This is a genomic window from Veillonella parvula, from assembly GCF_042850485.1.
Lineage (GTDB): Bacteria > Bacillota > Negativicutes > Veillonellales > Veillonellaceae > Veillonella > Veillonella parvula_Q.
This window is the reverse complement of record NZ_AP031417.1, coordinates 1118084-1175754: the sequence shown is the minus strand read 5'-3', so window position 1 is coordinate 1175754 and position 57671 is coordinate 1118084. Positions and strand designations below refer to the sequence as shown.

At 37.3% G+C, this 57671-nt stretch carries 59 protein-coding genes, 1 tRNA gene, 1 other RNA gene and 1 other annotated feature (2 of these 62 running past the window's edge); of the genes, 59 read left to right on the top strand and 2 right to left on the bottom strand.

The window, feature by feature from the left end; genetic code table 11:
- The 3 genes in view from ACGHIY_RS05260 to ACGHIY_RS05250 are tightly spaced (at most 10 nt apart) and all read left to right on the top strand, a layout consistent with a single transcriptional unit that may run on beyond the window.
- Positions 1-12 carry the 3' portion of a helix-turn-helix transcriptional regulator gene (locus ACGHIY_RS05260; protein ID WP_257846458.1) on the top strand. 618 nt of this gene lie to the left of the window's left edge, so 12 of the gene's 630 nt are visible here — the last part of the coding sequence; its start codon lies beyond the left edge, outside the window; it ends in the stop codon at positions 10-12.
- Positions 13-22: 10 nt separating this feature from the next.
- Positions 23-844 carry a pyruvate, water dikinase regulatory protein gene (locus tag ACGHIY_RS05255; RefSeq protein ID WP_005386331.1) on the top strand — a complete coding sequence of 274 codons (822 nt, stop codon included), beginning with the start codon at positions 23-25 and terminating at the stop codon, positions 842-844.
- Positions 841-1830, top strand: coding sequence for a deoxyguanosinetriphosphate triphosphohydrolase (locus tag ACGHIY_RS05250; RefSeq protein WP_390525334.1), 990 nt, complete (start codon positions 841-843; stop codon positions 1828-1830). Before ACGHIY_RS05255 ends, ACGHIY_RS05250 begins: the two co-directional genes overlap by 4 nt.
- Before the next feature lie 105 nt (positions 1831-1935).
- On the opposite strand, the gene rpmB is transcribed toward ACGHIY_RS05250, so the two are convergent.
- A complete protein-coding gene (gene rpmB / locus ACGHIY_RS05245) occupies positions 1936-2124 on the bottom strand; it encodes a 50S ribosomal protein L28 (RefSeq protein ID WP_390525333.1) in 189 nt (62 codons plus the stop codon).
- A gap of 223 nt (positions 2125-2347) precedes the next feature.
- Between rpmB and recG the strand changes: the two genes are divergently transcribed.
- From recG to ACGHIY_RS05085, 32 genes are all read left to right on the top strand, one after another.
- A complete protein-coding gene (gene recG / locus ACGHIY_RS05240) occupies positions 2348-4390 on the top strand; it encodes an ATP-dependent DNA helicase RecG (RefSeq protein WP_390525332.1) in 2043 nt (680 codons plus the stop codon).
- A 132-nt stretch (positions 4391-4522) separates the two neighbouring features.
- Positions 4523-4708: a 4-oxalocrotonate tautomerase gene (locus ACGHIY_RS05235; RefSeq protein WP_390525331.1), complete on the top strand. Its 186-nt coding sequence runs from the start codon at positions 4523-4525 to the stop codon at positions 4706-4708.
- 76 nt (positions 4709-4784) lie between these two features.
- On the top strand, positions 4785-6239 hold the full coding sequence (gene guaB / locus ACGHIY_RS05230; RefSeq protein ID WP_004696085.1) for an IMP dehydrogenase: 1455 nt from the start codon (positions 4785-4787) through the stop codon (positions 6237-6239).
- 15 nt (positions 6240-6254) lie between these two features.
- Positions 6255-6977, top strand: a complete 723-nt coding sequence (locus tag ACGHIY_RS05225) for a WecB/TagA/CpsF family glycosyltransferase (protein ID WP_008714075.1) — start codon at positions 6255-6257, stop codon at positions 6975-6977.
- Between the two features lie 14 nt (positions 6978-6991).
- The gene (locus ACGHIY_RS05220; RefSeq protein ID WP_004696080.1) at positions 6992-7633 is read left to right on the top strand and encodes a phosphatidylserine decarboxylase family protein; all 642 of its coding nucleotides are present in this window, start codon (positions 6992-6994) and stop codon (positions 7631-7633) included.
- Positions 7626-8297 carry a CDP-diacylglycerol--serine O-phosphatidyltransferase gene (pssA, locus tag ACGHIY_RS05215; RefSeq protein WP_038125386.1) on the top strand — a complete coding sequence of 224 codons (672 nt, stop codon included), beginning with the start codon at positions 7626-7628 and terminating at the stop codon, positions 8295-8297. The genes ACGHIY_RS05220 and pssA overlap by 8 nt, the downstream gene beginning before the upstream one ends.
- Positions 8298-8316: 19 nt before the next feature.
- The gene (locus tag ACGHIY_RS05210; protein ID WP_004697272.1) at positions 8317-9579 is read left to right on the top strand and encodes a glycosyltransferase family 2 protein; all 1263 of its coding nucleotides are present in this window, start codon (positions 8317-8319) and stop codon (positions 9577-9579) included.
- 17 nt (positions 9580-9596) lie between these two features.
- Positions 9597-10358, top strand: coding sequence for a 5'/3'-nucleotidase SurE (gene surE, locus ACGHIY_RS05205; RefSeq protein WP_004697320.1), 762 nt, complete (start codon positions 9597-9599; stop codon positions 10356-10358).
- Between the two features lie 54 nt (positions 10359-10412).
- Positions 10413-10496, top strand: a tRNA-Leu gene (locus ACGHIY_RS05200).
- Between the two features lie 94 nt (positions 10497-10590).
- Positions 10591-11382, top strand: a complete 792-nt coding sequence (locus ACGHIY_RS05195; protein ID WP_008714069.1) for a hypothetical protein — start codon at positions 10591-10593, stop codon at positions 11380-11382.
- A 68-nt stretch (positions 11383-11450) separates the two neighbouring features.
- Positions 11451-11822, top strand: coding sequence for a holo-ACP synthase (gene acpS, locus ACGHIY_RS05190; protein ID WP_215675575.1), 372 nt, complete (start codon positions 11451-11453; stop codon positions 11820-11822).
- A gap of 1 nt (position 11823) precedes the next feature.
- Positions 11824-13401, top strand: coding sequence for an NAD(P)H-hydrate dehydratase (locus ACGHIY_RS05185; protein ID WP_215675576.1), 1578 nt, complete (start codon positions 11824-11826; stop codon positions 13399-13401).
- Entirely contained in the window at positions 13398-14342 is a 945-nt protein-coding gene (locus ACGHIY_RS05180) for a ComEC/Rec2 family competence protein (RefSeq protein ID WP_390525330.1), read from the top strand. Before ACGHIY_RS05185 ends, ACGHIY_RS05180 begins: the two co-directional genes overlap by 4 nt.
- Before the next feature lie 244 nt (positions 14343-14586).
- Positions 14587-15684, top strand: coding sequence for an N-acetylmuramoyl-L-alanine amidase (locus ACGHIY_RS05175; RefSeq protein WP_390525329.1), 1098 nt, complete (start codon positions 14587-14589; stop codon positions 15682-15684).
- A gap of 3 nt (positions 15685-15687) precedes the next feature.
- The gene (locus ACGHIY_RS05170; protein WP_004696063.1) at positions 15688-16248 is read left to right on the top strand and encodes a GerMN domain-containing protein; all 561 of its coding nucleotides are present in this window, start codon (positions 15688-15690) and stop codon (positions 16246-16248) included.
- A gap of 112 nt (positions 16249-16360) precedes the next feature.
- Positions 16361-17341: a thiamine-phosphate kinase gene (thiL, locus tag ACGHIY_RS05165; protein WP_390525328.1), complete on the top strand. Its 981-nt coding sequence runs from the start codon at positions 16361-16363 to the stop codon at positions 17339-17341.
- Positions 17331-17825, top strand: a complete 495-nt coding sequence (tsaE, locus tag ACGHIY_RS05160) for a tRNA (adenosine(37)-N6)-threonylcarbamoyltransferase complex ATPase subunit type 1 TsaE (RefSeq protein WP_390525327.1) — start codon at positions 17331-17333, stop codon at positions 17823-17825. Before thiL ends, tsaE begins: the two co-directional genes overlap by 11 nt.
- On the top strand, positions 17809-18567 hold the full coding sequence (gene tsaB / locus ACGHIY_RS05155) for a tRNA (adenosine(37)-N6)-threonylcarbamoyltransferase complex dimerization subunit type 1 TsaB (protein ID WP_390525326.1): 759 nt from the start codon (positions 17809-17811) through the stop codon (positions 18565-18567). Before tsaE ends, tsaB begins: the two co-directional genes overlap by 17 nt.
- Positions 18567-19016, top strand: coding sequence for a ribosomal protein S18-alanine N-acetyltransferase (rimI, locus tag ACGHIY_RS05150; protein WP_390525325.1), 450 nt, complete (start codon positions 18567-18569; stop codon positions 19014-19016). The genes tsaB and rimI overlap by 1 nt, the downstream gene beginning before the upstream one ends.
- Entirely contained in the window at positions 19013-20044 is a 1032-nt protein-coding gene (gene tsaD / locus ACGHIY_RS05145) for a tRNA (adenosine(37)-N6)-threonylcarbamoyltransferase complex transferase subunit TsaD (RefSeq protein WP_390525324.1), read from the top strand. The genes rimI and tsaD overlap by 4 nt, the downstream gene beginning before the upstream one ends.
- Before the next feature lie 2 nt (positions 20045-20046).
- On the top strand, positions 20047-21438 hold the full coding sequence (locus tag ACGHIY_RS05140) for a sensor histidine kinase (RefSeq protein ID WP_390525323.1): 1392 nt from the start codon (positions 20047-20049) through the stop codon (positions 21436-21438).
- Entirely contained in the window at positions 21439-22017 is a 579-nt protein-coding gene (locus tag ACGHIY_RS05135) for an ANTAR domain-containing response regulator (protein ID WP_390525322.1), read from the top strand. It begins immediately after the preceding gene.
- Between the two features lie 131 nt (positions 22018-22148).
- Positions 22149-22430 (top strand): co-chaperone GroES, encoded by a 282-nt coding sequence (groES, locus tag ACGHIY_RS05130; protein WP_004696047.1) that lies wholly within the window; start codon positions 22149-22151, stop codon positions 22428-22430.
- Between the two features lie 112 nt (positions 22431-22542).
- Positions 22543-24168, top strand: coding sequence for a chaperonin GroEL (gene groL / locus ACGHIY_RS05125; protein WP_004696042.1), 1626 nt, complete (start codon positions 22543-22545; stop codon positions 24166-24168).
- A 332-nt stretch (positions 24169-24500) separates the two neighbouring features.
- On the top strand, positions 24501-24917 hold the full coding sequence (locus ACGHIY_RS05120; RefSeq protein WP_004696040.1) for a DoxX family protein: 417 nt from the start codon (positions 24501-24503) through the stop codon (positions 24915-24917).
- 63 nt (positions 24918-24980) lie between these two features.
- The gene (locus ACGHIY_RS05115; protein WP_004696038.1) at positions 24981-26237 is read left to right on the top strand and encodes a diaminopimelate decarboxylase; all 1257 of its coding nucleotides are present in this window, start codon (positions 24981-24983) and stop codon (positions 26235-26237) included.
- A gap of 294 nt (positions 26238-26531) precedes the next feature.
- A complete protein-coding gene (gene sufC, locus ACGHIY_RS05110; protein ID WP_004696035.1) occupies positions 26532-27275 on the top strand; it encodes a Fe-S cluster assembly ATPase SufC in 744 nt (247 codons plus the stop codon).
- Positions 27276-27283: 8 nt separating this feature from the next.
- Positions 27284-28693, top strand: a complete 1410-nt coding sequence (gene sufB, locus ACGHIY_RS05105) for a Fe-S cluster assembly protein SufB (RefSeq protein WP_004696034.1) — start codon at positions 27284-27286, stop codon at positions 28691-28693.
- 9 nt (positions 28694-28702) lie between these two features.
- Positions 28703-29749 carry a SufD family Fe-S cluster assembly protein gene (locus ACGHIY_RS05100; protein WP_004696032.1) on the top strand — a complete coding sequence of 349 codons (1047 nt, stop codon included), beginning with the start codon at positions 28703-28705 and terminating at the stop codon, positions 29747-29749.
- Between the two features lie 12 nt (positions 29750-29761).
- A complete protein-coding gene (locus ACGHIY_RS05095) occupies positions 29762-30991 on the top strand; it encodes a SufS family cysteine desulfurase (RefSeq protein ID WP_004696029.1) in 1230 nt (409 codons plus the stop codon).
- Between the two features lie 14 nt (positions 30992-31005).
- The gene (gene sufU, locus ACGHIY_RS05090; protein ID WP_004696027.1) at positions 31006-31431 is read left to right on the top strand and encodes a Fe-S cluster assembly sulfur transfer protein SufU; all 426 of its coding nucleotides are present in this window, start codon (positions 31006-31008) and stop codon (positions 31429-31431) included.
- Position 31432: 1 nt separating this feature from the next.
- On the top strand, positions 31433-32116 hold the full coding sequence (locus ACGHIY_RS05085) for an HAD hydrolase-like protein (protein ID WP_012864448.1): 684 nt from the start codon (positions 31433-31435) through the stop codon (positions 32114-32116).
- 80 nt (positions 32117-32196) lie between these two features.
- Here ACGHIY_RS05085 and ACGHIY_RS05080 read toward each other — a convergent pair whose 3' ends face one another.
- Positions 32197-32703: an S-adenosylmethionine decarboxylase family protein gene (locus ACGHIY_RS05080; RefSeq protein ID WP_004696023.1), complete on the bottom strand. Its 507-nt coding sequence runs from the start codon at positions 32701-32703 to the stop codon at positions 32197-32199.
- A gap of 213 nt (positions 32704-32916) precedes the next feature.
- On the opposite strand from ACGHIY_RS05080, the gene ACGHIY_RS05075 reads away from it, so the two are divergent.
- The 24 genes from ACGHIY_RS05075 to ACGHIY_RS04960 form a co-directional block, all read left to right on the top strand.
- Positions 32917-33396: a CtsR family transcriptional regulator gene (locus tag ACGHIY_RS05075; protein WP_004696020.1), complete on the top strand. Its 480-nt coding sequence runs from the start codon at positions 32917-32919 to the stop codon at positions 33394-33396.
- A gap of 6 nt (positions 33397-33402) precedes the next feature.
- Positions 33403-33942 (top strand): UvrB/UvrC motif-containing protein, encoded by a 540-nt coding sequence (locus ACGHIY_RS05070; RefSeq protein ID WP_077708473.1) that lies wholly within the window; start codon positions 33403-33405, stop codon positions 33940-33942.
- 9 nt (positions 33943-33951) lie between these two features.
- Complete coding sequence (locus ACGHIY_RS05065) at positions 33952-35013, top strand: protein arginine kinase (RefSeq protein WP_021148220.1); 1062 nt, start codon at positions 33952-33954, stop codon at positions 35011-35013.
- A gap of 234 nt (positions 35014-35247) precedes the next feature.
- Positions 35248-37695, top strand: a complete 2448-nt coding sequence (locus ACGHIY_RS05060; RefSeq protein WP_123137907.1) for an ATP-dependent Clp protease ATP-binding subunit — start codon at positions 35248-35250, stop codon at positions 37693-37695.
- Between the two features lie 163 nt (positions 37696-37858).
- Positions 37859-39232, top strand: coding sequence for a DNA repair protein RadA (radA, locus tag ACGHIY_RS05055; protein ID WP_101928328.1), 1374 nt, complete (start codon positions 37859-37861; stop codon positions 39230-39232).
- Positions 39233-39247: 15 nt separating this feature from the next.
- Complete coding sequence (locus ACGHIY_RS05050; protein ID WP_390525321.1) at positions 39248-40399, top strand: PIN/TRAM domain-containing protein; 1152 nt, start codon at positions 39248-39250, stop codon at positions 40397-40399.
- On the top strand, positions 40383-41558 hold the full coding sequence (ispD, locus tag ACGHIY_RS05045) for a 2-C-methyl-D-erythritol 4-phosphate cytidylyltransferase (RefSeq protein WP_008714035.1): 1176 nt from the start codon (positions 40383-40385) through the stop codon (positions 41556-41558). The genes ACGHIY_RS05050 and ispD overlap by 17 nt, the downstream gene beginning before the upstream one ends.
- A gap of 2 nt (positions 41559-41560) precedes the next feature.
- Positions 41561-43030 (top strand): glutamate--tRNA ligase, encoded by a 1470-nt coding sequence (gene gltX, locus ACGHIY_RS05040; protein WP_008714033.1) that lies wholly within the window; start codon positions 41561-41563, stop codon positions 43028-43030.
- Positions 43031-43166: 136 nt separating this feature from the next.
- The gene (locus tag ACGHIY_RS05035) at positions 43167-44120 is read left to right on the top strand and encodes a bile acid:sodium symporter family protein (RefSeq protein ID WP_229055774.1); all 954 of its coding nucleotides are present in this window, start codon (positions 43167-43169) and stop codon (positions 44118-44120) included.
- 240 nt (positions 44121-44360) lie between these two features.
- Positions 44361-44567: a binding site (T-box leader), on the top strand.
- A gap of 49 nt (positions 44568-44616) precedes the next feature.
- Positions 44617-46065, top strand: coding sequence for a cysteine--tRNA ligase (cysS, locus tag ACGHIY_RS05030; protein WP_270278686.1), 1449 nt, complete (start codon positions 44617-44619; stop codon positions 46063-46065).
- Positions 46055-46531, top strand: coding sequence for a Mini-ribonuclease 3 (locus ACGHIY_RS05025; protein WP_101928324.1), 477 nt, complete (start codon positions 46055-46057; stop codon positions 46529-46531). The genes cysS and ACGHIY_RS05025 overlap by 11 nt, the downstream gene beginning before the upstream one ends.
- 1 nt (position 46532) lies before the next feature.
- The gene (rlmB, locus tag ACGHIY_RS05020) at positions 46533-47264 is read left to right on the top strand and encodes a 23S rRNA (guanosine(2251)-2'-O)-methyltransferase RlmB (protein WP_004695997.1); all 732 of its coding nucleotides are present in this window, start codon (positions 46533-46535) and stop codon (positions 47262-47264) included.
- 2 nt (positions 47265-47266) lie between these two features.
- Positions 47267-47800 (top strand): NYN domain-containing protein, encoded by a 534-nt coding sequence (locus ACGHIY_RS05015; protein WP_004695995.1) that lies wholly within the window; start codon positions 47267-47269, stop codon positions 47798-47800.
- 73 nt (positions 47801-47873) lie between these two features.
- Entirely contained in the window at positions 47874-48548 is a 675-nt protein-coding gene (sigH, locus tag ACGHIY_RS05010) for an RNA polymerase sporulation sigma factor SigH (protein ID WP_004695993.1), read from the top strand.
- A gap of 5 nt (positions 48549-48553) precedes the next feature.
- The gene (gene secG, locus ACGHIY_RS05005) at positions 48554-48790 is read left to right on the top strand and encodes a preprotein translocase subunit SecG (protein ID WP_004695991.1); all 237 of its coding nucleotides are present in this window, start codon (positions 48554-48556) and stop codon (positions 48788-48790) included.
- Between the two features lie 58 nt (positions 48791-48848).
- The gene (gene rnr, locus ACGHIY_RS05000; RefSeq protein ID WP_270278687.1) at positions 48849-51212 is read left to right on the top strand and encodes a ribonuclease R; all 2364 of its coding nucleotides are present in this window, start codon (positions 48849-48851) and stop codon (positions 51210-51212) included.
- 8 nt (positions 51213-51220) lie between these two features.
- Complete coding sequence (gene smpB, locus ACGHIY_RS04995) at positions 51221-51691, top strand: SsrA-binding protein SmpB (RefSeq protein ID WP_004695987.1); 471 nt, start codon at positions 51221-51223, stop codon at positions 51689-51691.
- 154 nt (positions 51692-51845) lie between these two features.
- Positions 51846-52346 carry a hypothetical protein gene (locus tag ACGHIY_RS04990; protein WP_004695986.1) on the top strand — a complete coding sequence of 167 codons (501 nt, stop codon included), beginning with the start codon at positions 51846-51848 and terminating at the stop codon, positions 52344-52346.
- On the top strand, positions 52346-53074 hold the full coding sequence (locus ACGHIY_RS04985) for a 6-carboxyhexanoate--CoA ligase (RefSeq protein ID WP_270278690.1): 729 nt from the start codon (positions 52346-52348) through the stop codon (positions 53072-53074). The genes ACGHIY_RS04990 and ACGHIY_RS04985 overlap by 1 nt, the downstream gene beginning before the upstream one ends.
- Positions 53075-53078: 4 nt before the next feature.
- Complete coding sequence (gene bioF / locus ACGHIY_RS04980) at positions 53079-54236, top strand: 8-amino-7-oxononanoate synthase (RefSeq protein WP_270278691.1); 1158 nt, start codon at positions 53079-53081, stop codon at positions 54234-54236.
- 137 nt (positions 54237-54373) lie between these two features.
- Positions 54374-54715, top strand: a transfer-messenger RNA (tmRNA) gene (gene ssrA / locus ACGHIY_RS04975).
- 192 nt (positions 54716-54907) lie between these two features.
- The gene (locus ACGHIY_RS04970) at positions 54908-55525 is read left to right on the top strand and encodes a Type 1 glutamine amidotransferase-like domain-containing protein (protein WP_008714022.1); all 618 of its coding nucleotides are present in this window, start codon (positions 54908-54910) and stop codon (positions 55523-55525) included.
- A gap of 246 nt (positions 55526-55771) precedes the next feature.
- Positions 55772-56899, top strand: a complete 1128-nt coding sequence (locus tag ACGHIY_RS04965) for an efflux RND transporter periplasmic adaptor subunit (protein WP_077708465.1) — start codon at positions 55772-55774, stop codon at positions 56897-56899.
- A gap of 14 nt (positions 56900-56913) precedes the next feature.
- Positions 56914-57671 carry the start of an efflux RND transporter permease subunit gene (locus ACGHIY_RS04960; protein ID WP_390525320.1) on the top strand. It continues 2425 nt past the right edge of the window, so the window shows 758 of its 3183 coding nt (coding positions 1-758); it begins with the start codon at positions 56914-56916; its stop codon lies beyond the right edge, outside the window.

Below are 57671 nucleotides of genomic sequence, written 5' to 3'. Positions count from 1 at the left end.
AGCATACATTGAGGTTGATAGAATGGCAGAAAAAATTATTTATGCAATATCGGACTCCCTTGGGGAGACCGCAGAGGCTGTAGCAAGAGCTACGGCGAGTCAATATGATAAGGAACAAATTGAAATTGTTCGTATCCCTTATATTGATAGTGAAAGCCAAATTGATGAAGTTATAGCAGATGCAAAACGTGGTAATCATGTTATTTGTCATACCATCGTATCTGAGACTTTACGTAAATATCTTCATGAAAAAGTGGCGGAATACAATATTCCTGCTGTAGATATTATGGGCCCAGTTCTCGATGCTGTAGGTACTGTTGCATCCACAAAGCCTCGTATGACAGCAGGTATGGTTCATAAGCTTGACCAAGAATACTTCAAAAAGGTAGAAGCCATTGAATTTGCCGTAAAATATGACGATGGTAAAAATCCATCTGGCTTTGAAAAGGCCGATGTAGTTATTATTGGTGTATCTAGAACAAGTAAGACACCATTGTCTATGTTCTTGGCGTATAAAAAGATTAAAGCTGCCAATTTGCCATTAGTACCTGAGGTACCATTACCAGAGGAATTATTTAAAATTCCAGCAAAAAAAATCGTGGGCCTTATCATTGACCCATTCAAATTAAATAATATTCGTAGTGAACGTTTGCGTGCTATCGGTCTTGAAGATGAAGCAAATTATGCTTCTATTGAGCGTATTCAATCTGAATTAGAATATGCAAAAGCTATTATGCGTCGCTTACATTGCCAAGTGCTAGATGTTTCTAATAAATCTATCGAAGAAACAGCATCTCTAGTTATGCAATTGATTGATAAAAACCGTGCATCGGAGGGTAAATGAATATACGGGAACAAATAGAGGAGAGGGAGGCATTACTCCTCTCTCCTTATGCTGCAAAAAGCCGTGATGCCATCCGTGATTTAGAGGAAGCTCCTGATCCTCTTAGAACTGCATTCCAACGAGATCGGGATCGCATTATTCATAGTAAATGTTTTAGACGGTTAAAACATAAAACACAAGTTTATATTGCGCCAGGTGATCATTATCGTACGCGTATGACTCATACTCTCGAGGTTGGTCAAATTGGGCGTACAGTGGCTCGTGCATTGCGACTCAATGAAGATTTAGTGGAAGCTATTGCCATGGGGCATGATGTGGGTCATACGCCATTTGGTCATGTTGGAGAATATGCGTTGCGTGATATGGTAGGTCATTTTAATCATAATGAACAAAGTTTGCGCATGGTAGAGGTTCTTGAAAAGCATGGTGACCAACAAGGTCTCAATCTAACGACTGCTGTGCGGGATGGTATTTTAGGCCATACGGGCGCTACAATTCCTGTTACCTTAGAAGGACAAATTATTCGTATTGTAGATCGTATTGCCTATTTGTGTCATGATTTTGATGATGCTCAACGGGCAGGAATGTTGACCGCTGAGGAATTGCCCTTTGAAGTGCGCGAGCATTTTGGAATGACTCCATCTAGTATGATTACAGCCATGGTTGAAGATATGGTGCGAGAGTCTTTAGATAAACCTGTTATTTCTATGTCTACAGATATAGAGATGACCATGAATCTATTCCGTCAATTTATGTTTAAAAATGTTTATTTGGCGCCGGCTTTAATTCCAGATCGAAATAAGGCATCTCATGTGGTGAAAAACTTATTTACTCACTTTATGGAACATCCTGACGATATGGAGGGCTGTGAAAGTACAAGAGAGTTTTATTCTACCCGTGATGTGGTGGATTATGTAGCAGGCTTAACAGATCAATATGCTATTAAGCTATTTAAACAGTATTACATTCCAAATATTACCTTGTAACTTTTAGTAATAGGTACATAGATAACAAAAAAAGCAGTTAGTTCAAATGAACTAACTGCTTTTTTTGGGGCTCTAGAACCCCAAAGAGTACATGTACTTTTTATTTTACGCGCGTGTAATTTTATTAGAACGAAGGCAGCGAGTGCATACGTTTACTTTTTTAGTAGCACCGTCTACAACCACCCGTACTCTTTGAATGTTCGGTTTCCAAGTTTTTCTTGTGCGAATGTGAGAGTGACTCACGTTCATACCGCTAGATGTGGATTTGCCACATACTTCGCAAAGGTTTGCCATAGTTTCCACCTCCAAGCTTAATCTATAACATAACAAAAGTATATTATCATAAAGAGTAGCGTAAAGCAAGTGTTTTTATCGTACATATTGCTCTTTTTATGAAATATACTACAATATAAGGTATACTATATATCGTATTCTATGATATGAGTGGGCTTTTACACAAGGATATACAGAAATTGGATATATTTCATGTGTTTATCGTATATTTAAAGGAGTTTCTATGGATGAACGGTTGACGACCATAAAGGGGATAGGTCCTGGTCGAGAGAAACAATTACATAAGTTGGGAATTATCAATATAACATCCTTGTTAACGTATTTCCCAAGAACCTATGAAGACCGCCGTACGATTTATAGAATTGGTGATTTAAAATCTGGCATGACTGGTGGCGTGGTTGGGAATGTTATTGCTGTACAAGAAAAACGCCCTCGTCCCCGATTGTCTATTTTAGAAGTAGTCATTGTAGATGGTACAGGTCCTTTAAAGATTGTGCTATTTAACCAAGGGTATAAGAAAAACTTTTATAAAAAAGGGCAGCATCTATATGCGTATGGTAAAGCAGAATTCCAATATGGGTCTATGCAAATGAATACACCCCAAATAGAAAATTTGGGAGACGGTGGAGAACCTGATCGGGGTATCGTTCCCATTTATGCTCTTGCAGATGGGGTATCTCAATTTGTGGTGCGCTCATCGGTACGTAATTGGTTTGCAGCTAATCATGAATTGCCAGAGATTTTGCCTGCTGAAGTTCGTGAAGTACATCAATATATGACTCGTTATGATGCATTTAAAATGATGCATTTCCCAGAGTCTTCAGAGCGATATGAAGAGGCTCGTTATCAATTGGCCTATGAAGAGTTGTTCGTCATGCAAGCTGGTTTAGCTTTGTTGCGAAATAAAGAACAATGCCATAGAGGGTCTAAAATGGGACCAAATGGGGAACTAATGGCTCAGTGTATAGAGAATTTACCGTTTTCTTTAACAGGTGATCAACAACGAGCGTTAGAGGATATTCGTATTGATATGGAAGATGAACGACCTATGCAACGTTTGTTGCAAGGAGATGTAGGCTCTGGTAAAACTATTGTGGCTACCTTGAGTTTATTAAAAGCCATTGAAAATGGGTATCAGGGGGCATTGATGGCCCCTACGGAGATTCTAGCGGCTCAACATTACGAAGGGATACGAACTGTATGTGCTAATTTAGGTATTACCATAGAATTATTAACGGGATCCTCTACGAAAAAAGAGAAAGAATGCATCTATGAGGGCTTAGCAGATGGCAGAATCCAAATGATTATTGGAACGCATGCTCTTATCCAAGAGGGGGTTAATTTCCATAATTTAGGCCTTGTTATCATTGATGAGCAACATCGCTTTGGTGTAGATCAACGGGCGAGATTGCAACAGAAGGGAACATATCCTCATGTACTTATCATGACGGCTACACCAATCCCTCGTACCATGACATTATCCGTATATGGAGATTTAGCAGTATCTTTAATTAAAGAAATGCCACCAGGGCGAAAACCTGTTAAAACATATGCTGTAGATAGTTCTTATAAAGAGAGATTACGCACTTTCTTTGGTAAGGAAATGGCGGAAGGGCGTCAGGTCTACGTGGTGTGCCCTCTTGTAGAAGAATCCGAAAAATTAGACTTGCAAGCTGCTGAGGAATTGTATCTAGAATTAAAAGAGTACTTTTATAAGGCCTATGAAGTGGGCCTCGTTCACGGTCGTATGAAGCCGAGTGAAAAAGATGAAGTGATGAATGCCTTCCATAGGGGTGAAATTTTATTACTTGTTTCCACAACAGTTATAGAAGTGGGTGTTAATGTGCCAAATGCGACCATTATGTGCGTTGAAGGGGCAGAACGATTTGGCCTGTCTCAGCTACATCAGCTGCGGGGCCGTGTAGGTCGTGGCGCTCATCAGTCCTATTGCATTCTTGTTAGTGATTCTAAAAATGATGTAAGTCAAGAGCGTTTAAAGTTGATGGAACAAATCCAGGATGGATTTGAGCTTGCAGAGCAAGATTTATTGATTCGTGGATCTGGTCAATTGTTTGGATTAGCTCAATCAGGACTACCTGATTTGCGCGTTGCTAATATCATCAAAGATATTGAGATTTTAGTAAAGGCTCGCAAGGATGTGCTAGATTTTGCAAATCAATTCGGAATAGAAAAATTAGAATCTATCATGAAAGAAGAATTAGAAAAAAGATTTGGTGAAAAATTTCTAAGAATATTGTATAATTAAGAGGTAGGATTAATAAGTATATAAGCATCGATAATATTAGATTTTATCTGGTTTTTTTCCTTGTTTATATGTCCTTCATACCGTATAATAGAACAAACAATTTATTTCATTTTTTCATCTATGGAGGTTAATATGCCAATTATTCATGTAGAGCTCGTCGAAGGGCGTACAAAAGAACAAAAGAAACAATTAGGTGAAGCAATTACAAAGGCTGCGGTTGATATCGTAAATGTTCCTGCTGATGCAGTAAAAGTTATCTTCGTAGATATGAAAAAAGACGATTATATGGAAGGCGGCATTTTGCGGTCTGAATGCTAAGGCTACGACTGACCGCCTAGTCCATAGGGACTAGGCGGGTCGTAGTTTTGTTTTATTATACGGAAAGGAAAGAAATATGAGAGACGATAAATTCGGTATGCGTGGACTAACTTTTGATGATGTATTATTAATACCAGCAGCTTCGGATATACTGCCTAATCAAGTAGAGTTAAAAACTCAATTAACTCGTGATATTACATTAAATATTCCTATGATTAGTTCTGGGATGGATACGGTTACTGAATCACGGATGGCGATTGCAATGGCTCGTGAAGGAGGTCTTGGCGTTATCCACAAAAATATGTCTATTGAAGAGCAAGCTCATGAAGTTGACAAGGTAAAACGCTCTGAACACGGTGTTATCGTTGATCCTATTTTCTTAAGCCCTCAAAATTTACTATCCGATGCAGCAGAACTTATGGAAAAATATAAAATTTCTGGTGTACCTATCACAGAACATGGTAAACTAGTAGGGATCATTACAAATCGCGATATGCGTTTTGAAACTGATTTAAGCCGACAAATTGGGGAATGTATGACAAAAGATTCCCTAGTTACTGCACCGGAAGGTACATCTCTTGAAGCGGCGAAAGCTATCTTAAGCGAACATCGTATTGAAAAATTACCTCTTGTAGATGGCGACGGTAACTTAAAAGGCTTAATTACGATTAAAGATATTGAAAAAGCGACTAAATATCCAAATGCAGCAAAGGATGGTAGTGGCCGATTATTAGTTGGTGCTGCAGTAGGTGTTTCTCAAGATTTGTATGATAGACTTGATGCGCTTGTATCTGCTAAAGCTGACGTAATTATTGTTGATACTGCCCATGGGCATTCTGCAGGTGTTCTTCGTACGTTGAAGGACATTAAACAAGCGTATCCTCACATTCCTGTAATTGCAGGTAATGTGGCAACTGCAGCAGGCACTGAGGCTCTTATCGAAGCCGGAGCTGATGCAGTTAAGGTTGGTATAGGACCTGGTTCTATTTGTACAACTCGTGTCATTGCTGGCATTGGGGTACCTCAAATCACAGCAGTCTATGAGTCTGCTCAAGTGGGGCGTCGCTATGGAGTTCCTATCATTGCTGATGGGGGGATTAAATATTCTGGAGATATTGCTAAAGCTATTGCGGCTGGTGCTAATGTAGTTATGATGGGTAATATTTTAGCGGGTACTGATGAAAGCCCTGGAGAAACAGTGATTTATCAAGGCCGTTCTTATAAAGTATATCGAGGCATGGGTAGTCTAGGGGCTATGAAACTCGGTAGTAAAGATCGATATTTCCAAACAGAAGCTAAGAAATTAGTTCCTGAAGGTATAGAAGGTCGTGTACCATATAAAGGTATGCTGGCCGATACAATTTTCCAAATGGTTGGTGGTTTGCGTGCAAGTATGGGGTATTGTGGATGTCATAACATCCAAGAAATGATTGAAAACACTCAATTCATTCAAATTACAGCGGCTGGTTTGAAAGAAAGTCATCCGCATGATGTAAGCATTACCGTTGAAGCACCAAATTATAGTGGTTGATAATGGAGTATTACATTGAATAAACGTATTTCTGTTTTATCTGTGCCTATCGATTGTGTCACAATGGATGAGGCAGTCCAACGTATTTTACAATTAACTGAACAGCCGGGGCTACATTTAGTAGCAACGGCTAATGCAGAAATGGTTATGTTGGCTAATGAAAATCCTACATTGCACTCCATATTGAATAATGCTAGTCTCGTCGTTCCCGATGGGGCTGGCATTTTGTGGGCTGCAGAGCGTCAAGGAGAACATGTGCCTGAACGCGTAACAGGTGTAGACGTAACTATGGAATTGTTTAAAGTTGCGGCGACTCATCAAATTCCTGTATACTGCTTGGGGGCGGCACCTGGTGTTGCTCAACGAGCGATTGGTAATGTATCTGCTCAGGTAGGTGCATTAAATATAGCAGGAATTCATGACGGATTCTTTGATAGTGCAGAGGAACAAGAAATCATTAAATCTATAGCTGAATCTAAGGCAAAATTGGTATTTGTTGCCTTAGGTGTGCCAAAGCAAGAACAATGGATTGCAGAAAAGTTGAGTCACCTCGATGGCGTAGTTGCCATTGGAATTGGTGGTTCCTTTGATGTCTTGGCAGGTAATATTCCTCGGGCCCCAGAATGGATGCAACGAAATCGACTTGAATGGTTGTATCGATTATATTTAGAACCTCAACGGATTGGCCGTATGTTGGCTATTCCAAAGTTTATGTGGACCGTTATTAGAAATAAATAGAGGAGTGTTGAATCGTGCCTACAGGACCAATAATTAAGGAAGGGTTTCCTCTGATAGGAGCTATGCTCATTATCACTGTGGTGTTAGGATATTTAGGACATTATGTAATTGCGATTATTTCATTTATTCTGGCATTATTTTTCGTCAATTTCTTTAGAAATCCTAAACGTGTAATCCCTCAAGATCCAGATTTGATTTTATCCCCAGCGGACGGTAAAATCATGGATATTTCTGATGTATACGAAGATATTTACTTACATAAAGAGTGTAAAAAAGTAACTATTTTCTTATCTGTTTTTGACGTGCATGCTAATCGTGCGCCTATTGATGGTAAAATTACGTACCGTCACTATACGATGGGTAGTTTCCTACCAGCATTCAAAGATGATGTAGGTTTTGAAAATGAACGTCATACTATTTGTATTGAAAATGATCGTACTTCCGTATTAGTAACGCAAATTGCGGGCCTTTTAGCAAGACGTATCGTATCTTGGACAGACCTAGATAGTGTACTTGAACGCGGTCAGTTGTACGGGATGATTAAGTTCGGTTCCTGTACTGAGCTCTATATGGATAAGGATGTAGAGTTGTTCGTGGAAAAAGGTCAACATATTACAGGCGGTGATACTGTTATCGGGAGGTTACGACATGAATAAATCTATTATTCCAAATTTATTTACTAGTGCAAATTTAGCATTTGGTGTTCTTGGTATTACGTTGTCTGCTACAAATAATACCTTCTGCGCAGCTATATGTATATTATTGTCTCTAGTAGCAGATGGGTTAGATGGTCGTGTAGCAAGAGCTTTAAACGTTGCAGGACCAATGGGCCGGGAACTTGATTCTCTGTCTGATGTAGTGGGATTTGGTGTAGCGCCTGCCTATATGCTTTATATGAAAGAATTAAATGGTTTAGGATGGATTGCATATGTGCCACTATTAGCTTTTGCAGTGCTTGGTGCATTTCGTTTAGCGCGATTTAATATTAAAACTGACGAAGTTCATGGCTATTTTGAAGGTTTACCAATTCCAGCCGCTGGATGTTTAGCGGCGACTTACGTATTGTGTGGCGTATCGGTACCTCAATTTGTGTTGGTAGTTTGTATGATTGGTATAGGTCTCCTTATGGTTAGTGAAGTTAAATATCCCGATTTTAAAGGTAAAAGTGAGATTTATATCAATAAACTTTCTATTGTACTCACAGCCATATTTGTTGTAGCTTGTCTCGTGTATGATTGGCATACATGGGCCGTTATGATTTTTGCTGGCTATGTAATGTTTGGACTTATTAACGGGGCTTTAAATATAGTGCGTAAATAGATGTGTGGAGGAGAATAGTATGAATTACCTACTGGATCTATTACTGATTCCTATGCAGGTAATAATCGTAATTTATACGGTTTATTATTTTATACTCGCTGTCGTAGGTATGTGGCGATCGCGAGTACATAAAAATTATACCCCTAAAAATTCCTTTGCCATCGTTGTATGCGCTCATAATGAGGAAGCTGTTGTTGGTGAGTTAGTTAAAAACTTACGTGGCCTAGATTATCCAGATGATCTGTACGATATTTTTGTAGTTGCCGATAACTGTACAGATAAGACTGCGGAAGTAGCAAGTGCTGCTGGCGCTAATGTACATGTACGTGAAAATAAACAAGAAATAGGTAAAGGTTATGCCATGGGGTGGATGTTTGATCGGGTAGAACAAATGGATCGGAAATATGATGCATTTCTGATTTTTGATGCCGATAATTTAGTACATCCTCAATTTATGTTAGAAATGAATGATCATCTTGAAAAAGGTGAGTCTGTAATTCAAGGTTACTTGAACTCTAAAAATCCAACTGACTCTTGGGTAGCCGGTACGTTCTCTATCGCCTTTTGGATGGTTAACCATATGTGGCATTTAGCAAAATATCGTCTTGGATTATCTACGGCCTTAGGTGGTACAGGCATGTGTATTCGTACATCTATTATTCGCGAATACGGTTGGGATTGCAATAGCTTAACCGAAGATATGGAATTTTCCATGAAACTATTGACTCATGGTATCCGTACTTGTTGGGGGCATGATGCTATCGTATATGATGAAAAGGTTACGACTATGATGGCTTCTTGCAGACAGCGTTTACGATGGGCTCAGGGGCAATTTGACTGTGCGGGTCGATATATTCCTAAATTATTTGCTATTGGTATCAAAACAGGGAATATTATGATTTTGGATGGTATATTCCAAGTGAGTCAACCTTATTTCTTATTGTTGACAACCGTATACTTGGTGTTATCCTACATCAATGCGTATACTCCAATTTATACAAATATTTTGTATCAAATTATGCCTATGTCTGTATGGACAATTATAGGTGTTGGTCAATATCTATTCCCATTAATTGTATTGTTGAAAATCAAGGTACCACCAAAGATTTGGTTCTACTATTTACTATATCCATTATTTGTTTACTCTTGGATTCCAGTAAATATTTTAGGGTGGTTCCGCCGTCATAATAAGGTATGGTCTCATACAGTCCATACGAGAGCTGTGGGCTTAGATGATGTTAAATTAACACGTATGGGCAATATGAATAAGAATGAAAAATAGAATCTGTAGGAGTGACTATGCATATTTTAATGTGTAATGACGATGGCATTTTAGCAGATGGTTTACGTCATCTTGCATCGTATTTAAGTCAATATTATAGAATTACCGTTGTAGCACCTGCTAATGAGCAAAGTGCTAAATCCCATGCATTGACAACCGAGGTTCCATTGAAATTAGATGCTTGCAATGGCGAGGATGAAAATCCTCGCCTTTATGCTCTAACGGGAACGCCGTCCGATTGCATGAAGTTCGGTCTCAGTTATTTATTGACTGATGATATGCCAGATCTTGTAATTTCTGGAATTAATCATGGATTTAATTTAGGCTCTGATGTATTGTATTCCGGCACTGTTTCGGCAGCTATGGAAAGTGGGTTTTACGGTATTCCCGGTTTAGCATTATCTGTTGAGAGATATTCTGTTGAACGGGGAGACGAGATGCATCCATTTATACATGAATTGATTGAGAAAATTTATGTGGCGGGCCAGTTTAGCGGTTTACTAAATGTGAACTTCCCATTACGTGGTACATGTGATTGGGACCATTTTAAAATGGTGAGCCAAGGCTTACAAACCTACAGTAATATTATCGAAGCTCGCATTAATTCAAGAGGACAGGATTATTATTGGTTAGCTGGTGAGCTAGACTATGGTGCTGAAAGTGTTCCTACAGATGTAGAATTTGCCCGTAAAGGCTATATTACAGGTGTCGCACTCACATGGAAACAACAATGTGATACGGATATGAAAAGGGTTCAAAATATTTTAGATGAAATATAAAAAATATGTTGACATTGCTTAGGGATGTCTGTATAATAACAAATGTTCCGATACGCCGGAGTGGCGGAATGGCAGACGCACTTGACTCAAAATCAAGCGGGTAACACCGTGTGGGTTCAAGTCCCACCTCCGGCACCAACATTAGGCGGTAAGACTTTTGTCTTACCGCCTATTTTTATATTTATGAATTTATATACTATAATATACATTATTAATTTCATGAGGTGACAGTATGGATCAAGGTGTAATTGATTATATTACAAATATCTTTGATATTCCTAAACTTACTCAACAGGTTAGCTCTGTACAGATGCCATTGCCATTATCTCGCTTGGCAGAAATACCATTAGATGGATCTGTAAATCAGTGCCAAGGATTTTGTTATAATTCTAAAAAAGACGTTTTTGCTTTAGCTTGTATTAATTCAGATAATACGAAGCAAATTATTTATGAAATTAATCCAAAAACTTTTACTGTTGTTGCAAAATATGAGTATAGTTATAAAAGTTTATTAGGTCATATGAATACCTTAACTTATAATTCTGTCAATAATCGTTACTATACAACAAATGCTGTTGTAAATGGATATAACCTTACTCCTATTGAAGCGGATAGCATGATTGTTGAAGCACCGATTAAACTAAAAGAGAAAGTTTTTAATTTTGCATATGATAAAGTACGCAATGAATATGTATCAATTGTGCCTTTAACAAACTCTGAACGGACAATTAATTATTACGACTCCAATTTTAATCGTATTCGTTCTTATAAAATTGATGCTAACCATACAAACTTAAATAATAACGGTGCTTACGCAACTAATGGAAATACTTTATTTACAACGTTGACAACCTTTGTATACGTCGATGAAGAGGGAGTTGTTAAAAATATTAGCCCTTATGCTTCTGGAATGGAAGTAGAAGACATGGATTGTCGAAATGGTCAAATGTATATGGCGGTCAATCGCAAAGGTAAAGTTGAAATTTATAGTTTGTCTAGCCTACCATTTTCGGTAAATGTCTAGATACTACTTATGTTTTAATCCCCTTTATGAGTGTATAATAATAGTATTAGAGTATTTTAGGAGCTATTATGAAATTAGGGAATGATATTATAGAGATTGACCGTATACGTCAAGCTATAGAGAAATCAAGTTCATTTAAAGTGCGCGTTTATACGATTCATGAGATTGAATATTGTAAAAGTCGGAATAAAGGATGCTACGAATCCTTTGCAGGTATATATGCTGCAAAAGAGGCTTTTATTAAAGCTTTAGGTACAGGGATGAGGCATGGATCATGGCAAGATATAGAGATTTATCATGATGAATGGGGCGCACCCTTAATTCGTTTACAAGATACTTTCAAAGATATTTACGAAACATCAGGTTATACTGATATTCATGTATCGATTAGTCATTGCAAGGATTATGCAATAAGTACAGTTATACTTGAAGGAGCATAAGATGAATATTTTAACTACAGAAGATGCTCGATTTATAGATCGAGAGGTTCCTAAGCAATTAGGAATTTCTTTAGAAATCCTCATGGAAAATGCTGGACGTGGTATCGTAGATGCCTTATGGGGAGAGTACGATTTATTTTCCCTGAATAATGGCCGTTCCATAAATAGTTTTGTTTTATTTATATGTGGTACGGGTAATAATGGGGCAGATGGCCTTGTAGCGGCTCGCCATTTTATGGAGCAAGGCGTACCAGTACAAATTGTACTAGTGGGAAATACAAACAAATGTAGTGATCTTTTTGCAGTGCAAATTGAGCGCTGCAAAGCTATGGGATGTATCATCGATATGTATGATGAATTCAATGATTGGTCCAACGTAGCCATCGCTGTGGAAGGCATCATGGGAACGGGCTTTACTGGAAGGTTAAGAGAGGTGACCATCGATATATTGAATGATATTGATACTATGCGTAGTCAGTATAATTTTGATTTGTGGGCTATTGATGTACCTGCAGGTTTGGATGCTACTACTGGTCATGTAGCAGAAGGCACACTGACCTATGATTATACTGTTACTTTTGGAGCTATCAAACAAGGTTTGTTATTATATCCCGGAAAGGCTATAGGAGGAACCGCTGTGGTTGCTCCATTGGGTGCTCCTTGGCAGCAGGTACTGGGTGAACGTGTTAGAACTATAACCATTGATTCTGATTTAGCCGAAAAAATTATCAACTATCGTACCCCAATGGCGCATAAAGGTGTCAATGGAAACACTTTAATTATTGGTGGTTCAAATGATATGATAGGAGCCCCTATTTTGGCTGCTGAAGCGGCAGTTCATAGTGGTGCTGGTAAAGTAACATTAGCTGTACCCAAAATAATTAAACAGATTGTACAAAGCCGTGTCATACCTGAGGTGATGGTTACTTCCACAGAGCCTAATAAAGAACTTTTTGATTGTCGCCAAGTTGTTGCTATGGGACCTGGTTTAGGTCGCACCCGTGAAATCTGTGATTTAGTGGATCATATCTTAGAAGCTTACGAAGGAGCATTAGTACTAGATGCTGATGCTTTGTATGCATTGGGACATGTTGGTTGTGTTAATAAAGATGCTTTGCGAGATGGTGATATTGAGTCTGCATATACAGTGGAAAGAGAACTTCCATATTGTGTCATGACACCGCATTTAGGTGAATTTAGTAGACTTATTGATTTATCTATTAAATGGATTGAGCGTCATTATATCACGTTGGCTAGAGAATTTGCTAAGGCTCATCAAGTTATTCTTGTACTAAAAGGAATTCCTTCAATTGTGGCATTACCTGATGGAACGGTGTATGTAAATACTATCGGTAATGCGGGCATGGGTACTGGCGGTATGGGAGATGTACTGACTGGTGTAATTGCTGGTTTTATAAGTCAGGGTTATTCACTACAAGATAGTGCTGTTCTCGGTGTATATGTACATAGTCGTAGTGCAGATATTCTGAATGAAACAAAGAGTTGGGGTTATACTCCGAGTGATGTCAGTGCTTCTTTAGGCTTCGTGGTTAGTGAATTATTGGGAGATTATGAATGACAAATAGAATACAACGCTTTATAGCTTTCTTGTTAATATTATGTATTCCTATCTTCGCCATTGCAGGCTGCACAAATAATGATGTAGCAAACGCAGCAAATCAAGTAACTACTAACGCTAATGGGACTTACTCAATCGATACTAAAACGACTACCCCTGAAGGTAAGCTAGATGTATATATGCTAGATATTGGTCAGGGGGATGCTATATTACTTAAGGTAGGTGATGAGTATAGCATGATCGATACTGGTGACATAGAGCATCGTGAAAATATTGTAGCTCAACTTAAAACTATGGGTGTAACAAAGTTAAAAAATATTATTATCACGCATCCTCATGCTGATCATATGGGTGGTTTCTATGCTATTGCAAAGGCTATGCCTATTGAACATGTATATGATGATGGTATTGCCGTTGATAATAATATGTACAAAACTTATGAAAAGTGGATTGAGAAAAATAAAATTCAACGAATTACTTTGAGAAGTGGAGATGTAGTTGATTTTGGACATGGTGCTGTCTTTGTAGTATATGCTCCTTGGGTTGAACCTTTAACTGATAAAAAAGGAGAGACAGATCTTAATAATAATTCTATTGTAGGTAAATTAATCTTTGGTAAATTTTCTATGCTCTTCACGGGTGATGCTGAATGGCAAGAAGAGAAAAAACTTATAAAAGAGCAGAATTCCAGATTGTTTGCTCGTATTCTTAAGGTAGGTCATCACGGTTCACGTACAAGTAGCTCTGAAGATTTTTTGAAATCTATTAAGCCTGAAAGTGCATTAATTTCAAATGGCATGTATAATAAGTATGGTCATCCTCACGATGTGACATTACGTCGCTTGCAGGAAAATAATATTGCTATTTACCGTACAGATACGATGGGACGTATTCATATTAGTACGGATGGGAATGAATGGCAAATTACAACTGAACGTTAGTTTTGATTACTTATACAAAAAATTATTTTTATGAAACTGTTTTTGTGTATTCTGTATAAGGTCTTTATATAGTAATATGTGTAATCGGCATACTAATCTTCATGTTTGTATGAAATAATCTATTTATAATCTAACATTAGTTTATGGATAGATTGGAACGATGAGATTTTGATAGATAAAAATATCATCGACTCATCTCTATGGTTTGGACACTATGTATGTCAGTTAGATTGGAGTGAATGTATTGCGTAAACTATTTTTAATGTGCCTTGCAGTCTTGATGGCGATACCTTTATTATTGACTCAAGCAAAGGCAGCTAATTTGGAAGATGCTCGATGGGTGACTAGAACAGATGCACCTGTACCATATGTTCGTATTGTTATGGACTTATCGGCACCTATAAAGGCATCTGCATCAATTAGCAAAGATGGGAAAACTACGACTGTTACTTTAAAGAATACAAAGCTAAAGACGGCTAAAGAGAACATTTCTATGGACTCAGCTATTGCTAGCTCTGCTAAACTTTCACAAGATGGCAGAGACGTTAAAGTAACAATCAAGACACCTTCATCTATTGATACTAGTGATGTAAAGGTTTTTTCCTTGAAAAAAGATACGGTTAATAAGAAACCGTATCGTATCGTTGTTGATGTTCAGAAAAAAGGTGCTGTAGCTAAGCCTGCTTACTATGGTAAAAAGCCATCTCAATCTGCGCATCCAGCAAAAAATGTACCTACAGGATCTGGTAAATACTCTACTAGCGGTGGTTTATCTGGCAAAACAATTACTATTGACCCAGGACATGGTGGTAGTGATTCTGGTGCTATTGGACCTCACGGTGTACAAGAGAAAAACATTACACTACCGATTTCCATATATTTGAAAAAATCTCTAGAAAATCGTGGTGCTAAAGTGCTTATGACTCGTACTACCGATGTAGATGTATATGGCCCTAATGCAAGCGGTGTTGATGAATTGGGGGCTCGTGTTAACGTGGCTAACCGTAGTAATTCTGATGCTCTTGTAAGCGTTCATATCAACGCATTTAATAATCCTAGCGTTGGTGGTATTGCAACATATTACTATAGCAAAACCGGTAACGATGCTCGATTAGCACAAAAGGTACAATCTCAAATTGCTAACACACCTGGTTTCAATGGTGATCGTGGCATTCAAGAAGGTAACTTATACGTGTTGAGACATTCTAATATGCCTGCAATTCTTGTAGAGCTTGGTTTTATTTCTAACCCTAATGAGGAACGTGTGCTACAATCTCCTCAAACTCAAGAAGACTTTGCTAACCGCATTGCAAATGGTATTGCTAATTACTTTGGAGGTTAATCGATGAAATTACGTAAACAAGTTCTATCGATTCTCTGTGTAGGTATGCTGGCATTTGTAGTGGGTTGTACACATGAACAAGCTCCTACAACAGGTAAAAGTGAACCTACGCAAGAGACGAAAGTCAATAAGGATGCAGAAACAAGTAAAGTATCTCAAGAAAAGGTTAAGATGGCCTTCTTTGTTCCTACAGAGGATGGTTCTGGGGTAAAACAAACTACCGTTGAGATAGAGGCGAATAAAGTTACGCCTAAAGCAGCTCTTTTAGCAATGTTAAATGCCGATAGAGCACAAAAATACCCAGTCTTCTCTAAGGATATTGAAATTACATCTGTTACTGTAAAAGATGGTATTGCTTCTGTTGAAGTAAATGATGCATTCGTAAAGGGTAATGGCGGAGACTTAACTGTTAAATTACAAATGGCTGCTATTGTAAATACATTGACATCCTTTGATAATATTAATGGTGTTCTATTTGTCAATAATGGTAAAAAGGTGCCAACTGTAGGTTCCTTTGATACTAAAGAACCTGTTAAGAGAATGACGAATCTAATTAAAAAATAATTCTTTTAAAGACATTTATAGCAGATAGTTGTTATATCAACTATCTGCTATTTTTGTTGTCTTTTATATATGTTACAATACAATAAGTAATAAACGGAAACTAGGTGATCAGATGCAATTAAAAGATGTAGGGGAATTTAATTTTATTCGCCAAATACAAGATAACACAATATATAACCCTAATACTGTAGTGTATGGTATTGGTGATGATTGTGCTATTTATAAAGCAGAACAAAATACAGAGCAATTGATAAGCACTGACACAATGGTGGAAGGTGTTCATTTTAGCTTTCACTATATGATGCCCTATGATGTTGGGTATCGCCTTATGACGGCTAATTTAAGTGATGTTGCGGCTATGGGTGGCATTCCTAGACAAATTGTATTATCTGTAGCCGTACCAGACCATGTTGATACAGTCATTCTTGATGAAATTTATAGGGGAATTAAAGATCAATGTATGCGATATCAACTCAATATATTGGGTGGAGATACTGTACGTACAGAAGGGCCCATGGTTTGGACTGTAACAATTATCGGAGAGGTTCCTAAAGGCACTGCGGTTATGCGAAGTGGTGCGAAAGTAGGAGATGTTGTAGGTGTTACAAACTATGTAGGTTATGCAGCCACAGGCTTAGGAGCGTTATCATATAATTTAGTAGGCTATGATATGACCAAAGTGGGGCATCAACGTCCCGAACCACAGATTGAATTGGGGCAAAAATTGCGACGACTTGGTATCCATAGTATGAATGATATTAGCGATGGACTAGGAAGTGAATTGAATGAAATCGCTGTAGCTAGTAATGTTTCCATTGTATTTGAAGAACAAGCAATCCCTCTACACGAGGAGACTTACGAATTAGCTAAGTATTTACAAACTAATCCAGTAGATTATGCTTTGTATGGTGGAGAAGACTTTCAGTTAGTCTTTACGGCGCCAAAATCGCTACTTTCGGAATTGGAAAAGCTATCAGGCATTACGTTGATTGGAGAAGTTTTATCTGGCCCACCACGGGTTCAAATGGTAACACCTGATAAAAGGATTAAGACTGTAGAAGCGAAAGGATATAATCATTTTCATGAAGGATAAGGTACAGGTTCATTTAAAGACTTATACAGTAGAAGATACACAACAATTTGGTAAATTATTAGGTGCATGGGTTAAACAGAATGGGGACCCTCTTTGTATAGCACTAGTTGGTGACTTGGGGACAGGAAAAACACATTTGTCGCAAGGAATTGCAAAGGGATTTGGAGTTACTGAAGAAATTACGAGTCCTACCTTTGCCATCATGAATACCTATGATGTGAATCGAACTCATTTATATCATTTTGACGTATATCGCTTGGAAGATATTAGTGAACTGGAAAATATTGGCTTTTATGAGTATACAGAAGATTGCGTATCCATTGTAGAATGGGCTGATAAATTTCCTCATGAATTTCCTGATGAAACACTATGGATTTATTTAACGAGCATTGATGATACAAGCCGATCCATTACATTAGTTAGTGATTACCTTACAGCGGATGATTTAGTAGAAATAGGAGGCCCATATGTGGTTGGGAATTGAGACGAGCTCACTTGTGTCGAGTGTGGCTTTAATGGATGAAAGTTGCCTAATTGGGGAATTGACCATTCAAGCTGGATTGACTCATTCTGAGCAGTTGGTACCTCATATTGATATGTTATTACGAGCCTCTCAAGTTAAAAAAAGTGAATTAAAAGGTATTATGGTTAGTATTGGGCCTGGTTCTTTTACAGGGCTACGGATTGGTATGGGGACAGCCAAAGCTATGGCTTATGCCTTACAAATTCCTTTATATGGTGTAATGACCATGGATAGTTTAGCTCGTAATGTAGCTTATACAGACCGCACGATTTGTACTATTATCGATGCTCAGAAAAAACATGTTTATGCAGGTATCTACAAATATGATGGTAATGAACTAGTCTGCAAAGAAGAACCTTTTGTTATTGCTGCTAATGATTTATTAGATCGACTCCGAGCATCTGAAGAGCATGTTGTATTCCTTGGGGATGGCGTTAAGCGAATAGAGAAGCTACTAGATGAAAGTGATACAAATTTAACGATTTTAGATATATCGAAACGTATTCCAAAAGCTAGTTCTTTATTACTGGCTGGCCGTAGATTCGTAGTCTCTGAAGAGAGTTCTGACCCTATGGATATGGTTCCTTATTATATTCGACGGTCAGAAGCAGAAGTGTTATGGGAAGAACGCCATAAGGATAATCCTGAAATGTTGAACCAAAATCCTGCAGTTATAGTTACTGAGGCAGCGGGAGTCGAATAATGGAGATTCGTTTGGCTACAATAGATGATGCTCAAGCTATCTATGCTATTGAACAACAGTCTTTTTCTGTTCCTTGGAGTTTAGAATCTGTTCTCGTTGAGTTAGAAGGGGCATCAAATAAATTATATATGGTAATTTGTGAGGAGAACAAAATTGTTGGATATGCAGGTGCTTGGCTTGTATACGATGAAGGTCAAATCACGAATATCGCTATTATTCCTTCCGCACGAGGTAAGGGATATGGATCAAAACTTACCAAGCAATTAATAGATGAATGTCTTACGAGAGGTATGAAAGAAATTTTCTTAGAGGTGCGCATATCTAATTTAGCAGCATTGGCTATGTATAGAAATTTAGGATTTTCTGTAAAAGGAATTCGTAAAGATTATTATTCAGAGCCTACGGAAGATGCTTATATTATGTCTCTCGTTTCAGAGGAAATAAAATGAGTATATACACATTAGCCTTGGAAAGTAGCTGTGATGAAACTTCTGCTTCTGTCCTTAAGGACGGGCGCACCGTTTTGTCTAATGTTATTTCAAGCCAAGTACCAATACATAGAAAATTTGGTGGCGTTGTACCTGAAATTGCATCACGTCATCATATAGAACAAGTTATACCTGTTATAGATCAAGCATTACGTGATGCGAATGTGACTCTACAAGATATCAATCATATTGGTGTTACGTATGGGCCAGGTCTTGTAGGGGCTTTATTAGTTGGTGTAGCTGCTGCAAAAGGGTTATCCTTTGCTACAGGGATTCCCTTGGTGCCAGTGCACCATATGGAAGGTCATATTTTTGCTAACTTTTTAGCTAATCCAGAACTGGAGCCTCCGTTTTTAAGTCTTGTTGTATCTGGTGGTCACACTATGTTAGTACATGTAAAAGGATATGAAGATTTTGATGTTCTTGGTCAAACACGAGATGACGCAGCTGGCGAGGCTTTTGATAAGATTGCACGGGTTATGGGATTCCCTTATCCAGGGGGCCCTCATATCGATGCCCTTGCCGCTGAAGGGAATTCAGAGGCTATTGAATTTCCAAAGGCTTTAAGTGAACCAGGTAATTTTGAATTTAGCTTTAGTGGTTTGAAATCCGCAGTTTTAAACTATTTAAATAGTAAGCAACAAAAGAATGAGCCTATCAATCAAGCTGATGTGGCCGCATCGTTTCAAAAGGCCATCGTAGATGTTTTAGTAGAAAAGACGAAAGATGCTGCACATACTTTAGGTGAAAGTCGTATTACTATTGCTGGCGGTGTATCAGCTAATAAAGGATTACAAGAGGCTTTAGAAGCTATGTGTGTAGAAGAAGGCTTTACTTATTACAAACCACATAAAATATTGTCTACTGACAATGCAGCCATGATTGGATGTCGAGCTTATTATATGGCGCAGGCCGGAAAATTTGGCGATTTAACATTGAATGCAAAGCCCAGTGTTGAAATTGGATACGTATCTTGGAAAGAGGATTAATCGTGGATATTGGTCAAGATATTTTAAATAGAACACCATTAGGACCATTACAAACCTCATTACTTGAGCATATTAGTAAACTCATATCCTTTGGCGAGTCTTTAACTCGTCAAAGGATACAGATTTTTACACCCCTACTAGAGACAGGACAAGGTGAGAGATCACAACAATGTGCAGATATGCTATGTATAGAACGCAGTGATCAAGGGATTACTACACGTCAATTAAAAGGCAGTCATACGTGGTATGCTATGATGAAAGATGGTCAACCACTTATCGGGTTAGATGACAAACAGCGTCAATATGTCTTTCCTATCGTAGACAACGGAGGTCGTATTATTGGGGGTATATCTTTTACATTATCACCATCTATTAAGGCAGAACAATATGAGCAAGAATACGTTTTGTCTGATACGATGCAACGTCTTATGCTGACAGCTACTGATGAACAAATATTGTCTTACGAACCCATGTCCTATTTTGATGGTTTAATTATTTTCGACGACACTTATAAAATACTGTATGCTAACGATGCAGCTATGAAGTTAGTAGATGTATTAGGCTTTGATCGTCGCTTGGTAGGTTCATCAATTTTTAGCAGTACCTTAAAGATGTCCGCTATACAGCAAGTATTATTAGATAGAAGTATACGTACAAATGAAGAAATCTATCAAGATATGGTAATTCGTCAGCACATGATTCCTATTGCTATGGGGCGCAATGAAACAAGGTGCTTTTTAGTTCTTCATGATTGTACTCGTGAAAGTAAACAGCAACAAGAATTATTGGTTAAAAATTCCATTATCAAAGAGGTTCATCACCGTGTAAAAAATAACTTACAAACTGTAGCAGGGTTATTGCGTATGGAGGCGAGACGCTCTAGCTTGCCAGATGTAAAGCAAGCACTCCAAGAGGGGATTAATCGCATCGAGAGCATGGCTCTAGTTCACGATATAGTGTCTCATTACGATGAGGATTATATTGGTATACGATCAATTTACGATGAATTATGTCGTTTGTTGCGTATAAGTATGGTGCGACAAGACCAAGAGGTTACTTTTACTTACAGTGGCGAAGATATGCTAATTTCTTCTCATATGGCAAGTTATGTATCTCTTATTATTAATGAATTAATTACGAACAGCTTAGAACATGGGTTAGATGGGAATCGTGGAAATGTTCATCTAGCAGTTACTGATGTAGGTAGCACAATTAAACTATCTTTTACAGATGATGGAAAAGGATTGCCTAGTGATTTCTCTGTTTCTTCTAATAAACGGTTAGGTTTAACAATTATTAATAATTTAGTTACTCATGAATTAAAAGGAAGTTTATCAATAGAAAATACTGGAACAGGTGTATTGGTGACGATATATATGAAAAAGGAGGCATAAATGCGCGTTTTAATCGTGGATGATGAATCCCTAATACGTATGGATTTACGAGATATTATTGAGTCTTGTTGTCATGAAGTCGTTGCAGAAGGTACAAATGGTGTTGAAGCTTTAGCACTTTGTAAAAAATATAAGCCAGATATTATATTGATGGATGTTAAGATGCCAGAATTAGATGGTATTGAGGCGGCACGTCAAATTGGCTTTCACCATGAAGCACCTGTAGTATTATTAACAAGTTATAGCCAGCAAGATTTAATCGATAAGGCTCGAGATTCTGGTGTATATGGCTATTTAATTAAACCAGTACGGGAGGAACAGTTAGTTCCTACCCTAGAGATGGCTTTAGGCCGCTATAAAAGTGATGCTCAGTTGCGCGAAAAGATGGCTGAGCTAGAACAGTCATTAGAAGATCGTAAAATCATTCAAAAGGGAACTGGTATATTAATGGAACTATATTCTATATCTGAAGTGGAAGCGTATAATCGGATCCGCACTTTAAGTATGAATAAACAAATATCTATTATAGAAACATGTAATCTCATCATTAAACAGTCTAATAAGTCAAATAATATCTAAAAAGTCAAAAAATCAAAATTAGTACTTGCAATTATTTTAACTTAGGTTATAATAATACTTGTGATTAGCACTCAATGAGTTAGAGTGCTAATAAATTATGGAGATTAACTAGTAAAAAGGAGTGACATTATATGTTAAAACCATTAGCTGACCGCGTTCTTATCCGTCTAGAAGCAAAAGAAGAAAAAACTAAAAGTGGTATCTTCCTTCCTGATACAGCTAAAGAAAAGCCTCAAGAAGGTGTAGTTGTAGCTGTAGGTGCTGGTAAAGTATATGACAATGGTCAACGTGTAGCTCCAGAAGTTAAAGTTGGCGACACTGTTATGTTTGCAAAATATGCTGGTAGCGAATTAGAAATCGATGGCGCTACTCATTTGATTATTAGCGAACGCGATATTTTAGCAGTATTATAATCGCTGATTTATAGTCTGTATGACTATAAAAACTGATGATACATTTTATATTGCTTAAGGGCACATATATTTCGTTACATTGGATAGTGTTACTATTTAGGAGGTAATACATATGGCAAAAGAAATCTTGTTTAATGAAGAAGCTCGTCGCGCTTTAGGCCGTGGCGTCGATCAATTAGCAAATGCTGTAAAAGTTACATTAGGTCCAAAAGGTCGTAATGTTGTGTTGGATAAAAAATTTGGTTCCCCAACAATTACAAATGATGGTGTAACCATTGCTCGCGATATTGAACTTCCAGATCCATTTGAAAACATGGGGGCTCAATTAGTAAAAGAAGTTGCTACTAAAACTAACGACGTAGCAGGTGATGGTACTACTACCGCAACAGTATTGGCGCAAGCTATGATTCAAGAAGGTATGCGCAATGTAGCAGCCGGTGCAAACCCAATGATTTTGAAAAAAGGCATTGAAACAGCAGTAAAAACTTTGGTTGAAGAAATTAAAAAACGCTCTATCAAAGTTTCTGGTAAAGCTGAAATTGCTCAAGTTGCAAGCGTATCCGCTGCTGATGAAGAAATCGGTGGTTTAATTGCTGAAGCTATGGAAAAGGTTGGTAATGACGGTGTTATTACTGTTGAAGAATCCAAAGGTTTGCAAACTGCATTAAATGTAGTAGAAGGTATGCAATTTGATCGTGGTTACATTTCCCCTTATATGGTAACTGACCCTGATCGTATGGAAGCCGTTATGGATAACCCATATATCTTGATCACTGATCGTAAAATCAGTGCCATCGCAGACATGTTGCCAACACTTGAAAAAGTAGTAAAAGTAGGCAAAGAACTTCTTATTATCGCTGAAGATGTAGAAGGGGAAGCATTGGCTACATTAGTAGTAAACCGTTTGCGTGGTACATTCAAAGCTGTAGCCGTTAAAGCTCCTGGCTTTGGTGATCGTCGTAAAGCTATGCTTGAAGATATCGCTATCTTAACAGGCGGTACTGTTATTACTGAAGATATGGGTCGTAAGCTTGATTCTGTAGAGCTTGAAGATCTTGGTACAGCTCGTCAAGTTCGCATCACTAAAGATGAAACTACAATCATCGATGGCGCAGGTGATAAAGATGTAATTGCTAAACGCGTTAACCAAATCCGTGCACAAGTTGAAGAAACATCTTCTGATTTCGACCGTGAAAAATTACAAGAACGTCTAGCTAAATTGTCCGGTGGTGTTGCAGTTATCGAAGTAGGTGCTGCTACGGAAGTTGAAATGAAAGATAAGAAACTTCGCATTGAAGATGCATTGAATGCAACTCGTGCAGCTGTTGAAGAAGGTATTGTAGCTGGTGGTGGTACTACATTCATCGATATCATCCCTGCATTGAATACATTGGAAGCTACTGGTGACGTTCAAACTGGTATTAATCTTGTAAAACGCGCTGTAGAAGAACCACTTCGTCAAATTGCATACAACGCTGGTCTCGAAGGTTCTGTAGTAGTAGAAAAAGTTAAAAATACTGAAGCTGGTGTAGGTTTCAATGCCTTGACTGAAGAATACATCGATATGGTTAAAGCTGGTATTGTTGACCCTGCAAAAGTTACTCGTTCTGCCCTTCAAAATGCCGCATCTATCGCATCTCTTGTATTAACTACTGAAACAATCGTAGCTGATAAGGTAGATGAAAATGCAGCAGTTCCTGCAATGCCTCCAATGGGTGGTATGGGCGGTATGATGTAATCAGCTGCTTAGAATTAATTTTATAAGAAACATAATAATCCTAATGAATTGTGAATTACATTTTTCATATTCATTAGGATTATTTTTTACTGATAAATTAATCTATTGTAAGGGTGTAATATTTTAAATTTCAAATTTCAAAAAAACTATGATTGTATTTAAGCTGACTATATTATGTTGATTACATCGATAAAATTGATTTTGTATACAATGTATGATATAATTCTATAGAATTTAATAGTGAGTCTTATTGACATAGTTATTCTCTAATAGTATAATTAGTGTATCGAATTTATTCGATTTATTATATTTGAATTGAAAGAAGGATCACTATGTTGAACTTTATTTTTAAAAGTAAACCTAATTATGTAAACTTTGGCTTATTGATTTATCGCCTTGCATTGGGCATTTCCATGTTTTATCATGGTTATTTAAAATGGCTTAGCGGAGCTGAAGGGCTCTACAAAGTAGGGACTATGTTAGCACCTTTAGGCGTATCCGGTGGTTATGAGATGCTAGGCACTATGGCAGCACTTGCAGAAATGATTGGTGGTATTCTCATTGCAGTAGGATTATTTACACGTATTGGTGCTATTCTAGTTGTAGGTACTTTAGCAACTGCGACTATTGTGAGTTTGAATGGTAGTTTCTTTAGCTGGGACTACCCATCTCAATTAGGCTTTGGTGCACTTATGTTATTCTTTGCTGGTGCTGGTCGCTTTAGTTTAGATAAAGCTTTATTTAAATAATTAGGAAATTAGAATAAAAGACTCATCGGCTGATGAGTCTTTTATTTATGTAGAAAGGTTATCATGAACAAAAAAACAGTTCCATTCACGTCAGAACAATTAGAAAATATTATTGCTCAGTATCCAACTCCATTCCATATTTATGATGAAGAAGGAATTATTGAGAATATGAAATCTTTCATTAATGCATTCTCTTGGAATAAGGGATTTAAGCAATATTTTGCAGTTAAAGCAACTCCAAATCCGTATATCATGCGTTTGTTACAAAAGCTTGGGGTTGGCGCAGACTGTTCTTCCTTAGCGGAACTACTTTTATGTGAAAAAGTGGGTATTACGGGCCATGATATTATGTTCACATCTAATGACACACCGTATGTGGAGTATAAAAAGGCACTTGAAATGGGTGCAATCATCAATCTTGATGATATTACACATATCGAATATTTAGAAAAAAATCATGGCTCTTTGCCAGATACATTCTGCGTGCGTTATAATCCGGGTTCTTTAAAGGAAGGGGGCAATACAATTATTGGTCTTCCTGAAGAAGCTAAATATGGTATGACACGCGAACAAATATTTGAAGCGTATAAACAATTACAAGCTAAAGGTGTAAAACACTTTGGTATTCATACAATGGTTGTTTCTAACGAACTTGATATTGACGGTTTAGTTGGTACAGCAGAGCTTTGCTTTAATCTTGCTGTAGATATTAAAAAAGAACTTGGTATCACTATTGAATTTATTGATTTAGGTGGAGGTGTAGGTGTAGCTTATAAACCAGAACAAACACCAGTAGACTTCCGCGTATTAAGCAAGGGTGTAGAAGAAGCGTATAATCGGATTTTAGTAGCTAATGGACTTAATGATGTAGCATTGGCTTATGAATGTGGGCGTATGGTAACAGGTCCATTTGGTTACCTTGTTTCTACTGCTATTCATAAAAAAGATATTTATCGTCATTACATCGGTTTAGATGCTTGTATGGCAAATCTTATGCGTCCGGCGTTGTATGGCTCTTATCATCATATTACCGTAATGGGGAAAGAAAATGCTCCCAAGGATCATGTATATGATGTAACAGGCTCCTTATGTGAAAATAATGATAAATTTGCTATTCAACGAGAGCTGCCAAAAATTGATATTGGAGATCGTGTCATCATTCACGATGCTGGTGCACATGGACATTCTATGGGTTTCAATTATAATGGTAAATTACGTTCTGCAGAGTTATTGCTACATAAAGATGGCTCTGTTACACAAATTCGTCGTGCTGAAACATATGATGATTTATTTGGAACTCTTGATTTTTCAAATCTATAATTTAATATTGAGAATCGAATAGGATGAGAATTAATATTAATAAAAACCTATCAATATATGTAATACTTGATATTCTTTTAATTCCTGTATATTTTAGTAGGAATATCTTGCTATCATTTAGATAAGAATGTATAATGAGTGTAGATTGTTATGCACATACTTGCTAAGTTGGCGAGAATTACGGCGGTATTCACGTTAGTGCGTACCGCCTTTTTATATGTGTCAGTATATACGTTTTATATATAATGAGTGTATGTTTCTTATGGTTACATACAAATAAAAGGAGTGAACATTTTGGCTGAATTACTTCAGATAAAAGATTTAAAGGTATCTGTTGAAGAGAAACAAATCTTGAAAGGTATTGATTTAACAATTAATAAAGGTGAAATTCATGTTGTGATGGGGACAAATGGTGCTGGTAAATCTACACTTGCTAATGCAATCATGGGTAATTCTACATATACAGTAGATAGTGGTTCTATCATTTTTGATGGTAAGGATATTACGGAAGATGCAGTAAACGATCGTGCAAAAGCGGGTATTTTTATGTCCTTCCAAAATCCAATTTCTATTCCTGGTATTACTGTAGAAAACTTCATTCGTACAGCTAAATCCACAATTACTGGTGAAAATGTACGTGCATTATCTTTCAAAAAAGAATTGAAAGAAAAAATGGATGAATTGTCCTTTGATTTATCTTATGCGCAACGTTATGTAAATGAAGGCTTCTCTGGTGGTGAACGCAAGAAGAATGAAATTCTTCAAATGTCCATTTTGAATCCTAAATTGGCTATTCTTGATGAAACTGATTCTGGTCTTGACGTAGATGCGGTTCGTATCGTATCTGAAGGTGTACAACGTTTCCATAACGAAGAAAATGCTGTATTAATCATTACTCATCATAACCAAATCTTGCAAAAACTAAAACCAGACTATGTTCATGTGTTGATCAATGGCAAGATTGTTAAAACTGGTGATGCTTCTCTTGTACGTGAAATCGAAGAAAAAGGTTATGACGCATACAAAGCATTAGCATAGGAGGCATAATGGAAGAAAGAAAGAAAACCCAAGTCGCGGATATGGACCGTGGCGTCTATGATATAAAGAACGAATTTGAATATTCTTATATCTCTGATGCCGGTTTAACAGAAGATATTATCCGTGAGATTTGGTCTAATAAAAATGAACCAGAATGGATGCTCGATTTCCGCTTAAAGTCTTTGGAAATCTATAATCGCATGGGCATTCCGAATTGGATTCCTGATATCTCGGGCTTAGATATGGCAAATATTCATACATATGTTAAGCCTAAAGTAGATATGAAAGAAAACTGGGATGAAGTTCCAGAAGAAATTAAAAGTACTTTTGACCGCTTAGGTATTCCAGAAGCGGAAAAAACATCTCTAGCTGGTGTTGGTGCTCAATATGATTCTGAAGTTGTTTACCACAGTATTCAAGAAGATCTTGTTAAGCAAGGTGTTATCTATACTGATATCGAAACAGCATTACATGAACATGAAGAAATCGTAAAAAAATACTGGATGACATTAATTCCACCTACAGACCATAAATGGGCTGCTCTTCACGGTGCCGTTTGGTCTGGTGGTTCCTTCGTATACGTTCCTGCAGGTGTACAAGTAGAGATTCCATTGCAATCTTACTTCCGTTTGAATGCACCAGGTGCTGGTCAGTTCGAACATACGATGATTATCGTAGAAGAAGGCGCTAAATTGCACTTTATCGAAGGTTGTTCTGCTCCTAAGTATGATGTGTCTAACCTTCATGCAGGCGCTGTTGAACTGTTCGTTAAAGATAATGCTACATTGCGTTATTCTACAATTGAAAACTGGTCTAAAAACATGTACAACCTTAACACAAAACGTTGTGTTGTAGGTAAAAATGGTACAATTGAGTGGGTATCTGGTTCCTTTGGTTCCAAAGTTTCTTGTTTGTACCCAATGAGTATTCTCAACGGTGAAGGTGCACATGCTGAATTTACAGGTGTAACATTCGCTGGTGAAGGACAATTCCTCGATACAGGTTGTAAAGTGGTACATAATGCACCATATACAACAAGTAATGTAAACTCTAAATCCATTTCTAAATCCGGTGGCGCTGCAATTTATCGTGGTCTTTTGAAGATTGGCCCTAAAGCTGAACATTCCAAAGCAACAGTTTCTTGTGAATCTTTGATGCTTGATGCTGAGTCTCAATCTGATACAATTCCGGCTATTATCGTAGAAAATGACAACGTGGATTTAGGTCATGAAGCTAAAATCGGTCGTATTTCCGACGAAGCAATTTTCTATCTTATGACTCGTGGTATTAGCGAAGAAGAAGCTCGTGCGATGCTAGTTCGTGGTTTCGTAGAGCCAATCTCTAAAGAATTGCCACTTGAATATGCAGTAGAAATGAACAATCTAATCAATCTTGAATTAGAAGGTTCTATCGGTTAAGGAGGAATTATGAGCGAATTACTATTTAATGAACTCCCTAGACCGACATTCAGATGGTTGCGCGTTAATCATACTGTAAGCTCTCTAGCTGGAGAAGATACAGCGGTACAATCCATCGCTGTGGAAGCTAATAAAGATATACTTTCACCATTACCTGTTGGTACAGCATTACTAGATGGTAATTATGAAGGTGCTAATAAAGAAGCTGTTCATGTATTAGTTGAAAAAGCGGAAGGCTATGCTATCAATGTGCCTCCTAAGGCGAAAGAAGTTGTAGGCATCCGCATTGATGCTAATGCTCGTGTGGCAAACCGTTTCCAATTTATCGTTGGTGAAGGTGCTGAGCTAGAAGTACAATTCTATGTAACTGGTTCTGGCGATGCATTGACAAATGTTAGCTATTTAAACGAATACGATGTGAAAGAAGCTGGTAAGGTTGTAGTAAAAAAGGTAAATCTTTTGCCTGAACATGTACAACATATCGAGCATCGATACACTAAATTAGAAGAAAAAGCAGATGTAGAATACATCAATATTGAAATTGGTGGCAGTGAAAACATATTGAATTACTATCATGATTTAGTAGGTCAAGAATCCCGTATGGTTCATGACATTGCTTATCTTGGTAATAAAGAGCAAAAATTTGATATTTCTATGGTTATGAGTCATGGTGGTAAAAAATCATTTAGTGATATTCATACCTTAGGTGCTCTTAGTGGCAATTCTAAAAAATCCTTCAGAGGGACCCTTGATTTCCTTAATGGAGCAACAGCTTCTGAAGGTGCGGAAGAAGATACTTGCTTATTGTTAGATCCAACTGTAAAATCTGTTTCTTTACCACTTTTATTGTGTAAAGAAGATAATGTAGTTGGTAATCATGCAGCAAGTGCAGGCCAAATTGATCATAATAAATTGTTCTATATCATGAGCCGTGGCTTTAGTGAGGTAGAGGCAAAACATATCATTGTTGAATCTATGATTCGACCTATTATTGATCGCATTGGTGATGAAACGATTGAAGAAGCAGCGTTAGCAGCTGTACGTAATAAAATTTAAAGAGGCGTTTTTATGAGACCAATTGCAGAAGCATACAAAGACTTTCCTATATTACATAAAGAGCATAATGGGCATCGTGTTATCTATTTAGATAGCGGTGCTACTGCTCAAATTCCACAGTCCGTAATTGACCGTGTTGTGGAACATATGACACAACGTAATGGTAACCCACATCGTGGTTCTCATATTTTAGCCATTGAAGCATCTGAAGACTATGAAAATGCACGGGATCGCGTAGTTGAATTTATCAATGCTCGCGAACGCGAAGAGGTTATATTTACACGTAATAGTACGGAGTCAATGAACTTGATTGCCCACAGCTATGGCCTTCATAATGTGAAAAAAGGTGACAAGATTGTCATTACTGTTGCTGAACATCATGCGAATCTTGTAACATGGCAATATGTGGCAGAACAGACGGGGGCAACCTTAGAATACATGTATCTTGATGAACATGGGCACTTAAAAGATGGTGAAATCAATAAAATTGATGAAAAGACTAAAATTGTTGCTTTCGCTCATGTTAGTAACGTGCTTGGTATGGAATTCCCAGTAAAAGAATTAACTGAGAAGGCTCACTCTGTAGGTGCTATTGTTGTTCTAGACGGTGCTCAATCTACACCTCATAAAAAAATTGACGTACAAGCATTGGATTGCGATTTCTTCGTATTCTCTGGCCATAAAATGTGTGCATCTCAAGGGATTGGTGTACTATACGGTAAACGTGATTTATTAGAAACTATGCCTCCATTCCTATTGGGTGGCGATATGATTGAGTATGTAAAAGAACAAACTGCTACATTCAATGAGCTTCCATATAAGTTTGAGGCAGGTACTCCAAATGCTGATGGTGCTGTTTCCTTGCATGCAGCTATTGATTATTTGGAATCCTTTGGAATGGATGCTATAGAAGCCTATGAAGAGGAGTTAGTAGCTTATATTCTTCCTAAGATTGTTGAATTGCCACATGTCCATGTTATTGGTTCTCAAAATCCTAAGGAAAAACATGGCGTTATTGCGTTCACTGTAGATGATGTACATCCTCATGACGTAGCTACGATTTTGGATTCTAAGGGAATCTGCGTTCGTTCCGGTCACCATTGTGCACAACCATTAGGTGCGTTCTACAATGTATCTGCATCTACTCGTTTAAGTATGTACTTATACACTCGCAAGGAAGATTTAGACGCATTCCTTGAAGTATTAAAGACTGTTCGTTCAGTAATGGGTTTTAAAGATTAGGAGAGTTACCACTAATGGAAATGGATCAATTATATACGGAACTTATTTTGGAACATAACCAAGATAAACGTAATAAGCATGAATTATCTGAATTTACAAATTCTGAACATGGACATAACCCTAGTTGTGGTGATGATCTAACATTACAACTCAATGTAGTAGATGGTATCATTAAAGATGCTGCATATACAGGTTCTGGTTGTGCTATTAGCCAAGCATCTGCATCTATGATGATTGATATCATTAAAGGCAAATCTGTTGAAGAAGCGCTTCGTTTGGTAGAAATTTTCTTAGGTATGATTAAAAAAGAAATTACCGATGAAAATGAGTTAGAAGAATTGGAAGATGCTATGGCATTACAAAATATTTCTAATATGCCAGCACGTGTGAAATGTGCAGTTCTTGCATGGCATACATTGAAAGAGGCTTTAAAGAAATAATATGAAGAAAACGATATTATTTGATTTAGATGGAACCTTAACTGACTCTCAAGAAGGTATTCTTAAAAGCATTAAATTTGCATTGGAACATTTCGGTTATACTGTACCTGATGAAGAAACATTACAATTGTTCTTAGGACCACCATTGGTAGATGCTTTTCAAGAATATTGTGGTCTGACCTTTGAGCAAGCGGAAGAAACATACTTTAAATTCCGTGAACGTTATGGTACCATTGGTAAATTTGAAAATAAAGTATATCCGAATATTGTAGACTTATTGGCTAAATGCAAAACTGAACAATATACTATAGCTGTAGCTACTGCAAAACCAGAACATTATGCTAAAGATATTCTTGATCACTTTGAATTGACACCATACTTTGATGTTATTGTTGGTGCTAATTACGAAGCGGGATTGTTACACAAAAAAGAAATTCTTGAAAAAGCTCTCACGCTATGTGGCAACCCATTAACTGATGAAAATGGTCGTCGATTGACATTCATGGTTGGAGATCGTAAGTACGATGTAGAAGCAGCTAATGAACTTGGCTGTATCTCCATCGGTGTTACCTATGGTTACGGTACGGAATCTGAGTTAAAAGAAGCGGATGCCGAATATATCTGTGATGATGTTGATGAGATTGCTGATGTTCTCAATCTTGAAGAAATGATGGTTCGTAGATAAGCTATATAAATAGAATTACATATCAACCAAAATTAAAAGCTAGAGGAAATCCTCTAGCTTTTTTGCATCTTCATTTTATGTTATTTTTTTAGGCCACTCTTTTTAGCTAATGTTTTGATAACCTTAGCACTTTGTTTTTTCAACTTGCCCCCTGTTTGTTTGAGTTGGATACGTGTACGAGAAACACGACCAAGTGTAGTAATCTTAGTTTTTCGACGTGGCTTCATATCACGTTCGTTACCAAAGTCGCCACGTTGCACACTTGTTGCCTTTACTTTTTCAGCTCTAAAAGATTTACGTAAGGCTTTCATAATTAATGTAAGCGGTAATGTTTGCTCGAAGGAATATAAATCAACTGCTACATAACCAAGTGCAGGATATGTGTGCAATGTAAAGTGAAAACCTGGTGCGACAGAAAGGAGGGCGATTTCCTCATCCATAACCTGACAACTGATTTCATCAACATCAAGTTCAGCTAAGTCAAATGCGGTTGCTACACTTTCTTGTACAGCTGTAGCGGATGAAATTGCGTCTTCATCGCAGGAATATAAATCAATTAACAGTTCTTGTCCTAATGCTTCTGCCATAACAACACCTTCCTTCAGAAAATAATATCTCATTTATTATACATAGATTTAAGGATTAAGTCCAATTATATGAGAATACATTAAAAGTCAAACGTTATTTTTATGAAATTTGACTTTTATATTGACTAAAGTCAAAAAGTCAAATATAATAGAATTATGCTAAAGAACAAATAGTCAAAACTATAGTAAATAAACTTTAAAGGGGTGTTTTTTATGAGTATGATAGCTGATAAAATAGAAAAATTTATATTAGACCGTATGCGTGAAGAACAAGAAAAGCTAATTTTAAAGCGTAATGAATTGGCTGATGAATTAGATTGTGCGCCATCCCAAATTAGTTACGTATTAAGTACGCGTTTTTCTAATGAGCGCGGTTTCGATGTTGAGTCAAGACGTGGCTTGGGTGGATATATTCGAATCAAAAAAATTAACCCAGAAAGTTCAGATTCTTTACCTGCTGTTACAACTTATCGGATTTATGAAGGTCCAAATACGGTAGAACGATTAATTGATATGCGAGATGTAGATCAATCATTATTTCAATTATTACAATCTGAAAAGATTACCCGTCGTGAAGCTCAATTGATGCATAATTCTTTTGCTACATTAATTGAAAATGTAGACGTAGAAGAACGTAATGATGCTGTTCGTCAATTATATGCATCAATGGTGGACACTTTGCGGAAGGAGTGATGATTTGTGTTATGTGATCATTGCCATAAAAATGAAGCTACTATCCATATGACTAATATCATAAATAATCAAAAGACTGAGCAACATCTTTGCAGTACTTGTGCCACCGAGTTACAACAAGCTGGGAAATTATCTCCTTATAGTTCTTTTATGAATGATATGTGGGATAATAACTTTTTTACTAATGATTTTTTTAAGAATATGGTGTATCCAGATAACTTATTAAAAGCTCATCAATCTAAGAGATGCCCTCAGTGTGGTATTACTTATGATGAATTCAATCGGGTAGGTAAGTTTGGCTGTGGTCAATGTTATGAGACTTTTAATAGTGAAATAAATCCATTATTAGAACGAATACAAGGTAGTTCTGAGTATGAAGGGACTATACCTAGTCGTGGTACTAATGTTTTTAAAGCAAAGTATGAAGTAAAGCAATTGCGCCGTCAATTAGATACAGCTATTCAAGCTGAAAACTTTGAAGAAGCTGCAATTTTGAGAGATAAAATTAAAAATCTAGAAGTTATCATTGATGGTGATAACGAATAGGAGGTTCTTATGTTAGATACTATATTGGACTCTCCGCTAAGTCAGTGGCTGTGTCAGGATACAGAGGCGACAGACCACATTGTAATTTCAAGCCGTATACGATTGGCGAGAAATTTTGATGATATATTGTTTACGAATCGTGAAGATACAGTTTCCTTAGAAAAAGTGAATACAATCTCTCGAGGCCTATTGCCAATATTAAAAAAGGCTGATGAGCACCAATATACAAATATTAGCCTTGAGCAATTAAGTCAATGTGAACGTGCTGTCTTAGTTGAAAAGCATTTAATGAGTCCTGCTTTAGAGGAACAATTACCGTATCGTAATTTGATCGTATCTGATGATGCTTCTATCGCAATTATGGTAAATGAAGAAGATCATTTACGTATTCAATCTATGGCTCCAGGACTTAAATTGCAACAAGCTTATAATCATGCGGTTCAAATTGATAAAGCTATCGAAGCAAAATACCCTTATGCCTTTGATGAGCGATTTGGTTATTTAACTGCTTGCCCCACTAATGTGGGTACAGGTTTACGGGCCTCTGTTATGTTACATTTACCCGCATTGACGTTATCTGGTCGTATTACGAGACTCATTCGTAACATAATACAACTAGGTTACTCTGTACGAGGGTTGTATGGGGAAGGTTCCGAAGCTTTAGGTTGTATTTACCAGATTTCTAATCAACGAACGATGGGTATTAGTGAAGAAGCAACTATTGAGCAATTGATTAAAATCGTAGAAGGAATTATTGCAGAAGAACGAAAGTCTCGGCAATCTTTATTACACAACGATAAAGAAGGTTTGGAAGATATACTTTGGCGATCCTATGGAATTTTACAATATGCACGACGTGTAAGCGGTAAAGAGGCACTTAGTAAGCTTAGCGACATTCAATTAGGTGTAGATTTAGAAATATTACCATTCTGGGGTAAAGATACTTTTAATGAGCTTGTTGCTATAACTAGACCAAACTTCCTCTCTAAATACTTAGGTAGTGAAAATTTGACAGATACCGATCGCGACAGCTATCGTGCAAAGGTGATACGTCAAAAACTTTCAAATTAATATAAATACATAAATAATTAATGCATGATTATTTATTTTGTATAGATTGATTTATATAATTTTCTTAGTTTACCGTTAAGAGATTTGTAAAAAATAGTAAATATTAATACTAGATAGCATAATAGATTAATAGAGTTTAATAATATTTTTGATATTCCAATGGTTATTTCACCATTGTTTATATATATTTGAAAAGAAATAATTACAATTTACATAGATAGATGAGGTGATATTATGATGCAACGGTTTACAGACGATGCACAGCGTGTTCTTTCGTTAGCTCAAGAGGCTGCTTTGGAGTTAGGACATGACTATGTTGGTACTGAACACGTACTCATTGGCCTTACAAAGGTTAAAAATGGTGTAGCAGCTAAAGCTTTAGAAGAGCTTGGCCTTGTTACAGAAGATATTTTTGAAGCTGTAGAAGAACATGTAGGACGTGGTAATAAAAAGGCAACGTCAATATATATGACACCTCGCGTTAAACATGTACTTGAGCTTGCCATTCAAGTAGCAAATCAAATGAATCACAATTACGTTGGTACTGAGCATATTCTATTGGGCCTACTTAGCGATGGTAGCGGTGTTGCAGTTGCTATTTTACGAGCTATGAATATACGTAGTAATGATGTAGTAGAAGCAATTCGTAGTATTCTTGGCTCGAATAAAGGTAGCAATAATGGTGGTCAAGAGGGAATAAATAGCAATAATGATTTAGGTGAGCTGTCAGATTTTGCAACTGATCTTAATGAGTCTGCTAAACAAGGTAAGATTGATCCTGTTATTGGCCGCGATACGGAGATTCAACGAGTCATTCAAATTCTCAGCCGTAGAACTAAAAATAATCCTGTTCTTATTGGTGAACCAGGTGTAGGTAAAACAGCTATTGCCGAAGGCTTGGCACAGCGTATTGTGACTGATAATGTACCGGAGATTTTACGTAATAAACGCATTATTTCTCTTAGTATTGGTTCTATGTTAGCGGGTGCCAAGTACCGTGGTGAATTTGAAGAACGGTTGAAAAAAGCCATTGATGAAGTACAACAACATGATGATATGATTATCTTTATAGATGAAATTCATACATTGGTTGGGGCAGGTGCTACTGAAGGCGCTATGGATGCAGCTAATATCTTAAAGCCTGCTTTGGCACGAGGTGAATTCCAAGTTATCGGTGCCACAACACTTGATGAATATAAGAAATATATAGAAAAAGATGCTGCTTTAGAGCGTCGTTTTCAACCCGTTCAAGTAGGAGAGCCTAACGAAGAGGATGCTCTTGAAATTTTAAAGGGATTAAGAGATCGGTATGAAGCTTTCCATAAGGCTAAGATTACAGATGAGGCATTAACAGCAGCTGTGTCTTTATCTAGCCGATATATTACAGATCGATTCTTACCTGATAAGGCTATCGATGTAGTCGATGAAGCTGCATCTAAGGTTCGTATGAAAGTATTTTCTTCAGCACCTGATGTTAAAGCATTAGAGGATCGCCTCAATACAGTTAAGAAAGAAAAAGAAGCTGCGGTTACGTCTCAAGATTTCGAAAAGGCTGCAAAGCTTCGCGATGAAGAACAATTACTATTAAAAGAAATTGGTGATAAAAAATCTATTGCTAAAGAAAAAAGCGATCAAAAGTTAATAGTAACAGAGGAAGACATAGCTGCTGTAGTAGCGCAATGGACAGGCATTCCAGTGGCTAAAATTGCAGAAGAAGAGTCTGCAACCTTACTACATTTGGAAGAAGAACTTCATAAACGCGTAGTAGGTCAAGATGAGGCTGTTACTGCTGTAGCTAAAGCTGTACGCCGTGCAAGGGCTGGATTAAAAGACCCAAAACGGCCTATTGGTTCATTCTTGTTCCTTGGGCCAACTGGTGTAGGGAAAACTGAGCTAGCAAGAGCGCTTGCATCCTCCTTGTTCGGCGATGAATCTGCTATGATTCGACTTGATATGTCTGAATATATGGAAAAACATACTGTGTCTCGCTTAGTCGGTGCCCCTCCAGGTTACGTAGGCTATGAAGAAGGTGGACAATTAACAGATGCGGTACGTCGCAAACCATATAGCGTTATCCTCCTCGATGAAGTGGAAAAGGCACATGCAGATTTCTTTAATATTTTGTTACAAGTTCTTGATGATGGTCGTCTTACTGATAGTCAAGGAAGAACTGTAGATTTCAGAAATACAGTTATTATTATGACAAGTAACTTAGGTGCTAAAGCTTTACATAAAAACTCTCCAGAACTTGGTTTCTTAGCGGCTAAAAAATCTGATTTCAATGTAGATGAAAATAAAGAAATTGAGTTTAAAGAGGCTAAGAAGTCAGTAATGGATGCGGTGAAACGTCATTTTAGACCTGAGTTTTTAAACCGTATTGATGAAATGATTGTATTCCATCCATTAACAGAAGAGGACTTAAAAGAAATTGTAACTATCTTGATGAGTGATGTTACAAAACGCCTTGAAGCGCGTGATTTACAATTAGAAATCTCTCCTGAGGCTATGCATTTACTTGTTAAGGAGGGCTCTGATTTCACAATGGGGGCTCGACCATTAAAACGTGCTATTCAACGTTTAATTGAGGACCCAGTGTCCGATCTTATTTTGAAAGGAGATGCAAAAGAAGGTAAAATTATTAAAGCAGATGCAAAGGATAACGATCTTGTTGTATCAATATGATAAAAATACAAATTATACAGTTGATGACTACCTTTCATATAAAAAATATAAGTTAAATGGTATACTATAGAATGATGATAGTTAACCATGTAGTAAAATTATGCATAAAAGGTCATGAATGGTTATCATTCATGACCTTTCTTTTTAAATGTATTGAGGTGTTATGGCAAAAGCAAAATCTGTATTCTTTTGTCAAAATTGTGGGGCTGAATCCTCTAAGTGGATGGGCCGTTGTCCACAATGTGGAGAATGGAATACATTAGTTGAAGAAATAATTAAAGAAACTAAACATAGTCGAACACCTTCTCGAGGTGTTGGAAATCAAACGGCGAAGCCTACCGCCTTGCCAGATATCGAAATTTCTTCTATTGCACGCGTATCTACAACCTTTGGTGAAATTGATCGTGTATTAGGTGGTGGCATAGTGCCTGGTGCTCTAATGCTTTTAGGTGGTGATCCTGGTATTGGTAAATCTACTCTGTTACTACAAGTATCCCAGAAGATAGCCGATACAGTAGGAGCAGTTCTTTATGCATCTGGTGAAGAGTCTCAGTTACAACTTAAACTTCGAGCAGAACGACTGCATATTAATAGTGAACGGTTACAAGTTATTGCAGATACTGATCTAGATCATATATTGGAGCAAGCTGAAGCAATGACTCCTTCCTTACTAGTCATTGACTCTATACAAACTATGTATACTGGAGATATAGATGCTGCGCCAGGCAGTGTTAGTCAAGTTCGTGAATGCACATCTCGTCTACTTCGCTTCTGTAAAGAACGAAATATACCTACTGTAATCATTGGTCATGTAACAAAGGAAGGCAATATTGCAGGGCCTCGTATGTTAGAGCATATGGTAGATGTAGTGCTTTACTTTGAAGGGGAGCGTTCTTATCAATTCCGTATATTACGGTCCATTAAAAACCGTTTTGGTTCTACATCAGAAACAGGTATTTTTGCCATGGTAGAGGAAGGGTTACAGGAATTGTCCAATCCATCTGCTTCTCTCTTGGCAGAGCGTTCCGATGAAGAAAGTGGCAGTGCTGTTATGATTTACCTCGAAGGGGTTCGGCCCATCTTAGTAGAGGTACAAAGCTTGGTCGTTACTACGGCCTTTGGTATGCCTAGACGTACGGCGATTGGTTATGATCTTAACCGATTAATTGTATTATTAGCAGTCTTAGAAAAACGCTGTAGCTTTACATTAGGTAATAAAGACGTGTATGTAAATGTCATCGGTGGTCTCAAGGTAAATGAACCTGCTTGTGATTTATCTATGGCGGTTGCCATTGTGTCAAATCTGAAAAATCGAATCGTTCCAACAGATATGGTAATTTTAGGTGAAGTAGGCTTAACTGGTAATGTTCGCAGTATTCCTCGCATTGAACAGCGTATAAATGAAGCCAAGAAATTAGGTTTTAAAAAGTTTATTATTCCTGAAGGCAACTATAAACAAATCAAGGATAATGATAGTTCTATCAAAATTAGAGGTGTCAAATCTATACAAGAGGCGATGCAGCTCGTATTTTCATAATTAGGGGGTGATTTCATGATTTATCGGATTTTACGCTATGTAATAGCCATTTTAGTAGGTACAGCAGCCTACGTGGGAATGGATAGCTTAGCACCTATTATTGACCCATATTTGGTTTCTCAATTTGAATCTTTTGGGGACATGTCATTAACAATTGCACGTATTGCAGTATTAATCGTAGGTACTCTATTAGGCCTTGTTATTGGTTATCTGATTTCATCATTTATTCTGAAACAAGGTTTAGTAATTGCTAAAAGATTAGAGCGTATTCTTACTCATATTCCAAATCAAGAATTGATTGCAGGCACCATCGGTTTATTATTCGGCCTTATTATTGCAAATCTAATTGGTGTTGCATTCAATCAAGTACCTATTATAGGACCTTATATTCCTATAATTTTGAGTGCTATTTTTGGATATAGTGGACTTAAAATCATGGCTCGTAAAGGCCCCGAAATGTACAATAATTACGTACAACAATGGGGAGGAGATAGGACTAAAAAAACAAGTCGTTTTAAAATGTTTTCAACTCATAAATTAGATAAATCCTCTAGTACGCCAAAATTACTAGATACTTCAGTTATCATTGACGGTCGTATCAAAGAACTATGTGCTACGGGCTTCATTGAAGGCCCTCTTATGGTGCCACTATTTGTATTAAATGAGTTACAGGTAATTTCTGACTCTGCGGATGCTACGAAACGCAACCGTGGCCGACGTGGCCTTGATATTTTGAAGGATATGCAAGATGCCAATAAGGTAGCTATAGAAGTTGTTGAAGATGATTATGATGATCTTGTAGAGGTTGATTCAAAACTTATGCGACTTGCTTTAGATAAGCAATGGAAATTGATGACTAATGACTTTAACTTGAATAAGGTGGCTCGTGTACAGGGGATTGAAGTGCTTAACCTCAATGAATTGGCAAATGTATTAAAACCTGCTCTAATCGCTGGAGAATGGATTCGCGTTCAAATCATGAAAGAAGGTAAGGAAGTACACCAAGGTGTGGCTTATCTCGACGATGGCACGATGATTGTCGTAGAGGATGGTAAGCCTTATGTTGGTCAAAATGTAGAGGTTATGGTTACATCCATATTACAAACGAGTGCAGGACGGATGATTTTTGCTCGTGTAGATGGAGGACAAAATGGGCAAGGCAATTAGTTGTATCGTTCTCGCTGCAGGTGCTGGTCGCCGTATGGGATATAAAGAAAATAAGATATTTATTCCTTTAGGGGGATATTCTATTATTCAACGTACCATACAGAATGTAGAAAAGATTGAAGGTTTAAAAGAAATTATTCTTGTTGTAGCTGAAGGCGAACAAGAATATATGTCTAACCATATTCAAGGGTTGGATTTGCATATTCCTGTAAAGATAGTGCTTGGTGGAAGAGAACGTCAAGATTCTGTGGCTTATGGGCTCAAAGCTGTATCAGAAGATAGTAATATTGTGCTAGTTCATGATGGAGCGCGTCCATTAGCATCAACGAAACTGTTTGATTCTGTTGTTAGGGCCGCAATAGAATATGGAGCTGCTACTGTAGGTGTCCCTGCTACGGATACGATTAAACGAGTTGATACAGAGCATACTGTAATAGAAACATTAAAACGCAGTGAATTATACCAAATTCAAACGCCACAAGGCTTTCAAAAAGATCTATTTAAAGAGGCCCATCAAAAGGCTTATGATGAAAAATATTTAGGCACTGATGATGTGTCCCTCGTTGAGCATTTAGGGCAGCCTGTACATATAGTAAGTGGAGACTATTGTAATATTAAGGTGACCACTCCTAATGATATTGCAGTAGCAAAACGATATTTAGGAATTGAGGATAAGCGTATGCGCGTTGGATTTGGTTATGATATTCATCAATTAAAAGCAGGTCGTCCTTGTATCTTAGGTGGTGTTCATATCGAATCTGGCCTTGGCCCTGATGGACACTCCGATGCGGATGTTCTCATTCATGCCTTGATGGATGCCATGCTAGGCGCCGCTGGTTTACGGGATATTGGATACTATTTTCCACCTGAAGATGACCAGTATAAAGGGATTTCTAGCATGCTTTTACTAGAAAAAGTAAATTTCTTATTGAAAGAACGTGGGTTACAAGCCTATAATATTGATATTATGGTTATTTCTGAGACACCTAAATTAAAACCTCACATCGATATGATGAAGGCTAATTTACAGTCTATATTAGAGATACCATTAGATCGCATTAGTATTAAAGCGACAACAAATGAAATGCTAGGGGCTATTGGGCGCCGTGAAGGCATTGCTGCACAAGCTGTCGTTTCTGTATATGAAGGAGAGATTTAATCATGAGTTCCATGAAAGTTCGTTTTGCTCCAAGCCCTACGGGTCCATTCCATATTGGTGGTGCTCGTTCTGCTTTATTTAACTGGTTATTAGCACGTAAGGAAAAAGGCACATTTGTATTGCGCATTGAAGATACAGATTTAGCTCGTTCTACACGTGAAAGTGAAGAGAATATTAAAGCTTCCTTACAATGGCTTGGCATGAACTGGGATGAAGGCATTGATGTGGGTGGTAATAATGGTCCTTACCGTCAAACAGAACGTCTTGATTTATATAAAGAAGTAACACAACGCTTATTGGATGAAGGTAAAGCTTATGAGTGTTATTGCACACCTGAAGAGTTAGATGCGGTGCGTCAAGATCAAATGGATCGTGGGGAAACACCAAAATACAACGGTCATTGTGAACACTTAGATGAAGAGACAAAGGCTAAATACATTGCTGAAGGTCGTAAACCTACAATTCGTTTGCGTGTACCGTTGAATAAAACATACGCTTTTGATGATATGGTACGTGGGCATGTATCCTTTGAATCTAATGGCGTTGGTGATTTTGTAATTGTAAAATCTGATGGCATTCCTGTATATAACTTTGCTGTAGTAATGGACGATCATATGATGGGGATCACTCACGTTATTCGTGCAGAGGAACATTTATCTAATACACCTCGTCAAATGGCTATTTATGAAGCTTTAGGTTGGGAGGTCCCTAAGTTTGGTCATATTTCCTTGATTCTTGGTAAAGACTACAAGAAAATGTCTAAACGTCATGGTGCTACTTCTGTTGAACAATACAAACAATTAGGGTACTTGCCAGAAGCACTTGTAAACTTCTTGGCACTTCTTGGTTGGGCTCCTGAAGGTGAAGAAGAATTCTTCACACAAGATGAATTAATTCAGGCTTTCTCTATGGATCGGGTAGCGAAAAATCCTGCTGTGTTTGATATTGATAAATTGAACCATATAAATTTCCACTACATGAAGAATTTGAGTGATGAAGAGTTATTCCACCTTTGTTTACCGCATTTGAAAGAGGTTGGTTTAGCTCCAGATAGCTTGAATCAAGCTGATATTGATTGGTTGACATTATTATGCTCTACATTCCGTGATCATATTAGCTATGGTGCTCAAATTAAAGATCATGTAGGATTGTTTATGGGCGAAACAGTATTCCTTGAAGAGGGGCATGAAGAGGAGTTGCGTGCTGTATTGAATGAAGAAACAGCTCCAACAGTTCTCGGCGCTTTCCGGAATGCATTGGCTGAACTTGATGAAATTACACCTGAAGTTGTAAAAGCAACAATCAAGGCCGTAATGAAAGAAACCTCTTTAAAAGGTAAATTCGTATTTATGCCAATTCGTGTAGCTTTAACAGGTCAAATGCATGGCCCGGATTTGAATAATATTGTTACATTACTTGGTAAAGAAAAGTGCTTACATCGTTTAGATAATGTAGGTGCATTAACAAAATAAATTTGATCAATTAATCAAAGGAGTTCACGTAACAGGTGTTATGTGAACTCCTTTTGTATATGTTGTTAATATTCTATAGAAATGCTATAATAATCGGCGTATTAAATTTTGATTTATTATGAAAGCGAGTGTTTTTATGAGTGTTATTCGTTCTATTAATCACTTATTCAATAGTTATCTATCCTGGATAGTACTATTGATGGCTGTTTTAGCATATATGCTACCTGCAGTATTTTCTTGGATGACTCCTTATATTGCTTACATGCTACAGTTTGTTATGTTTGCGATGGGGTTAACATTAACGGCTCAAGTCTTTATTGATGTATTTAAGCAACCAATGAAGGTTATTCTCGTATCCGTAATCCAATTCTTATGGATGCCATTGGCAGGTTTCTTAGTAGCCTTAGCATTTAATTTTCCTCCAGAAGTTGGGATTGGTTTTATCTTGTTGGGTGCATGTCCTGGTGGTACTGCTTCTAATGTAATGACCTTCCTTGCAAATGGTAATGTTCCCTTATCCGTATCAGCAACAACTGTATCCACATTATTGGCACCTATTTTAACGCCTTTATTTGTCGTATTATATGCAGGTGCAACATCTTCTATTGAAATTCAATTTATGCCAATGTTTATATCTATTGTAAAAATCGTGTTAGTACCAATTATTTTGGGGATTGTATTGAATTACTTTATTGGCGCAAAAATTGAACCTGTAAAATCTGTATGTCCAACCATTGCAGCTATCGCGGTATTGCTTATCTTGGCAGCTGTAACTGCAGTTAACCAAAAGCAAATTGCCGAAACCGGTTTCATTATTTTTGTAGCGTGTTTAGTACAAAATTTGAGTGGTTATGTTGTGACATACTTTGTATGTAAAGCTCTCAGTATTGATGTGTCTTCTCGTCGTGCTATGCAAATCGAAGTGGCTATGCAAAATTCTGCATTATCCGTATCTTTAGCACTAAAACACTTTACACCACAAGCTGCGGTAGCAGGTGCAGTATTCTCCATCATTCATAACTTTACAGGATCTATTTTTGCAGGTATTTGCCGTAAACATGATGATCAAGATAAATTAGAAAATGCTTAATATTAATTGATTTGATGTAATGACATTATTATTACTTGTGTGCTATAAAAGCTATTGTTATGAATGATAATAGTAATTTAATATTCTGATTATATATCCTCATCTTTCTAATTAAGCTATTTAAAATACCGATGTATGATATGTGAATAGCTGCCTATGGAAGATGGGGGTTTTTCTTGTAAATATTGACATTCTATAGCTTTATTGGTAAAATATTTTTATATATAAATATAGATTATTTTAATAGCTGAGACTGAAAGAAGTACTCTACAACTAACTTTTTAGCGAGAACCGATGGTGGGAGGGTTCATGGATAGGTAGATGAAATGCATTCACGAGCTGACACTCCGATTATAGGTAGGTTTGTCCGGCGACGCACCGTTATGCGATGAGTGGGTATCGCTATTGGTACCTAACAGAGTGGAACCGCGGACCATCGTCTCTGTATGAGATGAGAGGTCTTTTTTATTTTACAAAATTGGAGGCATCGGTAACGATGAGAGAAATTACTGTTTATAATACTATGACGCGCCAAAAAGAGGTTTTTAATCCTGTAACACCAGGTGAGGCAAAAATGTACGTATGTGGTGTCACACCATACAATCATCCTCATATTGGCAATGCTCGTCCTTTCGTGACTTGGGACGTAATTCGTCGCTATATGAAACATGTAGGCTATAAAGTAACATATGTACAAAACTTTACTGATGTGGATGATAAAATCATCAACACTTCTAATGGTGAAGGTGTCTCTTGGGATACCATTGCAAACCGTTATATCGATAGTTATTTTGAAGTAATGGATGTGTTAGGTGTACAACGTGCAGACATTTATCCACGTGTATCTACACATATTGATGATATCATTGCTATGATTCAAACATTGATTGACAAGGGCTACGCCTATGAACTCGATGGCGATGTATATTATAGTGTGGAGAAATTTGAACATTACGGTGAGTTATCTGGTCGTACATTAGACGATATGGAAGCAGGCGCACGTATTGAAGTAGATGGTCGTAAGAAGAATCCTATGGACTTTGCTTTGTGGAAAGCAGCAAAACCTGGTGAACCTTATTGGGAAAGCCCATGGGGGAATGGTCGTCCAGGGTGGCACATTGAATGTTCTGCTATGAGCCAAAAATATTTAGGCACAGAATTTGACTTCCACGGTGGTGGTAGCGATTTGATTTTCCCTCATCATGAAAATGAAATTGCTCAATCTGAAGGCTGTTCTGGACAACATCCAGCAGTTCGTTACTGGTTGCACAATGGCTTTATTACGATCAACTCTGAAAAAATGTCTAAGTCCTTGAATAATTTCTTCTTGGTAAAAGATATTTTAGAACAATATAGTCCTGATGCATTGCGTTACTTCTTATTGAGCACGCATTACCGTAGTCCATTAGACTTCTCTGATGAGCGTCTAGAAGAAGCTAATAAATCTTTGGAACGGTTAAGCACAGCTATTGAAAACCTTCTTTACCTTGAAAAATGTGAGCCAGGCTCATGTGATGAAGCTCAACGCTTATTAGAAAAAGCGAAAGCATACGAAGAAGAATTTGAGGATGCTATGAGTGATGATTTCAACACTGCTTTAGCAACTTCTAGTATGTTCGGTCTTGCAAAAGAAATTAATATCTACTATCAAGCTGTAACAAGTAGAGAAGGCGTTGTTTGCCAAGAGGCAATTGCTGAAGTGAAACGAATCTTCAAATTTATGACAGATGTTATTGGTGTTCTTGAAAAAGCTTGGGAAGGCAATACGGGTGCTAATGCTGCTGAATATGAAGAATTAATGCAAGTTATTCTTTCTGTACGTCAAGCTTGTCGCGAGCAAAAACAATGGGCATTAGCTGATTGTATCCGCGATCGATTAGCTGAGATTGGTATTACCATTGAGGACTCTCCTCAAGGTGCACGGTGGAAAAAACGTGAAGTTTAAACAATTTCAATTCTTAAAGAATGAAGCGATAAAGAAACTAACGGCTCTTGAAGAAGAGCCGCTTCGTTTGCGCAAACGAACAATAGAGGAGTGCCTAAGTGCCGATGCAGTTATGCTAGCTTATATCGGTGATGCAGTATACTCCATGTATGTGCGCGAACGCGTAGTACAAATGAATATTACAAAAGTACAGATCTTACATACTATCGTTACTGAATTTATTTGTGCTAAATCACAGGCAAAAGTATTGCTAGAAATAGAAAATACTTTCACAGAAGATGAACAAGCTATTGCACGCCGTGCTAGAAATAGTAATGTAAACGTGCCTAAAAGTAGTACTGTTCAAGAATATCGCAGTAGTACGGCCTTTGAAGCAGTACTAGGATTTCTTTATGAAACGCGCCAAGATGAGCGCTTACAGCATATCTTGGGGCAAGCCTTTTCTATAACTCTACGAGGTATGTAGTATGGATAATTATATTGTAGGTCGCAATGCGGTTAAAGAAGCCCTTAAAAGTGGCCGTTCTATTCAACGTATTCTGGTCAGTGAAGATAAGGTAAAAACAGGGTTAGCTGATATTGTAAATCTTGCTAAATCTCAAGGTATTGAAGTTAGACCAACACCAGTTAAACAGATGAATAAGTACGATTTAGAGGTACCACATCAAGGGGTTATAGCTCTTGTATCGGCCGTTCAATTTAAAGAATTGGGCGAGGTATTACAAGAAACGACACATGAGGTTCCTTTACTCATCTTAACGGATGGGGTTGAAGACCCACATAATATGGGAGCTATCATTCGTACTGCTGAATGTGCGGGAGCTACGGCTGTACTCATTCCTAAACGACATAATGCGCCTATTAATGCTACTGTTGCAAAGACATCTGCTGGAGCTATTGAACAAATTCCACTTGTACAAATTGGCAATGTAGTGCAAACCATTAAACAACTTCAAAAACAAGGATTTTGGGTAATGGGGGCTCATATGGAAGGTGATCGTACCTTGTATGAAGCAGATATGACAATTCCTACGGTTATAGTCATTGGTAATGAAGGTAAGGGGATTAGTCGCGTTGTAAAAGAAGCTTGTGATTTCCTTGTAACAATTCCTATGTATGGAAATTTGAATTCTTTGAATGCATCTGTTGCAGCTGCAGTTCTTATGTATGAGGCGGTACGTCAACGCCAGGCGAAATAATCATGCTAAAAGATATTTTAATTGTAGACGGCTATAATGTTATTTTTGCTTGGACTCATTTGAAAAAATTGGCTCATGAGTCTTTAGAACATGCGAGAATGGAGCTTCGAGATAGATTGTTGAACTATGGTAAATTTAAGGGTTACGAAGTAATCCTTGTATTTGATGGTAAGTATACAAAATCTGGAGGTTCCATTGAATCTATTACAAGTGGATTTATCGAAGTGTATACTGAGGATGGAGAAACGGCGGATTCCTTTATTGAACGAGAGGTATTTTTACGTAAAGGCAAATATACTAATGTATATGTTGTAACCTCCGATGGGGCAGAACAGAATCAAATTCTAGGCTCTGGCGGGTTGCGCATTCCTGCTCGTGAGTTGCAAAATATGATTCGTATAGCTAAGGAAGAAGAACGACTTCAATATGCTCATGAACATAGACGTGATCAATTTTCAGTGCGTCGTAATGAAGTGGGAGGTTTATTATCTCCTGAAGTTGCTGAAAAGCTTGAGAAATTGCGTCGAGGTCATTGATAGTTGAAAATCATATACCGTTCCAGTATAATAAATATATTGGTTTTTCTCGCTCAATTGTAAGGAGGAGCTTATGAAAATGATTCATACACGCAAGTCCGATTACAATTTCAAGGAAATGACCGATGAGCAAGTTGTGGTCATAGCTCAGGAAGAGCAAAATGAGTTTGCAATCGATTATATTGTTAATAAATATAAGAACTTTGTAAGAGCTAAGGCTCGCTCCTATTTTTTGGTAGGTGCCGACCGAGAGGATATCATCCAAGAAGGGATGATTGGACTCTATAAGGCGACGCGAGATTTTAAACATGATAAATTAGCGTCTTTTAGAGCTTTTGCAGAACTTTGTATAACTAGACAAATTATTACAGCTATTAAATCGGCTACAAGACAAAAACATGCGCCTTTGAACTCCTATATATCCTTAAATAAACCGGTGTATACAGAGGACTCTGAGCGTACATTGATTGAAATGCTATCTTCAACAAAGATTACAAATCCTGAAGACCTCATTATCAGTCAAGAGGAACTAGATGATATTGAGCACAATATTGGTCATATTTTAAGTGATCTCGAATGGGAAGTCTTGGAAGGATACCTTGATGGACGTTCCTATCAAGAAATGGCTGAGGTCACAGATCGTAGTGTTAAATCTATTGATAATGCGCTACAAAGGGTAAAACGTAAATTAGAGAAGTATTTAGAACATCGTGTATTGGGCTCGCATCGAGCATCACAGGAAGGATGACAGTCGTGACAAATTTCTTAATGATTGTAGAAGTAATCGTATCTATTTTATTAATTGTAGTAGTTGTTGCACAAAATAGCAAAAATGCAGGCATGGGCGGTGCTGTTTCTGGTGCGGCAGACTCTTCTTTTGGTGGTAAGCAACGCGGTTTAGATGCTTTCTTATCTAAATGTACGATTATATTGGGGATTATCTTTGCTGTGTTGAGCTTAGTGTTAGGGGCAATGATTAATCAATTCTAATGATGAAAGCCTGCTTTGCAGGCTTTTTCTTTTTTCATCCTAATAAGGGGGTGCAGACTTGAAGAAGAAGGTATTGGACTTTTATAAATCTATACAACCACATGCATACCATATTGAGGATGCAGCAATGGATAATCGTATTCGAGGTGGCAAAGATCTTGAAATGTTTATTCGATCTGCGAAAATGCTCGCCCGTGAAGGCGTATTAACTTCATCTCGACCAGATGTATACCGATATGAAGATCAACAGCATGAAGAATATGAAGGTATCTACAAAGGATATCGTAAATCTTATGGATTTGTTATTATGCTGGATGATGAAGATATTTATGTAGCAGAACAAAATAAAGGAACTGCTATGCATAATGATAAGGTACGTGTTCGTATTGTACCATCAGATTATACAAAACATAAACGTGAAGGCATCATCGTTGATGTTATTGAGCGTGCTAATGAAACCATAGTTGGTACTTACGACAGACAACAACACTTCGGCTTTGTTGTACCAGATGATGAACGTATTGGAACAGATATTTTTGTAGATTTAAAAGATACTTTAGATGCTCGGAGTGGAGCTAAGGTACTAGTAAAAATTACAAAATGGCCTGAAGGCAATAAAAAACCTGAAGGAATTATAACAGAAATTTTAGGTTATAAGGGGGATGTAGGCCTAGACATCAACTGTATTATGGCTAATCATAAGATTCCTTTTGCATTCCCTAAAGAGGTAATTGAGGCAAGTGAGAAGATAGATACTATTGTTCATGAAGATCCGAAGCGGTGGGATCTTAGAGCCTTACAAATGGTAACTATCGATGGAGAAGATGCAAAAGATCTTGACGATGCTGTAAGTGGTCGTAAATTACCAAATGGTAATTATGAGCTAGGCGTACACATTGCGGATGTTAGTCATTATGTTACTTCAGGCCAGCCTATTGACAATGAAGCATACAAGCGGGGGACTTCAGTTTACTTAGTGGACCGCGTAGTACCAATGTTACCAGAGGTATTATCGAATGGTATTTGTAGTTTAAATGCCCACGAAGATCGCTATGCTATGACGTGTATGATGGAAATTGATGATTCAGGTACAGTTGTTAATTATCGTATTCGTCCGTCTATTATCCATGTAGGACGTCGTTGCAGCTATAAAGAAGTTTATAAAGCGTTAGAGGAAAACATTGTTCCTGACGATTTAGTAGATTTTATTCCTATACTTCGTGACTTAGCAGAAATTTCTAAGATTTTAAATCGTATGCGTCGTCGTAGAGGGGCATTAGACTTTGATTTTCCGGAATATAAGGTATTACTTGATCTCGATGGTACACCGTTGCGTATCGTAAAACGCGATCGAACTATGGCAGAGCGGCTTATCGAAGAATGTATGCTCATTGCTAATGAGACGGTAGCTACGCATTTAAAGGATACTCAACGTACATCGGTATATCGTATTCATGAACATCCTAGTGAAGAAAAATTGGATTTATTCCAAAAGGTATTACATTATTTAGGTCAAACTCTTGTCCTTAGTGCTGATGGTGTAACACCACGAGATTTCCAAAAAATCCTTGATGTAGTGAAGGGACAAGATATTGAGCAAGTGGCTCAAATTATGACCTTACGTTCTATGCAGCAAGCGAAATATAGCATTGAAAACGTCGGCCATTTTGGGTTAGCATCCACTTGCTATACGCATTTTACATCTCCCATTAGACGTTATCCGGATTTGATGGTACATCGACTTTTAAAAGCGGATATGCACTGGAAGGGTGGATACTCTAAACGAGATGTAGATGAAGCTTTCTTAGCTGGTGCTGTGGAACATTCTTCCATACAAGAACAAGTGGCAACCGAGGCAGAACGAGAAACTACTGATCTAAAGAAGACTCAATACATGGTTCCATTTGTAGGCGAAGTTTTTGAAGGCACTATTGCGAGCATAACCTCCTTTGGCATGTTCGTAGAGTTAGAGAATGGTATCGACGGTCTCGTGCATATTAGCATGATGAACGACGATTATTATTTCTTTGACGAAGAACATTTTGTTCTTGTTGGTAAGCGGACAGGTAAAACCTATCACTTAGGTGAAAAGGTTACTGTTACACTTGTAAAAGCCGATGTAGAAAAGAAACAAATCGATTTTGTTCTTGGTGAAGTAGATAATCTGATGGCTATCCAAGAACAATTGAGTAGTGGCTCTGACTATGCTACTAGTCGTGATGGTTTTGGAAATCTAAAGGGGCGAAAGTCATCCCGAAAAAACGGTAGAAAAACTTCTAAACGAGATGATTCAAAAGCTGGGCGTTCTAGATATGATGCTTTCAGTAAAAAATCTAAAAAAGGTAAATCGAGTCGCAAGAAGTCAAATAAAGCTACAAAACGTAGTCAATCTAAAAAATCTAAAAGTAAACGTAAACGATAGAGGAGAATATGGCAAAGAAATCTAGCCCATCGCTTATTGCTGACAATCGTAAGGCGCGTCATGATTTTCATATTCATGAAACCTATGAAGCTGGTATTGCTTTAACAGGAACTGAAATAAAGTCTATTCGTCAAGGTAAGCTTAATCTTAAGGACAGCTTTTGTCGTATAGATAAAGGGGAAATTTTATTGTATGGTGTACATATCAGTCCGTATGAACAAGGTAATCGTTTTAACCATGAACCGGAGCGGACACGCAAGTTATTGATGCATAAATCTGAAATCAATAAGTTACATGCTCAAGTTAAGGAAAAAGGATTTTCTTTAGTGCCGCTAAACTTTCATTTTAGTCACGGTTATGTAAAGGTTACTGTGGGTCTAGTAACTGGTAAGAAACTTTATGACAAGCGTCAAGATATGGCGGAACGTGATGCCAAGCGCGATATTGCTAAGCGAATTAAAGAGCAACAAAAATATTAAGAATTATAAGGAATCAAGTCGATATGGCTTGGTTCTTTTTGTATATTTGTTAACTATGTTATTTTTAGTGGTTGATAAAAATACAGTGAGAATTTATAATGTAAACAATAAGAGATGTTTGTAGTTGACATTTTCTAAGTAGAGGAGATACATTATGAATCAGAACATTCGGTACATTACAGAGGTTGCTATTTTAACTGCCATGATTACTGTATTAGGGGCTATTAAAATACCTAATGTCATTCCAGGTATAGAGTTTCAATTATCAGCCCCGTTGGCGGTAGCGATATGTGCCGTATTCGGATTTAAAAAGTATATTATAAGTGGTTGTTTATCTAGTCTAATAGGCTTAGCATTAGGTACTCAAACTATTTTAAATGTTATGATTGCTATGCAATTCCGGCTCATTGTGGGACTAATCCTTTGGATCTGCCATAATCACATGATAGGTATTATGGTTTCTGGTCCAATTGCATCTGCTTTAGCGCGATTATCTTTGTCTTTATACGTTGGTAAGGCTGCATTACCGATGATAGCTCTCGCAGTTCCAGGTATGATCTTTACAGTAATTATGGCACCAGTATTTGTGAAAGTATTCTATAAAATTCACAACCAAGTACCTCAAAGTAATGTAGTTAAAGGTAAGGTATCATAATGGACGAATTATATAGTGTGCGTATGCGCGCGGCTCAAGGTGGTCCCCATGAAAACGGGGGCCACCATATTTCTGGCGCAGAACGCATTGTGACCTTAAATCAAGTTGGATCTATTGCCCAGTCTTTAGCCGAACGAGCGCTGCATCATAGTAAGGGGACAGCTGATTTTATTAATATTACAGTGGACTTAATTCCTGCAGAAACAATTACATATATAGAATGTTTAAAGGTAAATGAACATTTGGCGAATACTGTTGCCGAGGCACATCAATTAGCTGTTGAACTTTTACAGGGCGCTGATATTAGTGAAACTGCTGTTAAACATGCTATTTATCTATTAGAAGGTTTAGATTCATCTATGCGAGGTGCTATGTTGGTTGATGCAATTTCTGGTGAGCGCATAGATTCTGGTAACCGTGGTGTTCGCGTGAGTCATATGGACTCCTTTGACTCTGAAAAACTAGGGGAAAATGAACATATGAGAGAGGCCTTAGTATTGGCTTCTAAAGTGCAATCTGCAGAGGGGATTGTAGGTGAATTATGTTGGTCTGATGATCCTGATTACACAGTAGGCTATGTTGCTTGCAATGATATTTACCATCGAATTCCTAGCATGAAAGAATTTGGATCTAATCTAGGAGGGCGTGTATTTTTTGTTAAACCAAATACTGATGTGGACTGTGTAATCAAGTATTTGGAAAAAGCACCAGTACTTGTTCAGCGGTGATTGTATGTATAAATTCTTCCAAGAGCAATTAAATAATAAAATCAATAACCTAAATTTGCGTACATTAACGGAATATTGCCCTATAGACGCAGTACGTGTTAAAAGAAATGATAAAGAATATTTGATGATGGCGTCAAATAATTATTTAGGTCTTACTTTTGATGAACGTGTAATAGAGGGGGCCATTAAGGGAGCTCAACAATATGGTACTGGATCAGGTGGATCGCGTCTGGTATCCGGTACATTTCCCTTGTTTACAGATCTTGAAAGAGAACTAGCAAAATTTAAGAATACAGAAAAAGCTCTCGTCTTTAATACGGGTTACATGGCAAATGTAGGTACTATTTCTGCCATAGCAGATAAAAATATGACCATTTTTAGCGATGAATTAAACCATGCTAGTATTATTGATGGTTGTAGATTGAGTAAGGCTACTGTAAAAGCCTATAGTCACTGTGATGTAGAGGAGTTAAAGTTTTTACTTAAACAAGTAGATCGTAATGCACGTAAGCTCATTGTCACAGATGGGGTCTTTAGCATGGATGGCGATATAGCCTTATTAGATAAGCTTTACGAGGTTAGCCGTGAGTATAATGCTTTACTTATGGTAGACGATGCTCATGCGACGGGGACCATTGGTAGCGGTCATGGAACGGCTGCTTATTATGGTCTCGAGAAAGAAGTGGATATTCAGCTAGGTACATTGAGCAAATCGTTAGGTTCTGTTGGCGGCTATGTAGCTGCTAATAGCACCATCATTGATTATCTTGTGAATATGAGTCGTAGCTTTATATTCTCCACTGCATTATCTCCTGCTGACATAGGGGCAGCCCTGGCTGCGTTGCATATTCTTGAGTCTGATACATCTGTATTAGGACGTTTACAAGAGAACGTAAACTATATGGCTCTTCAATTGATTGCCATGGGAATTGAAGCGACCAATGAAACTCCAATTTTCCCAATATTAATCGGAAGTAATGAAGATACACTAGCAGTATCTGATTATCTATACAATGCTGGAATTATAGGTACAGCGATACGTCCGCCTACAGTTCCTGTTGGTGAAAGTAGAATTCGTTTAACCGTTACAGCTGCTCATAATAAAGAACAAATTGATTATGTGTGCCGGACATTGGATAAAGCTATCAAAGAATTGAATTAATTTTATGATTCTATATAATAGCTTCATTTGTAGTAGTGGATAAAGTAATCTAGAAGTTATAGATTTAACTGAATTATAAAGGCTCTATATAATTGACAGCTGTATTAAATGGGCTTATAATTATGAGACCGACGCACGGGGATGTAAAGGTTTCGACAGGGGTGCGTGTGGTATAGATAGCGAGTCGGCGTTCCATGAGGCCGTTAAACGGTGGGAAAACATTTAAACGCAGAAGAAAATTTTGCATTAGCTGCATAAGCTACGTCCCTCATACTTGTGCCTACCAAGTGTGAATGGACGTCAAACAGTAGGCTGGTCTAATTTAGTTGTTCATATGAATTAGGCGAGACAATATGAACTGGGGTTGTGTAGCTTGTCTGTGAGCGATAGCAACCCGAGATCTCAATCATAGACTGTGCTCGGAGAAGTCTATATGGCAACACTCTTGGACAGGGGTTCGACTCCCCTCATCTCCACCAAATAAGAAGCGTACATTTTAAGAAATAAGTTTGCGCTTACAGATAAATTTGTGATTATTCGGCTATAATAGATAAAGGAAAGCAGATTAAGTGGTTTTAAAACCGTCTAGGTAGATTCTTAGGCGTTTTTTTGTATATTAATAATAAAATTTTCAAATTAATTTAAATAAAGAGTCTTTGAGGTGATAAAGCATGGAAATTTTACTTATGTCATATTTAGCAGGAACAAAAAATATAACAAAAAAGTATCTTTCAAAAATGATTTCGAATAAAATAGTTTTTATTCCTACTGCTGGAAATGTTGAACCATATACTGGATATATTGATGAAGGTGTTGAGATGTTAAAGTCTTTAGGATATGAATTGGAAATTATTGATATTTCTAAATATGATGAAGATTATTTAAAGAATAAACTTTCAAAGACTGAATGTATCTGTATATCTGGTGGTAACACATTTTATCTATTACAAGAGCTGAAAAAGAAAAATCTTATAGGCCTACTTTATGAAAGAATCAAAGAAGGCTTATTATATATTGGTGAATCTGCTGGCGCAATTATTATGTCTGAAAATATTGAATATAATCAGATAATGGATGATAAAAGTATAGCATCTGAATTAGATGATTATATGGGTGTAAATGTATTTAATCATTATGTTGTGCCTCATTTAGGAGAGTATCCATTTGAAGAGACTGCTCAGAAAACATTAGATACTTATCAAAATAAGATACCATTAGTGCCGATAAACAATAATGAAGTAATCTTAGTTGAGGATCATGGTTATACGGTATTAACTGAAAAAAAGTAAACTAGTAATATATAGTTTTATAATTCTAAAACTATTTAAGTTCATATTGAATATAAAATGTCAATAGTTTTTAACATTTTTGTTGCATACAATATATGTGGGTTTAATCAGATTTTATCTATGTTCTACAAAAGTAGAGGGGTATCGGAAAAATTGACTTTATCTATAGAATCCTGTAAAATATATAAAGAAATTTATGTAATTATGACACATAGATGATTAGTTTCGTGTAAAGGAGTACAGATAATGAAGTTCCGTTATTCCCGTATGTTAGCGGCTCTCGTTGTATCCGCTGTAATGGTTGCTGGTTGTGGCAGTAATCAACAGCAAGCAGGTGACGTGAGTGTCAATGCATACAAAATTACTGCAAGTGATGCACAGGTAAACCAAACCTATGCTGGTACGGTAGTTGCAGAAAACTCTGTAGCTGTACATGCTCGTGTAACTGGTTACGTAGTTGAAAAATTTGTTAAAGGCGGGGAGCAAGTTGTAGCTGGCCAGCCATTATATCGTATCGATTCTCGTCAATACGAAGCTACTCTTGCTAATGCAGAAGCACAAGCAGCTCAAGCTAATGCAAACTATAAAAATGCTGAAGTAGACCTTAATCGTTATGAAACATTAGCTCAACAAGATGCTATTGCGCAACAACGTGTAGATACACAACGCAGTACTGTAGAACAAGCTAAGGCAGCTTATGAAGCATACCAAGCATCCGTAAAAATTGCTCAAGATAACTATGGCGATACAATGGTATATGCACCATATTCTGGTACATTACGTATGGATGATATCGATATGGGGACATTTGTACAAGCAGGTTCTACAACATTAGTAACTATTGATTCTATCGATCCTATCTTTGTTGAATTTAGTATGACAGAGCAAGAATATCTTGACTTCATGAAAAATCCAACTGGCGATGATTCCAATGGTCCAAATATTCAATTAAAACTTGCTGATGGCGAAACGTATAATCAACCGGGTTCTATTGTTCAAGCCGCAAAAAGTCTTGATCAATCAACAGGTAAGCTTGTGTTGAAAGCATCTTTCCCAAATCCTGATCATTTGTTGTTGCCAAATATGTTTGCTACAGTGATTTCTCCTGGTCAAAAACTTAAAGATGCTATTCTTGTTCCTAGTCGTGCCATTCTTCAAATCATGGATAAAAACTTTATCTATGTTGTAAATGCTGATGGTGTAGTAGAACAAAAAAGTGTTGAAGTTGGCGGTACAAGTGGTAGCGATACAATTATTAAAGCCGGTTTAGCACCTGGAGACACAATCATCGTTGATGGCTTAACTAAGGTTAAAAACGGTGTGAAGGTTAATGCTAAATTGCTTTCAAAAGAACAATTAAAAACTACAAAATAGAAGGGGGCTAGATCGTGTCGAAATTCTTTATTAATCGACCTATCTTTGCCATTGTAATAGCCATTGTTATTACCTTGGTAGGTCTCATTTCTATGATGAACCTTCCGATAGCTCGATATCCACAAATTTCTCCACCTACAGTTCGTGTAAACACTGCCTATACAGGTGCAACGGCTCAAGTTGTTAATGATACGGTAGCCAGTGTTATTGAAACACAAATCGTAGGCGTACAAGATATGGACTATATGACATCTAGTAGCTCTAGTAATGGTAGTTACTCTTTGACTGTTCAGTTCAATCAAGGCACAGATGCCGATATGGATACGGTTAATACACAAAACCGTGTACAAGCAGCACTTGCTCAATTACCTGCAGAGGTACAAGCAGTTGGTGTTACAACTACTAAATCTTCTGGTGATATGGCTATGGTATTTTCCTTGAACTCACCTGATGGTACTTATGATTCTACATTCTTAAAGAACTATAGTACCAACTATATGATGGATGCTATTAAAGCCATTAAGGGTGTCGGTTCTGTACAAGAGTTCGGTTCTGATTATGCTATGCGCATTTGGTTAGATCCAGCGAAGATGCAAAATCTTGGTGTTACCATTTCTGAAGTAACAGCAGCTATTAAGGGACAAAACTTACAGGCTGCTGCAGGTACAGTTGGTCAAAATCCTACTAATGGGGAACAAGCATTTCAATACCCTATCAAAATTGAAGGTCGTCTTGTAACACCTGAACAATTTGGTAATATTGCTATTAAAAG

What these genes read in the sequence shown, in the direction of transcription:
- ACGHIY_RS05050 (WP_390525321.1), top strand. Translation starts at nt 39,248, where the DNA reads ATGATTTATCGGATTTTACGCTATGTAATAGCCATTTTAGTAGGTACA.
- tsaE (WP_390525327.1), top strand. Translation starts at nt 17,331, where the DNA reads ATGAAGGATAAGGTACAGGTTCATTTAAAGACTTATACAGTAGAAGAT.
- ACGHIY_RS05195 (WP_008714069.1), top strand. Translation starts at nt 10,591, where the DNA reads ATGGATCAAGGTGTAATTGATTATATTACAAATATCTTTGATATTCCT.
- acpS (WP_215675575.1), top strand. Translation starts at nt 11,451, where the DNA reads ATGAAATTAGGGAATGATATTATAGAGATTGACCGTATACGTCAAGCT.
- ACGHIY_RS05185 (WP_215675576.1), top strand. Translation starts at nt 11,824, where the DNA reads ATGAATATTTTAACTACAGAAGATGCTCGATTTATAGATCGAGAGGTT.
- ACGHIY_RS04985 (WP_270278690.1), top strand. Translation starts at nt 52,346, where the DNA reads ATGGACGAATTATATAGTGTGCGTATGCGCGCGGCTCAAGGTGGTCCC.
- recG (WP_390525332.1), top strand. Translation starts at nt 2,348, where the DNA reads ATGGATGAACGGTTGACGACCATAAAGGGGATAGGTCCTGGTCGAGAG.
- sufU (WP_004696027.1), top strand. Translation starts at nt 31,006, where the DNA reads ATGGAAATGGATCAATTATATACGGAACTTATTTTGGAACATAACCAA.
- ACGHIY_RS05075 (WP_004696020.1), top strand. Translation starts at nt 32,917, where the DNA reads ATGAGTATGATAGCTGATAAAATAGAAAAATTTATATTAGACCGTATG.
- sigH (WP_004695993.1), top strand. Translation starts at nt 47,874, where the DNA reads ATGAAAATGATTCATACACGCAAGTCCGATTACAATTTCAAGGAAATG.
- guaB (WP_004696085.1), top strand. Translation starts at nt 4,785, where the DNA reads ATGAGAGACGATAAATTCGGTATGCGTGGACTAACTTTTGATGATGTA.
- ACGHIY_RS05180 (WP_390525330.1), top strand. Translation starts at nt 13,398, where the DNA reads ATGACAAATAGAATACAACGCTTTATAGCTTTCTTGTTAATATTATGT.
- ACGHIY_RS05065 (WP_021148220.1), top strand. Translation starts at nt 33,952, where the DNA reads ATGTTAGATACTATATTGGACTCTCCGCTAAGTCAGTGGCTGTGTCAG.
- ACGHIY_RS05250 (WP_390525334.1), top strand. Translation starts at nt 841, where the DNA reads ATGAATATACGGGAACAAATAGAGGAGAGGGAGGCATTACTCCTCTCT.
- tsaB (WP_390525326.1), top strand. Translation starts at nt 17,809, where the DNA reads ATGTGGTTGGGAATTGAGACGAGCTCACTTGTGTCGAGTGTGGCTTTA.
- ACGHIY_RS05015 (WP_004695995.1), top strand. Translation starts at nt 47,267, where the DNA reads ATGCTAAAAGATATTTTAATTGTAGACGGCTATAATGTTATTTTTGCT.
- gltX (WP_008714033.1), top strand. Translation starts at nt 41,561, where the DNA reads ATGAGTTCCATGAAAGTTCGTTTTGCTCCAAGCCCTACGGGTCCATTC.
- ACGHIY_RS04990 (WP_004695986.1), top strand. Translation starts at nt 51,846, where the DNA reads ATGAATCAGAACATTCGGTACATTACAGAGGTTGCTATTTTAACTGCC.
- groL (WP_004696042.1), top strand. Translation starts at nt 22,543, where the DNA reads ATGGCAAAAGAAATCTTGTTTAATGAAGAAGCTCGTCGCGCTTTAGGC.
- smpB (WP_004695987.1), top strand. Translation starts at nt 51,221, where the DNA reads ATGGCAAAGAAATCTAGCCCATCGCTTATTGCTGACAATCGTAAGGCG.
- ACGHIY_RS05100 (WP_004696032.1), top strand. Translation starts at nt 28,703, where the DNA reads ATGAGCGAATTACTATTTAATGAACTCCCTAGACCGACATTCAGATGG.
- thiL (WP_390525328.1), top strand. Translation starts at nt 16,361, where the DNA reads ATGCAATTAAAAGATGTAGGGGAATTTAATTTTATTCGCCAAATACAA.
- ACGHIY_RS04965 (WP_077708465.1), top strand. Translation starts at nt 55,772, where the DNA reads ATGAAGTTCCGTTATTCCCGTATGTTAGCGGCTCTCGTTGTATCCGCT.
- ACGHIY_RS05170 (WP_004696063.1), top strand. Translation starts at nt 15,688, where the DNA reads ATGAAATTACGTAAACAAGTTCTATCGATTCTCTGTGTAGGTATGCTG.
- ACGHIY_RS05210 (WP_004697272.1), top strand. Translation starts at nt 8,317, where the DNA reads ATGAATTACCTACTGGATCTATTACTGATTCCTATGCAGGTAATAATC.
- rimI (WP_390525325.1), top strand. Translation starts at nt 18,567, where the DNA reads ATGGAGATTCGTTTGGCTACAATAGATGATGCTCAAGCTATCTATGCT.
- ACGHIY_RS04970 (WP_008714022.1), top strand. Translation starts at nt 54,908, where the DNA reads ATGGAAATTTTACTTATGTCATATTTAGCAGGAACAAAAAATATAACA.
- sufB (WP_004696034.1), top strand. Translation starts at nt 27,284, where the DNA reads ATGGAAGAAAGAAAGAAAACCCAAGTCGCGGATATGGACCGTGGCGTC.
- ACGHIY_RS05135 (WP_390525322.1), top strand. Translation starts at nt 21,439, where the DNA reads ATGCGCGTTTTAATCGTGGATGATGAATCCCTAATACGTATGGATTTA.
- pssA (WP_038125386.1), top strand. Translation starts at nt 7,626, where the DNA reads ATGAATAAATCTATTATTCCAAATTTATTTACTAGTGCAAATTTAGCA.
- ACGHIY_RS05095 (WP_004696029.1), top strand. Translation starts at nt 29,762, where the DNA reads ATGAGACCAATTGCAGAAGCATACAAAGACTTTCCTATATTACATAAA.
- radA (WP_101928328.1), top strand. Translation starts at nt 37,859, where the DNA reads ATGGCAAAAGCAAAATCTGTATTCTTTTGTCAAAATTGTGGGGCTGAA.
- ispD (WP_008714035.1), top strand. Translation starts at nt 40,383, where the DNA reads ATGGGCAAGGCAATTAGTTGTATCGTTCTCGCTGCAGGTGCTGGTCGC.
- rlmB (WP_004695997.1), top strand. Translation starts at nt 46,533, where the DNA reads ATGGATAATTATATTGTAGGTCGCAATGCGGTTAAAGAAGCCCTTAAA.
- groES (WP_004696047.1), top strand. Translation starts at nt 22,149, where the DNA reads ATGTTAAAACCATTAGCTGACCGCGTTCTTATCCGTCTAGAAGCAAAA.
- surE (WP_004697320.1), top strand. Translation starts at nt 9,597, where the DNA reads ATGCATATTTTAATGTGTAATGACGATGGCATTTTAGCAGATGGTTTA.
- ACGHIY_RS05255 (WP_005386331.1), top strand. Translation starts at nt 23, where the DNA reads ATGGCAGAAAAAATTATTTATGCAATATCGGACTCCCTTGGGGAGACC.
- ACGHIY_RS05060 (WP_123137907.1), top strand. Translation starts at nt 35,248, where the DNA reads ATGATGCAACGGTTTACAGACGATGCACAGCGTGTTCTTTCGTTAGCT.
- ACGHIY_RS05085 (WP_012864448.1), top strand. Translation starts at nt 31,433, where the DNA reads ATGAAGAAAACGATATTATTTGATTTAGATGGAACCTTAACTGACTCT.
- rpmB (WP_390525333.1), bottom strand. Translation starts at nt 2,124, where the DNA reads ATGGCAAACCTTTGCGAAGTATGTGGCAAATCCACATCTAGCGGTATG.
- ACGHIY_RS05115 (WP_004696038.1), top strand. Translation starts at nt 24,981, where the DNA reads ATGAACAAAAAAACAGTTCCATTCACGTCAGAACAATTAGAAAATATT.
- tsaD (WP_390525324.1), top strand. Translation starts at nt 19,013, where the DNA reads ATGAGTATATACACATTAGCCTTGGAAAGTAGCTGTGATGAAACTTCT.
- ACGHIY_RS05080 (WP_004696023.1), bottom strand. Translation starts at nt 32,703, where the DNA reads ATGGCAGAAGCATTAGGACAAGAACTGTTAATTGATTTATATTCCTGC.
- ACGHIY_RS05235 (WP_390525331.1), top strand. Translation starts at nt 4,523, where the DNA reads ATGCCAATTATTCATGTAGAGCTCGTCGAAGGGCGTACAAAAGAACAA.
- ACGHIY_RS05120 (WP_004696040.1), top strand. Translation starts at nt 24,501, where the DNA reads ATGTTGAACTTTATTTTTAAAAGTAAACCTAATTATGTAAACTTTGGC.
- ACGHIY_RS05035 (WP_229055774.1), top strand. Translation starts at nt 43,167, where the DNA reads ATGAGTGTTATTCGTTCTATTAATCACTTATTCAATAGTTATCTATCC.
- bioF (WP_270278691.1), top strand. Translation starts at nt 53,079, where the DNA reads ATGTATAAATTCTTCCAAGAGCAATTAAATAATAAAATCAATAACCTA.
- cysS (WP_270278686.1), top strand. Translation starts at nt 44,617, where the DNA reads ATGAGAGAAATTACTGTTTATAATACTATGACGCGCCAAAAAGAGGTT.